Consider the following 57,671-nt stretch of genomic DNA (forward strand, 5'->3'; position numbering starts at 1 on the left):
CACCCACAACGGAACGCTACCCCACGCCCCGTTACAATCAGCAACAACACCAACACAGCCAGAGCCAGCGGCCAGCTAAGTAAGTGGCATTGCCCTTGGGAAGGGCGGGGGGTGGGGTCAGGTCCGTTCCGCGTGTTTCACCAGGCGAGTCGCCAGGATCGAGATCACCGTGCGCAGCGCCGCGCGGACGGCGGCGCCGGTGCCGGGCAGCGGTTCGGTGAACCGGCCGGTCCAGCGTAGATCCGTGCCGCCGGAAGCGTTCGGCGTGAACGACACTTCGGCGCGATAGTCCTTGAGCGGCGCGAGACCCGCGAAGCCGTAGACGTGCTTCCGGTCCTGTTCGTACTCCAGTGTCTCTTCGTGGAGATACACCGGCCATAGCCCGACGGCCCGGACGGCGCCCACCTCACCCGCGTCCGGCTTCCGCGCCCAGCGCGAGTGGAACACCACCGGTTTCGCCCATTCCGACCACCGGGAACCGTCGGCCTCCAGCGCGAACAGGGAAGCGGGCGAGGCGCTGCTCGTCCGGTTGACCTCGAATGAGTACGTCTTGCCCATGCGGCGACGATAACCGCTCCGGCCGCCCTTGCCGAGGGTCGCGACCGAGGCGACGGGTGCCGTCGGGCGTGTCGCGAAAGCCACTTTCGCGACCTCTGATGTTCCGAAAGTGGCTTTCGGGACACGCCAGCCCCGGGGCAACCTCCACAGGGGAAGTGGCTTCCCCCGTTGACTCGCCCGCCGATAAGTCAAGATAGGGGCGTGAGCACGACGCGCCGCGAGATCGCCGCACCACATTGGCTGGTGCAGCTGCTTCGCAGCACACCGGTTCCCATTCCGTGGAACATGGTCGCCCGCGCCGTCCTCGCCCTCGCCGTACCGCTGGCCGTCGGCTACGCGCTCGGCGACATCGGTGTCGGCGCGCTCATCTCCACCGGCGCCCTGCCCACCGTCCTTTCCGAATCCGCCGGGCCGTACCGCTACCGCGCCCGGCGGCTCGGCGGCGCCACCGCGGCCGCCGGCCTCGGCTACTTCGCCGGGCTGATCACCGGCGGCATCCCGGCCGCGTCCATCCCGGTCGTCGTCGGCGTCGCGGCGGTGTCCGCGCTGATCAGCGCGGCCGGCAGCAACGCGTCGGTCGCCGGCCTCCAGATGTTCGTCTTCTGCGTCCTCGGCACCGGCCAGCACGTCACCGGCCTGCGCGTCGAAATCCTCCTCGGCTACTTCTGCGCCGGCGCCGCCTGGAGTCTGCTCGTCGCGCTCGCCACCTGGACCTTCCGCGCCACCAGCCCCGAACGCGGCGCCGTCGCACACGTCTACGTCGAACTCGCCGCGATGCTGTCCGCGACCGACGAAGCCACCTCCCGCGTCGCGCGCCACCAGCTCACGACCGCGATGAACACCGCGTACGACCGGCTGCTCACCGCGCGATCCTGGCTGTCGGGCCGAGACGCCACCTACCGCCAGCTGCTCAACCTGCTTTCGGCCAGCACCCCCGCCGTCGAGGCGTCGGTCGCGATGGTCAACGCCGGCCGCCACGCCCCGGACGACGTGATCGACCACTTCATCGCGACGTCGGCTGCCGTACTCGCGAATCAGGACCTGCCGAAGCCGCCCGAAGCGCCCGAAGACGCCGACCCGGTCCTCGCCGCGCTTTACGCCGGGCTCGCCCGGATAGGCAAGGGCGACGACCGAAAACGGCGCGAGGTCCAGCCGTGGCACAAACGCCTGCGCGGCTGGGCGGGGTCGCTCGTCTCCGGTCCGCTCACCTGGTTCGCCGCGCTCCGCCTCACCTTGTGCGTGGCGATCGCCGAAGTCGTCGCGCTGCTCGTCCCGTTCGAACGGTCCTACTGGATCACGCTCACCGTCGGCATCGTCCTCAAACCCGACTTCGGCTCGGTGTTCGGCCGCGCCGTGCTGCGCGGCATCGGCACGGTGATCGGGGTGGGCATCGGCGCGGCCGTACTCGCCGCGGGCGGCGAAGGCTGGCTGCTGGTCCTCCTGATCGCCGTGTTCGCGGGCGGCGTCGCGGTCGGCAAGGTACGCAACTACGGCATCCTCAGCGCCTTCGTGACCCCGCTGATCATCCTGCAGATGGACCTCGCCAGCACCGGAAGCTGGGACGTCGTGCTCGCGCGACTCGTCGACACCGTCCTCGGCTGCGCGATCGTCCTGCTCTTCGGCTACCTGCTCTGGCCGGGCAGCCGGCGGCCGCAGATCGGCGGACGGCTCGCCGACAGCCTCGACAGCCTGGTGAAGTACGTCGACAAGGGGCTCGTGCTGGCGCCGTCGGGCGAAGCACGATTGGAACGCTCCCGCGCTCGTCGCCGCGCCTACCGCGCACTGGCCGACCTCCGGACCGCGTTCCAGCAGGTCGTCGTCGAACCCTCCGCCGCCGGACGGCAGGCCGTCGCCTGGTGGCCGGTGATCGCCGGGCTCGAACGCGTCGCCGACGCCGTCACCGAGGTCGGCGTCACCCTCGGCCGCGGTGCCCCCGCCCCGGCCGACGCCGACATCGCCCTCCTGACGGCCGCCCTCACCGAACTCGCGGCCGCCGTCCGCGAAGAACGGGAACCGGCGGAGATGCCGATGCCCGACAACGAGCAGCTGTCCGGCGTCGTCGACCAGATCGGCGCCGCCTTCGACGCGGTGCGCGGCCCCGACCTCGTCGAACGCGCGCCGCTGCGGCTGGTCCGGCGGTTCCTGCCCTACCACCGCCGCGCCTGAGTCCTCCTCCCACCCGGACGGGGGATGGTGAGTATCGTCTCGAACTAATGTTCGAGTTTTCACGCATAATCGACGCATGCTCGACACTGGTGACACGCTGCCGCCGGGGCCGCGTCACCTGCACATGGTGCGGCCCAACCAGCCCGTTTGGGTCGATCTCAAGCTGGTGTACCCCGTCGGCGCGGTGAAGACCCGCCTGCCCGACGGCCTGGACCTGACCGGCACCGTCCCCGGGCTGCTGGGGATGTGGCGGGCGACGACGACGGGACACTGGGTTGGCTGGGTCACCTTCCAGCTCGGTCCGGTCGGCCGGGGCGGCACGACGCATTCGCAGTGGGTGCTGGCCGAGGCGCTGCGGCCGCGGGAGGAGCGGAACACGTGGTCGGGAAGCTTCCCCTCCGAGCGGAGACGATGATCGTCCCGCCTCATGGACGCTGTTGACCGCACGCCAAATCACGCCCACCATGGGGTCGTGTCCGTCACTTGGGAGTCCGCGCCGCACCGCTCGCTGGGTGAAGGCGTCGCCGCATTGCTCCTGCGCCGTGGACGTTTGGGTTCTCCGCCCGCGTAACCGTGTTTCCCGCGAAGGCCATCTGTGAAAGGTGGCCGGTTTCGTCCTTCCCGGAACTCGGAAACCCCTGGAGACCAGCATGTCCGTAGAGCTGCCCGACCGTGTCCGCCTCCGCCCCGCGACCGTCCCCGACGGCGGGATCCTCGAAGGGCCGCGGCTGCTGCGGCGCCTGCCGGAGGGTGCCGAAGAACGTCCGTACGAGCTTTTCGCGCTGCGCCCGCTGGGACGGCTGATCGGTGCCGAGATCGGCGGCGTCGACCTCGCCCGGCCACTGACGCCCGCTCTCCACGCCGAGTTGAATCGCGCGCTGCTGGAGTGGAAGGTGCTGTTCTTCCGCGACCAGGACATCACTTCGGCGCACCAGCGCGCGTTCGCCGCCAACTGGGGCGACCTGGAGACGAACCCGTTCATCCCGAAGGGCGAGACCGAGGACACCACCCGGTTCACCCGCTCGGCGAGCATGCCCGCGTTCGAGAACATCTGGCACGTGGACGTCACGTTCCGGCCCGAGCCCGCGCTCGGTTCGGTGCTTCGGCTGATCGAGGTCCCACCGGTCGGCGGCGACACGATGTGGGCCGACATGGCCGCCGCCTACGACAACCTGCCGGACGACATCCGCGAGCGGATCGACGGGGCGACCGCGGTGCACGACTTCATCCCCGGCTTCGACCGCTTCTCCGACCCGGAACCGCTGCTGCGTCACCAGGACGCGTTCCCGCCGGTCGAGCATCCGGTCGTCCGCACGCATCCCGAGACCGGGCGCCGCACCCTCTTCGTGAACCAGGCGTTCACGACGCATATCGTCGGCATGGACCGCGACGACAGCGACCGGCTCCTGCGGTACCTGTTCAGCCGCGCGCACATCCCGGAGTTCCAGGTGCGCTTCAGCTGGCGGCCGGGTTCGGTGGCGTTCTGGGACAACCGCGCCACCCAGCACTACGCCGTCAACGACTACCACCCGTACGCGCGCGTGGCCGAACGCGTCGCCATCGTGGGCGACCGGCCGTTCTGAGCGTCCCCACGACGGGTGATCGACGGGGCGTGCCCGCCGGTTCCTGTGTGACGATGTGGCCATGGGCATCAACTTCGACGAATTGAAGAACAAGGCCACCGACGCTCTCCGCGAGCACAACGACAAGATCGAGGGCGGCCTGGACAAGGCGGCGGACTTCGCGAAGTCGAAGTTCTCCGGTCACGACTCGCAGATCGATTCCGGGGTCGAGAAGGCGAAGGGCTTCATCAACAAGTTCGACGACACCCCCGACACCCCGCCCCAAAACCAGCAGCCGCCGAACCCCCAGAACCCGCCGCCGGCCCAGTAATCGCCCGCATTTCGTCCTCTGGATGCGGTACTTGCGTGTGCAAGGACCGCATTCAGAGGACGAAACGCGTCAGGAGACCTCGCCGATCGCGGTGTCGCCGTCGATCGCCGTGATCCGGCCGCCCCGCTCGCCGAGCGCGATCAGGCCGTCGCGCGCGTCCGGCGCGCTCAGACCGACCCGGACCCCCGCGCGTTCCGCGTCCTTGGCGGCCGCGAACGCTTGCGCCCCTTCGTGACCCGCGTTGACCGTCACCGCGAGGCCGCCCGTCGACGCCAGCGAGCCCCGCGCGGCGCCCAGCCGCCCGAGCGCTTCGTCGACGATCGGCAGCAGCGCGTCCCGGTTGCCCTCGGTCATCGCCCGCACCAGCGCCGGGCTCGACCCGGCCACCCGCGTGCCGTCCGTGTAGGACCCGGCGGCCAGCGACATCGCCAGCGGCCCGCCCTGCGCGCCGATCGTGGCCAGGATGGCCGCGAAGATATGCGGCAGATGCGAGATCCGCGCGACCGTCTCGTCGTGCGAGTCCGCCGGCAGCGGCACGACATGCGCGCCCACGTCCAGCACCAGCTGGGCGACCTCCGCCCAAGCGGTCAGGTCGGTGTCGTGCTCGACGCCCAGCACCCACGCCGCGCCGCCGAACAGCGCGGGGTTGCTCGCCTTCCAGCCGGAGTTCGCGGTCCCGGCCATCGGGTGCCCGCCGACGAACTTCGCGTACGGCACCCGACGGCGGACCGAGTCGAGCACCGGGCCCTTCACGCTGGTCACGTCGGTGAGCACGCAGTGCCCGGCGACCCGTGAAACGGTCCGGAGCACCTCCTCGACCGCGGGCAGCGGCACCGCGAGCACGATCATCGCGTCCCGCTCCGCCGCCTTGCCCAGCGCGGCTTCGACCTGCGTCGTCACGTCGAAACCCGCTCTGCTGGCGGCGTCCGCGTCAGCTTCGGAGGTCGTCGCCCCGAACGTGGTGCGGCCGATCGAGTGCGCTGCACGCAACAGCGAACCACCGATCAACCCGAGCCCGATCACGCATACGTCCCGCACAAGGGTCATCCTGCCATCTGTGAGCCCCCACGTCAGAGAACGGCGGCCAGGCGGGTTCCCTGATCGATGGCCCGTTTGGCGTCCAGTTCCGCCGCGACGTCGGCGCCGCCGATCAGGTGCACCGGCAGGCCTGCTGCATGCAACGCCTCGGCGAGGTCGCGCACCGGCTCCTGCCCCGCGCAGACGACGACGTTGTCCACGTCGAGCACACGCGGCTTGTCACCGACGGTGATGTGCAGGCCGTCGTCGTCGATCCGGTCGTAGGTGACCCCGGTGAGCTGCTCGACGCGCTTGGCCTTCAGCGCGGCCCGGTGCACCCAGCCGCTGGTCTTGCCCAGCCCCGCGCCGATACCGGACTTCTTGCGCTGCAGCAGGAACACCTGCCGCGGTGACGGCTCGACCTTCCGCTCGGTCAGCCCGCCCGCGGCCCGCTCGGGATCGGTGACGCCCCATTCGGCCATCCACGCGTCCCGATCGAGCGCGGGGGAGGTGGTGTGCGTCAGGAACTCGCTCACGTCCACGCCGATCCCACCCGCGCCGATCACGGCGACCTTGCCGCCCACCGGTTTCCCGTGCCGGACGACGTCCACATAGGACAGAACCTTGGGGTGGTCGATCCCGGGGAGCGACGGCACCCGCGGGGTCACGCCGGTGGCCAGCACGACCTCGTCGAACCCGGCGTCGATCAGGTCGGCGGCGGCCACGCGCGTGCCGAGGCGCACCTTGACGCCGGTGACCTCCAGCCGTCGCGTGTAGTAGCGGATGGTCTCCGCGAACTCCTCCTTGCCCGGGATCTTCCGCGCGATCCCGAACTGGCCGCCGATCTCGTCGTCGGCTTCGAACAGTTCGACCGCGTGCCCGCGTTCGGCCAGACCGGTCGCGGCCGCCAGCCCGGCGGGACCCGCGCCGACGACGGCGACGCGTTTGGTCTTGCGCGTGGGCGAAAGCGTCAGCGTGGTCTCGTGGCCCGCGCGCGGATTCACCATGCAGGACACCAGTTTCCGCTTGAACGCGTGGTCGAGACAGGCCTGGTTGCAGGCGATGCAGGTGTTGATCTCGTCCTCGCGCCCGCCCTCGGCCTTGCGGATCCATTCCGGATCGGCGAGGAACGGCCGCGCCATCGACACCAGGTCCGCGTCCCCGCTCGCCAGCGCCTCCTCGGCGACCTCGGGCATGTTGATCCGGTTCGACGTGACCACCGGGATCCCGACATGCGGTTTGAGCTTGCCGGTCACCCAGGTGAACGCCGCGCGCGGTACGGACGTCACGATCGTGGGCACCCTCGCCTCGTGCCAGCCGATGCCGGTGTTGATGATCGTCGCGCCCGCCTCTTCGACGTCCTTCGCCAGCGCGACGACGTCCTCCCAGCGCTGCCCGCCTTCGACGAGGTCCAACATGGACAGTCGATAGACGATGATGAAGTCCTCACCGACCGCTTCGCGTGTGCGGCGCACGATCTCGACGGCGATCCGGCGCCGGTTCTCCGCGCTGCCACCCCATTTGTCGGTGCGCTTGTTGGTGCGCTCGGCGAGGAACTGGTTGATGAAGTAGCCCTCGGAGCCCATGATCTCGACGCCGTCGTAGCCCGCTTCCTTGGCCAGGAAGGCACAATCGGCGAACGCGCGGATCTGGCGCAGCACGCCGTACCCGGAAAGGGCCCGCGGTTTGAAGGGGTTGATCGGCGCCTTGATCCCCGACGCGGAAACGCTCAGCGGATGGTAGGAATACCGGCCCGCGTGCAGGATCTGCAGCGCGATCTTGCCGCCCGCCTCGTGCACCGGGTCGGTGAGTTGCTTGTGCGCCTTAGCTTCCGCGCGCGTCGAGAGTTTCGACGCCAGCGGCAGGAGCCAGCCGGTCCGGTTCGGGGCGAAGCCGCCGGTGACGATCAGCCCGACGCCACCGCGGGCGCGTTCGGCGTAGTACTCGGCCAGTTGGGGGAAATGCGCTTCCTTGTCCTCGAGGCCGGTGTGCATCGAACCCATGATCACCCTGTTGCGCAGGGTGGTGAAGCCGAGATCGAGCGGGGACAACAGGTTCGGGTACGGGCTCATCGCTGGTCCTTACGCATCGTGGTGGAATGCCCGGAGGACTTCCTCGAGCCACTCGACGTGGCCCTGTTCGGTTCGGATTCCTCCGCGCAGCACGAGGAACTGATGCAACGACTGTCCACTGAGGACGCTTGGGTCGGGGAAGTCGTGCTTCTCGATCAGCAGGTACGCGTCGAGCCGTGCCGCGTGCGCGTCGCGATGCCGGGTGACCTCGGCGGCGACGGCGGCCGGATCGCCGAGAGTGGCGCCGCGGATCTTCACGGCGAGCTCCCTGGCGGTGGCCGAGGGGTCGGGTTCGGCGAGCCAGCGGGCGAGTTCGGCCCGCCCCGCGTCGCCGACGGTGTAGACCTTCTTGTCGGGTTTCCCGGACTGCGCGACCTGGTCGACGGCGACCCAGCCCGCGTCCTCCATCCGCTTGAGCACGCGGTAGATCTGCTGGTGGGTGGCGCTCCACCACAGCCCGATGGACTTCTCGAAACGACGCGTCAGCTCGTAGCCCGAGCCGGACCGCTCGGACAGCGAAACGAGGATCGCGTGCTCCAGTGCCATGCACCTAGTTTCATATGCACCTAGTTGCACTGCAAGGCGACGCACGTCACAGGTCCGTGAAGGCCTCCTTGAGGGACCCAGAGTCCCTCAAGGAGGCCTTCACGGACCTTGAAGAATTACGGCTTGCGGGCGATACCGCCGATGACGCGCGACTCCGACGGGTTCGCGGCGAAGACCGTCTTCTCGTCCGGGTGCCACGCCGGCGCGTAGACCAGGCCCGGCTCCAGCAGCGGCCAGCCGCCGAAGAACCGCCGGAACTCGTCCATGGTGCGCAGGAAACCGGGGTTCGTCGTGGTCTCGTAGTAGTCGAGGATGTCCAGAAGCGCCTGCTTCTCGTCCTCGTTGGCCGGGTTCTCGTTGGTCATCTGCGAAAGCACCAGCAGGGAACCCGGGGCGAGCCGGGCGCGGTAGAAGTCCAGCAGCCCGTCGGGGTCTTGCTCGTCCTTGATGAAATGCATGACCGCGTTGACCACCAGCGCGACCGGCTCCCGCACGTCGATGATGCCGGAGTCCATCACCCGGTCCCAGAGGTCTTGGGGGTCGAACAGATCCGCGGCGATCGCGTGGTGGCGATCGGGGTCCGCGGTGTCGGCGAGCAGCAGCGTCGAATGCGCGAGCGCGATCGGCTCGTTGTCGATGTAGAGGACGTGCGTGTCCTCCTGCGGCCGCGCCTCGTCGGCGACCTCGTGCACGTTGCCCGCCGTCGGCAGGCCGGAACCGATGTCGACGAACTGCTTGATGCCCTGCTCCGCGCAGTGCCGCACGGCCCGGCCGAGGAACTGCCTGCTGGTCTTGCAGTAGTCGCCCATGAGCGGCAGGCGCTCACGCACCTTCTCGGCGAATTCGCGGTCGATGGCGTAGTGGGTGTCGCCGCCGATGAAGTAGTCGTAGACGCGGGCCGCGGACGGCCGGTCCAAGCTGTTCTCGACGGCCTTGAGCGCCGCGTCGTGATCGATCATCGTCATCCCTTTGTCCGCGCCGGAAATCCCATGCTAACCGGCCGGGACGTAGGCCTCGCGGTAGGCGTTCACGGATTCGGTCAAGCGATCGAGCTCCGCGCGGGTGCGGGCGAGACCGGCCGCGTCGAGGCCCATCGCGTCGCCGATGATCTTCGGGATCCCGCTCGCGCGTTCCCGGAGCCGGGCGCCGTCCCCGGTCAGGCTGACGCGGACGGACCGTTCGTCGTCGGCTTGCCGGACGCGCTCGACCAGCCCGGATTTCTCCAGCCGCTTGAGCAGCGGCGACAGTGTGCCGGAGTCAAGGTTCAGCACGGTGCCGAGTTCCTTGACCAGCCGCTCGTCCTCCTCCCAGAGCGCGAGCATCACCAGGTACTGCGGATAGGTCAGGCCCAGATCGTCGAGCACCACGCGATAGAGCGCGGTCACGGCCCGCGATGCCGCGTAGAGCCCGAAGCACAGCTGATCGTCCAGGCACAGCGATCCGGTGTTGTCCGTCGGCATCGGTCCTCCTCGTCTCCCCATGGTGCGTCGATCATGCCGCAGATCGCCACTCGAGTGAGCCAAATCTCCTTGAGTACATTTTAGTTGTGCACAACTGAGTTGTGAGCTACCTTGGTCGCATCGACTTCGGAACCCAGGAGGCAGAAATGACCGCCAACCCGCACAACCTGGCCCTCGAACCGGCCGCGCAGGCCTTCGTCGAGGCCACCGCCACCCCGCCGTTCCTCTTCCAGCTGCCGCCGGAGGAAGGTCGCAAGGCCGTCGACGAGGTCCAGGGCGGCGACGTCGAACTGCCCGCCGCGGACGTCGAGACCACGCATGTCGACGGTGTCGAGGTCCGCATCGTCCGGCCCCATGGCGTGACCGGCCCGCTGCCCGTGATCGTCTACATCCATGGAGCCGGCTGGGTCTTCGGGAACTTCCACACCCATGAGCGCCTGGTCCGCGAGCTCGCGGTCGGCGCGGGCGCGGCCGTCGTCTTCCCCGAATACGACCGCTCGCCCGAGGCGCGCTACCCCGTCGCCATCGAGCAGAACTACGCCGTGGCGAAGTGGGTCGCCGAGCACGGCGCCGAAAACGGGCTCGACAGCACGAAGATCGCGATCGCCGGAGACTCCGTCGGCGGGAACATGACCGCAGCCCTCACTTTGCTCGCGAAGCAGCGCGGCGACGTCACCTTCCGTCAGCAGGTGCTCTTCTATCCGGTCACCGACGCGAACTTCGACACCGAGTCCTACCGGCGGTTCGCCGAGGGTTACTTCCTGGCCCTCGACGGCATGAAGTGGTTCTGGGACCAGTACACGACCGACGCGGCGCAGCGCGCGGAAATCACCGCGTCGCCGCTGCGCGCGAGCCTCGACGAGCTCGCGGGCCTGCCGCCCGCGCTGGTGATCACCGCCGAGGCCGACGTCCTGCGCGACGAAGGCGAGGCGTACGCCGCCAAGCTGCGTCAGGCCGGAGTCCCGGTGACCGCCGTGCGATACCAGGGCATCGTGCACGACTTCGTCATGCTGAACACGTTGCGCGGAACGCATGCCGCGGAAGCCGCGATTTCGCAGGCGATCGGGGTGCTGCGCACCGCACTCGAAGGCTGAGGGCCGGCCCGGGGTGACACGTGTCACCCCGGACAACACTTTCCGGTGGCCGCACGTCTCTTGATCCGGATGTGGGAAGCGCGGTGCGGGGGCGTGCCGCCGCCGGAAGGGACGATCGCCATGGGACTGGGCCTGAGCTCCATCCGGCTGGATTCGACCCTGAACCTCGTCATCGTCGTGGTGCTGACCCTGCTCGCGATCATCGCCGTGCCGTTCTTCTGGGAACGCTGGCGCCGCAAGCTTTTCGGCCGCAGCGGCACCATCCTCGTCGCGGTGGTGCTGATCGTGGTCAGCACCGGGATGGGCGGGAACATGATCGGCGGGTTCTTCCCGACGGTCGGTGCCCTGTTCGGCACCGGGGTGTACTCGGGGCAGGGAGTCGACGCCGTCGGCGGGCAGAACGGCGCGGACCTGGACAAACTGGGCGCCGGCGGGGCGATGCGCGCCAAGGAGGGCAAGGGTTCCGTCGTCTACATGACGGTGACCGGCAAGCGCACCGGCCTGACGCGTGACGTCTCGGTGTATTTCCCGCCCCAGTACTACGGCTCCGCGTACCAGGGCCACAAGTTCCCTGTCATCGAATGGATTCCGAACTATCCGTCCGGGCCGGAAGTGGTCACCGGCCCGTACGGCCTGCCCGCCCAGCTCGACGCGGCCATCGCGAAGAACGTGCTCCCGCCGTCACTGGTGATCATCCCGGATCCGACCGGGAAACCGAAGATCGGCCACGACACCCAGTGTGTCGACGAGGTCGGCGGATCGGCCAACGACACTTACCTGACCGCCGACATCCGCGACTGGGCGATCGAGAAACTCGGCGCCAATCCCCAGCGGAAGGCGTGGACGATGGCGGGCTGGTCCTCGGGCGGGTACTGCGCGATGAACCTCGTGACCCGGCACCCGCAGTGGTACGGCCAGGCGGCGAGTGTCAGCGGCTACGCGGAAGCTTCGGTCGACGCGGAGACGGAGAACCTCTTCAAGGGCAGGCAGGACATCATCGATGCGAACAAGGTCACGCTGAACCTGCAGAAGCATCCATCACCGGTGGACATCCTCGCGATCGCGGGGGACAAGGAAGGCTTCGAGAGCTCCTCGCTCGATCAGATCCAGGCGGCCGTCCGCGCGCCGGCGACGCTCTCGTCGTGGCGGATCCCGGACGCCGGCCACAACATGAACACCTTCAAGACGCAGATCCCCGACGTACTGGCGTGGATCGGCGCGCGGACCTTGCCGCCGTCCCCGCCGCAGGACAAGAAGATCGTCACCAACGGCGGGGTCAAGCCGTGGCCGCTGCCGAACACCGGCGCCAAGGGTGCGCTGGTCGACGTCGTCGAGTAGCTAACCGCGCTTGGCTCGATAAGCCTTGGGGTACAACCGAAGCCGGTCGGGAACACGGTTCCCGGCCGCCCTCGTGGCCGCGCCGAGGCGCCGGAGGCGGCGCTCGTCCTTGTCTGTCCATTTGAGACTCAAGCGGTCGCGAAGCACCGTGGGCAGCAAGCCGATCGCGCACAGGGTCAGCACGTTCCCGCCCGCCGGCCGGACGGGACGCCACAAGGCCTCCGGCAGGAACCACCACGGCGGCGGTGGCGTGTCCCGCATGGTGATCGAGCGGAGCAGTTCCCGGACCGTGTGGTTGTCCTCGAGCCGGTTCGCGACGACGTCGTCGAAGTAGGCCTCGAATCCTTCAAGGTCCTCGGGCATGTGGTGCTCGCGAAGGCCGAGTAGCAGGCCGAGGCGTCGCCATTCCGCGTAGAAGCGGCGCTTTTCGGCCTGGGACATGGGGTGTATGAACACTTCCTGCAAGCGGACGGTCGTCCAGAACGTCGAGCCGTGCACCCACCAGTAGGCCTCGGGGTTCAGCGCGTGATAGCGCTCGCCGTGGTGGTCGACGCCCTTGATCGCCTTGTGCATCTCGCGGAGCCGCTCGGCCTCGGCAATCGCTTCCCGGCCGCCGAAAACCTGGCACAGCAAGGAATCGATGGTCCGGTCGAGACGGCCCCACGGGTCTTCGGTGTAGTTCGAATGGTCGTGGACGCCGGCGCCGACCACCGGATGCGCCACCTGCAGCAGCAACGCCGTTCCCGCGCCGAGCAGCAGTCTCCGGTCGCCGACCACTCGCCAGGCGACGGAATCCGGGCCGAGCGGGGTCGCGGCGGGCAGGTGGGCTTCGGTGCTCATGACGACCTCCCGGGAGAGCGGCGTACGGCCACTGTCTCACCGTGTTTACAGGTCGTCAATAGCGGGGAGCAGCGCCCTGACCACCTCGGTGACCCGGCTGCCCGCGATCGGGTAGGTGGTCGACGTCGGCTGGGAGGTGAGGACGACGACGATGTGGCGATCGTCTTCGCCGACGGTGCCGGAGCTGTGCAGGATCCGAGAGCCGCGGCAGCACGCCCAGCCCTGCTTGATCGACCAGCGAAGGGAACCGACGGCGTCCGGGATGCCGAAGTACTGCCGGACACCGTCGGATCCGCTCTCCGTCGCGCCGCTCAACGCCCGCATGATCGTCGTCCCCGCACCCGCCTTGTCCAGCAGGTAGCGGTAGATCTTCGCGACGTCCGCGGCGGTGATCCGGGTGTCGCCCCAGCGGCCGGGGTCCTCGGGCGGACGCGTGCCGCCGAGGCCGATCCTGCCCGCCCATCGGGTGACGATGGCCGGTCCGCCGAAGGCCGTCCACAGCCTGCTGGCGATGTCGTCGTCGCTGGCCGAGAGCATCCGCTGCACGGTGCTCGCCGGTGTACCCGCTTGAAGCGCTTCCAAGGCGATGAGGAGTTTCACCAGCGAAGCCGAGGTGTAAGCACGCTCCGACTTGAGGGAAACCGTGGTCTTCTTGGCGGTGCGGTCGTAGACGACCACGCTCACCTGCCCGCCGGGGACGAGGTCCGCGAGCGCATCGGTGTCCACGGACTTCGGTGGTGGTCCCGGTACCGCGGAGGAGGACGGAGGCGAGGGTTCGACCGGTTCCGGTTCGGTTTCGAGGGTGATCACCGTGTCGGTCGAGGCCGCGACCGCGACCGCCGCCGGGCCGGGTCGCGGCCGCGGGATCAGCACCATCGCGAGGATGGCTCCCAGACACAACCCCACCAGGAGAAAGACACCGCTCACCTTGCCCACACGACCTGTTGACCGGATCACCCGATCGTGTTCACGGCTAGGCCGTTCAGCCGCCTCGGTTTGCCCGGGAGGGCCCCGGGGTATCCGGCCGCCAAGCCTGAAATCAGGTCGCCAACTCTGGGAGGCGGAGCAATGGCACGTACGCAACGGGCTCGTATCCGGACCGCGGGTCTCCAACCCGCCCAGGTACTCGCCGGGCTGTCGAGCCTGGCCTTCCTGGTGTTCGGGATAGTGGGCTTCACCAGGACCGGATTCGCCGATTTCGCCGGTCGCAGCGATGCGACGGTGCTCGGATTCTCGGTGAATCCCCTCTACAACCTCGGTTTCGTCCTGCTGGGCGCGATCGGTCTGCTGCTGACCTTCGGCTCGGGCCGGTCCAGGGTCTTCGGTTTCCTGACGTTCGTCGCCTTCGGGGTGCTGTTCGTCTGGGGTCTGATGATCGCCGGCACCGTTTCGACGAATCCGGTGTCAGAGGCGGGGAACCCGTTCAACCTCAACTCGACCGACAACTGGCTGCACCTCGGCCTCGCCGCCCTCGGGCTGCTGATCGCGTTCCTGCCCGCGCGGCACAAGGTGCTGCTGCCGGAGGACGAAGACGAGCACGTGGTGACGGACCGGGCCGACAGCGCCACGGTCGTCGAGCCCCGTCCGGACGGCCCGCGCCGGGCGAAGCATGAGAAAGGCCCGACCGTCGCTCGTGACGAGCGACCGCCGGGCCTGGCCCACTAGGTCTCAGTAGCCGTAGTCCTGGGCGGGAGCGTCGTCCTTCTTCTTCGGGTCGGCGTTTCCGCTCTGGGCGGCCTTGTTCTTCACCGGCGCGGTGCTCTTGCAGCCCGCGGGCTCGATGACGAACCAGGTTCCGCCGACGCCGTGCCCGTTCGCCTCACCGGCGTTCGCGTCCTTGGCGTAGCGGTAGACGGCCCATCCGCCGACGGTGACCTGCGTGGTGCCGTCCGCGCGCTTCACCTTGCCGAGCAGCTTCGGGTCGATGCCTTCGAGCTGGACGTCGCCATCGGCGAGCACCGGCGGCCAGGTCTTCGCGCAGTCACCGTTGCAGGTCGGCTGCTTGTTCTTCTTGTCCTTGGTGAACATGTAGAGGGTGAAGCCCTCCTGGTCCACAATGGCCGGTCCGATGCCGTCGACGTCGGTCGCGACCAGCTTCGTGGCACCGTCCTTCTGTTCGGCCGGAGCCTCCTGCTTCGCGGCTTGGCCCGCCTTACCGCCCTTGGCGTTCGCGGCGTACCAAGTGCTGCCGACGCCCTGTCCCTTGGTCTCGCCCGCCTTGGCGTCCTTGGCGTAGCGGTAAAGCGCCCAGCCGCCGACGGTGACCTGCTTGCGACCGTCGGCGCGGGTCACTTCGCCGACCAGCGCCTGATCCACGCCCTCGAGCTGAACGTCGCCCTCGGCCAGCATCGGCGGCCAGGTCTTCGCGCAGTCACCGTCGCAATTGGACTTCGGCGGCTTCGCGCTGTCCTTGTCGAAGCGGTACAACGTGAACCCGTCCTTGTCGACGAGCACCTGGCCGAGATCGCCGGCGTCGGCCACGGCCACCTTGGTCTCGCCCTTGGCCGCGGGGGCGTTCCCTCCCGCCCCGGCCACCGCGGCGGCGGGAGCGACGGCGGGCGCCGCCGTCTCGGTACCGCCGGAGCAGGCCGACAACGCCACCAGGCCCACGGCCGCGGACGCCGCTGCGACGACGAAACGCTTGCGAAGCATGGGATTTCTCCTTGTTCGTAGGGGTTCCGCGGCTTGGCGCGGTGAGCTCGTACCCCCTACACGGAGCCGGTGCGGGACCGGTTCAAGGAGTTTTCGGATTTTCTTCGCGCACCTCCAGCGCGGCGTCGGTGAGCACTCCGGCCGATCCGGTGTAGTTCGCCGGATCCAGCAGCTCGGCGAGGGAATCCGCAGGAAGGACTCCGGTTATCTCCGGCAGGCCGGAAAGAACCTCGCCGAGCGCCTTGCCCTGCTCCAGCGCGAGCTTGGACGCGCGTCCCAGTGCCTCCTTGGCCCGCGCCTTGCCGAGCAGCGGGGCGAGCACGGTCGACAGGCGCTCGGAGACGATCTGGCCGTGCGTGAGGCCGAGGTTCTCGCGCATGCGCCCGTCGTCGACCACCAGGCCGCGGGCGAGTTCGGCGGCCGTGTGCGCGGCGCCGCCGGTCAGACGCAGGCACTCGCGCAGTAGCTGCCACTCGGCGTGCCACGCGCCCGCGGACCGTTCGTCCTCGGAGAGCATGGCCTGGGTGACGCCCGTGGCCAGCACCGGGACCTGGAGCGCGGCCGACCGGATCAGCGTCGCGAGCACCGGATTGCGCTTGTGCGGCATCGCCGAGGAACCGCCGCGGCCCTCACCCGCCGGCTCGGAGACCTCCCCGACCTCGGTGCGCGTCAGGAACTGGACGTCGACCGCGATCTTCCCTAGCGCGGCGGCCGTGAACGCCAGGGCGGCCGCGAGGTCGGCCGTCGGGGTGCGGAGGCTGTGCCAGGGGAGCGTGGTCTCGGCGAGACCGGTCTCCTCGGCGAAGGCCGTCTGGAGTCGCTGCGGATAGCCGTCGGGCAGATCGGCGAGGCGCGCGTACTCGGCGTACGCGGCCCTCGTACCCGCCGCGCCACCGAGCGAGACCGGCAGGACGACCCGGTTCAGCCTGTCGAGCGCGTCAAGCGTCAACTGACGCCAGCCCACCGCCTTGAGCCCGAACGTGGTCGGGACCGCGTGGGCGGTGAGGGTGCGCCCGGCCATGATCGTGTCGCGATGCGCGCGGGCGAGGTCCGCCAGCGCGTCCGCCGTCGCCTCGAGGTCGGCGACGAGGAGCGCCCGGGTCCGCGCGGCGACCAGCATCATCGCGGTGTCGAAGATGTCCTGGCTGGTGGAGCCGCGATGGACGTACTCCGTGCCGGCGGCCTCGGTCAGCTCCTTGATCAACCCCACGACCGGGTTCGCCGTCTCGCGAGCCGCCCTCGCCAACGCGACCACGTCGATCTCGACCGACGTGGCGGCTTCGGTGATCGCCTCCGCGGCGGCCTGCGGGATCAGCCCGGTGGCGGCCTGGGCCCTGGCGAGCGCCGCCTCCGTGTCCAAGAGGGCCCGCACCCAGGCGAGATCACCCGTCGCCGCCTCGGCGGGCGTGCCGGCGCGGACCGGGGACAGGAGGCCGGAATCGGGATCGGCGTTCATCGGCCCAGCATCGCACTTCAAGGTTTCAGTGGCCTGTCCTCCCATCGATGCGCTCGCGCAGCAGGTCGGCGTGGCCGGCGTGGCGCGCGTACTCGGCGATGTGATGCGTCAGCAGCCACCGCAGCGAGAACGGCTCACCGTCACGGCGGCTCTTGCCCGTGTCGTCGAGCGACGCGGCCGCCACGATCTCGCGCGACCGCGCGCACTCCTCGCGCCACGCCGCCCACGCGGCCTCGACGTCACCGCCGATGTCCTCGAAGTCCTGCTCGGGCCACTCGTCGGAGTAGTAGAGCAGCGGCACGTCCTCACCCGCGAACTGCAGGCGGAACCACCAGCGCTCGACGCCCGTGAGGTGCCTGAGCAGCCCGTGCAGCGACATGCTCGACGGCTCCACCGACCGCAGGGCCATCTGCTCCGGCGCCAGCCCCTGGCACTTGAGCTCGAAGGTCCGGCGATGCCAGTCGAGGGTGGACGTCAGGATCTCGCGCTCGCTCGCCACGCGCGGAGGCTCCGGACGGTCGCCCTCCCAGTTCGCCGCATAGTTCTCGTCGGGGATCGTGTCCATGCCCCCGACCTTGGCAGAGACCCCCGACAATTCGGTCGCGCTCCGGCGGCCGCCCCGCCATCCTGGTGGTCGACGGCGGTCTACTAGACTCGGCCGCACGGGCCGTTAGCTCAATTGGTAGAGCTGCGGACTTTTAATCACAGGGTTTCTTCTGTAGCTGTGCGAGCGACCCGCTGTAAGCAGGCGTTCTACCTGCTGTTTTACTGTTGTGACCGGGTGGATCGATCGCAACAGGGCTCGCGGGGTGCTCCGTCGGCGCTCCTGTGTCGACAGGGTGCTGGGCAATGCCTTATACCTATGCGATGCCGCGCACGTCGTTGATTGTTCTCCGCGAGGATCAACACGAGTCAGGTCTGTCCACTCGTCTGGTTGGCAGGCAGTTATAGCTGTGCGCGAGCAGCTTCGGCGAAGGCCTCGCGCCGCTCACGTAGCACTTCTCCCGCTTCAGATAGCACCGCAGGGAGGGCCCGCGCTTCGGCGCCCTCGTCGGCAGGCGCATCGATGTGCACCATGTAGTCCCGAACGGCCGCCATGACCTCCCGAGCGCTGGCAACGAGCTCGTCCGGTCCGTAGAGGTTGAACATCTCGGTCGCATCGCGCATCTCGGCGCGTGCCTCGTTAATCCGCTTGCTTTGCCGGGCCCGGTCTTCTTTAGCGTTGTCCTCGCCCCGTGCGAACCGTCCAGCCGCGCGGTTGTACTCCGCGATGGCGTCGCTCAACGCGGCCCCCTTGGTCACGAAGCGCTCGATGCGCTCGCGCCGCGCCTGTTTCTTGCTCTGGGAGTTGGTGACACGGTTCTTGATCGGTTCCAGGGCGATGCCGAGCACCGTGCCGCCGAGCGCGAAGACGCCCGTGATCCATTCCGCTCCCATGAGCAGGCAGTCGCCGATGACGGCCGGGCCGTTACAGAGTGGCGCGCCGGGGGTGCGCGCGCCGCCCTCACTTCGAAACCCGTTGGCCTTGACAAAGGGTGACCGTCGGCACTCTGCGGACCCTAAGCCGCTGGCCCGTAGGGCCTATCTTCACGAACGGAGTCGCTTCGCGGAAGCGAGGAGCGCCATAGGACGAGCACGATGCTGGCGCTCAACACCCCGCAGCCAGGTCTCCATCACGAGATCCGCCCTGATTGCCAGTGTGCTCGTATACAGCGCTACATTGCCGACTCCCCGACAACAAGCATCTCACCCCGGCAGATTTCGATCCCGTTGGTTGTCGACGTAGGGTTGCGGTGAGCCCTGGTGCCGTCGGCTCACCGCGCAGAAACTCTTGCGCTGAAAGGTAGTTCCGCCCCTATGACACTCGCTCTGCCCCCAACTGGCGCTTTGCATTTCGTGCACATCGTCGACCACGAAGAGGGGGCCGATCTCGCTCGCGCGTTGTCGTTGATCGCGCGGCTGGAACGACACGAACGATCATCACCAGAGCTGGTCATACGTTCGGCAGGGACGAGCAAAGAGCCTAGCCTGGGAGCTCACCGAACCCGCGAGCGCGATCTTGTTCACCGGACACGGCTCGACGGACGGTAGTTGGATCGGTGCACAAGGGATAGAGCTGGAGGTCAGCCATATCGAGTCGCTGGCTGGCCGTCCACTCAACACGCACGGTCTAATCATGGATGCGTGCGATGGCTGGAGCTTCCGCGACACCATCGCGGCTCAGTCTTGCCGCAACTTCGCCTACTTAGCGCCCGACAGTAAGGCGCCGTATTCGCACACATGGCTGATCAGCGCGGTGGTGGCCGTCTTGCTCGCCCCGGAGCCGACACTGTTGGGATCGGACGGAGATGTGAGCGTGGCCATCGCTCGAGGTATTAGAGCTGCCGGTGTTGGGTGGCCTCGTGGTCAACTCGGTCGCTGGCTGCACACCACAATGCGAGCCGGCCGACCACGAGCCTGATCATGAGACGCCAGCTATGTGGCCTGCGGCATCCGTGCAGAGATGGTCGCTTCGTAGCTGTTCTTGCCGGAGGCTGCCGGGGTCCCGGATGGGGAAGAACTCTCGCATCACGTCACATCTGCGCTCGTTTTGCCTGGTCGGGTGCTAGGTGACGGTGTGAGCTCGGGATCTTGGCTTGTCGGGCTCAGTGTGATGCGGACCTGCTACTTGCTCTAGCGGGAGTGCCTGGCCGCCCCGGATGGCGGGTACTCGATCGCCATGCCGACGTAAGCAGATAGCCGGTACCCTCGACCGGCTGATCTACCCTGGCGGTAGCGTCATCTCGTCGTCAGTGTCGTTGGGAGTCATCAGTGTGGTTGGGAGTCGTTAGGTGTCGTTGACGCTGTCGGAACTGGAGTCTCGGCTGTGGGCCGCAGCCAACAGCCTGCGAGGCCCGGTAGAGCATGCAGACTTCAAGGCATATGTCTTTCCGGTGCTGTTCTTCAAGCGTATCTCCGACACCTGGGACTTTGAGCACGCCCGCGCCCTCCGTGACTTTGGCAGCGACGAGAAGCTGGTCTCCCTTCCAGAGAACTATCGTTTTGAGATACCGACGGGTTGCCATTGGCGAGATGTGCGAAGGGCAGACGCAAACCTAGGGGTAGCCCTGCAAACTGCTCTCGACCGCATCCAAGAGGCGAACCCTACGACGCTAGCGGGCATCTTTGGAGATGTCACCTGGGGGAACAAGGAACGTCTACCCGAACACGCCCTGCGCAACCTGCTGAATTCCTTTCAGGAAATCAATCTGGATCCTGAAGCTGTTCCAGGTGACATGCTCGGAGCAGCTTACGAATACCTGTTGCGCGAGTTCGCTGAAGCCTCTGGAAAGAAGGCTGGCGAATTCTTCACGCCTCCGGCAGTTGTTAGGCTCTTGACTCGGGTATTGGAGCCGAAACCTGGGGAGAGGATCTACGACCCGGCCTGCGGGTCTGCTGGCATGCTCGTCGAGGCAGTTAACGAAGTTCGGGCTGTCGGCGGTGATTCGCGTACCATGCGGCTCTACGGCCAGGAAGTAAACCTGACCACAGCGGCTATTGCTCGAATGAACCTCTATATGCACGACATTGAAGACTTTCAAATCAAGCGCGGAGATACGCTCCGAGAGCCAAAATTCCTGAACAAAAAAGGGCAGCTTGAGCAGTTTGATGTCGTGATCGCGAACCCGCCTTTCTCGCTCAAGAACTGGGGGGCCGAAACCTGGGTCAACGACCCGTGGTTGCGACCGGTTTTTGGTGCCCCGCCGAAGGCGAATGGTGACTACGCATTCATACAGCACATGATCGCCTCAATGGCCCCTCGGACTGGTCGTGTTGGTGTTGTCATGCCGCATGGGGCACTGTTTCGTGACGCAGAGGTTGGCATTCGCTGCAGTATTCTCAGTGATGACCTCCTGGAGGCTGTAATCGGTCTCCCGCAGAACCTTTTCTATTCCACCACCATCCCTGCCTGTCTGCTCGTGTTTCGAGAAAGGAAGTCCGCCAAGCGGCGGCAGCAGGTGCTCTTTGTCGATGGTGCGCAGCGGTTCGCCAAGAGCCGAGCTCGTAATACTATGACCGAAGATGACCTTGATGCTGTTGCGCAGAGCTATCGCAGTGGCGCTGACGCACCTGACGGGCTGGTTAAAACCCGCTGGGTTCCTCTCGCTGAGATCAAGGAAAATGGATGGAATCTCAGTCTTGGACGGTACCTTTCCTCGGCTGCGAAAGAGTCCGGAAGCGTCGACGAGGCGCTCGCGGAGCTGCGTAGGACGCAAGCCTTGCTTCGAGATGCCGAGTTTCGGCTCGAGAAGCGCTTGAAGGCGGCCGGATATGCGTGATGACTGGAAGCCTGTGTTGCTAGCTGACGTCGCCAAACTGGATGTCGAAACAGTGACTGTTTCCGAGGGGGAAGTGTATAGGTTTGCGGGCGTTTACAACGCTGGCAAAGGTCTATTTGATCGCGGAAACATGAAGGCGTCCGAAACCGCGTACCCTCGACTGCACGTGCTGCGATCCGACAGATTAGTCATGAGGAAGCTGACAGCTTCTGAAGGTCCAATCGCTGTGGTGCCAAGAAGTTTTGATGGATTCGTTGTGTCTCCTGAGTTTCCGACATTCAGGATCAATAGCGATCTTCTGTTGCCTGCCTATATGACGCTCATTTGCCAGCGATCGAGCTTCTGGAACGAGTTGGAGAAGCGAGCTACTGGCTCGGTTCAGCGACGTAAGCGTGTTTCACCCGGGCAGCTCTTGTCGGTCCCGATTCTCTTGCCGGAGCGGCGTGATCAGGCCCGAATCGTTGATCTGATCAGTGGGCTCGATGACTACCTCAGCCGATGCTTGCACCATGCGGAAGCTGCGGCTGAGGCCCTCCAGCAGGTGCGGACTTCGTGTTTCCGCTTGACCGAGCGTCCGATGAGTCGACTAGACGCGGTCGCCCATGTGCGGATCGGTCGCCAGCGTGCGCCGAAGCATGCGAGCGGCGAGAACATGACGTCGTACCTGCGGTCTGCCAATGTAAAGGACGGGCGACTGGATCTGTCCGATGTGATGACGATGAACTACTCACCTGCAGAACAATCTATTTTCGAACTCCGGGATGGCGACGTACTGGTGAGCGAAGGCTCTGCGTCCGAGCGACAGGTGGGAGCCTCGGCGGTCTGGCACGACGAACTGCCTGGACCAGTATGTTTTCAGAACACCTTGATCCGCCTCCGTGGAACCTCCCGCGGTTACAGCCCCGCGTTTCTTTATCACTGGGCACGGTGGGCCTATCAATCTGGCTTACTCGCATCAGTCGCCTCTGGGACCAACATTAAGCACATTGGCTCACAGCGAATGGCAGCAATGCCGGTACCGGAGTTCGACGCGGAGACACAGCTCCAATGGTGCGAAATTCTCGACGATCTTCAGTGTGCCGAACAAGCTTCCCGCGCCGCACTCGGCGCCGCATCAGAGGCTCGCACCGCCCTCCTAGATGATTTGATCGAGGGTCGGCACAGCATTCCCGAATCGTATGAAGCGCTGCTGAACTGAGGGGAACCGCATGGGGCAGATGTCAGAGGCGACAACGGTGCAGGCAGCCCTGCTCGATCGGTTGTCGGCCGGAGACCTTGGTTGGCGCCATATTCGTGGGCGTGATCTTCAGCGGCTCCCCACCTCCCCGATGATCGAGGAGGACGTTCGCGAGGCTCTGATACGCCTCAACCCTGCTATCGCACGTGACCCTCGTCGAGTTGACGAGGTGATGCCCAAGCTGCGTGCTGTGTTTCTGTCGGTCGCTGATGACGGCCTGTTCGTGACGAATAGCCACGTGCTGGAGTGGCTGCGAGGACACGTGACACACCGATTCGTTGGTACGCGCCGAGCAGTCCCCATTCATCTGGTTGACTTCAACGAACCTCGGACAAACTCGTTGGTGGCGTCCGATGAGGTGGTTTTCGTCGGCGCCGACACCCGCCGGTACGACCTCGTCCTTTGGATTAACGGTTTTCCCCTGGTGGTTGGCGAGACAAAGACGCCCTTCGAGGAGTCAGCTTCATGGTTGAGCGCCGCACTGGACATCCATCGCTTGTACGAAAATCGAACGCCAGGGTTCTTCGTGGCGAACGTCCTGTCCTTCGCCTGCGACGGTAAGGAGCTGCGGTACGGCGCGATCGGACAGCCCCCAGAGCATTGGCTTCCATGGTCGACCACCGCCGATCCGATTTTGGCGCCTTCGTTGGCTTCCGTGCTGCGCTCGGCGGAGCTGTTGCTGCGTCCTGAGCTACTCCTCGACATCGTCCGGACATATACGTTCTTCGTACGCAAGGCCACTGCGGACGGCACCGCGACAGTGAAGATGATCCCCCGCTATCCGCAGGTCGAGACTGTCGATGCGATTGTGGACCGCGCTCGCGATCCGCAACGGAACCAAGGGCTGGTATGGCATCACCAAGGGTCGGGCAAGACGTTGCTGATGGCGTTCGCCGCTGCCAAGCTGCGTCTGCAAGCGAGCAACCTCGACGCCCCGACGATCCTGGTAGTGCTTGACCGCATTGATCTGCTCGACCAGCTTACGCAGGAGTTCCAGGCCGTCGGGATCGCGGACCTGACGGTGGCTAACTCGTCGAAGCAGCTTCGGCGCATGCTCACCGAGGGGCGGCGAGGCGTGATTGTGACGACCGTGTTCCGGTTCGCCAACGCTGGCTTGTTGTCCGACCGCGACAACATCGTCGTGTTCGTCGACGAGGCGCACCGCACGCAGGAAGGAAGGCTCGGCGAGGATTTGAAGACCGCGTTGCCCAACGCCACGCGCATCGGCCTGACCGGCACGCCGATCAATGACCGCGACCGTGACACCTGGAATAACTTCGGTCACGCCGATGACCCTGGCAACGTGCTCAACCACTACTCCGTGGAGCGCTCTATCGCAGACGGAGCCACCCTCCCAGTTCACGTCGAGACCCGCCTTGTCGATTACCACATCGCTTCGGCTGACTTGGATCGCGCCTACGCAGAACTCGCCGCCGAGGAAGGTCTCACGGACGAGGAGCAGTCCGTTCTGACTCGTCGGGCCGGTACTGTCGCCTCCCTGTGGGCGTCACCCAAACGCATCAAGGCCGTCGCTGCCGACATTGTCGAGCACTACCGCACCAAGATCGCTCCTGTTGGGTTGAAGGCTCAAGTCGTCGCCTACGACCGTGCGATGTGCGTGGCGTACTACGAAGCTATCAACGACCTGCTGCGCGACGGTGAAGAGTGCACCGTGGTTATGAGCTGCAAGAAGGGCAAAGACGACCCAGACCCGGAAGAATGGCGGGTCTTCGATCGGGACCGTGAAGGCGAGGCCGAAGTCCGCAGGCGGTTCTGCGATGTGAATGACCCACTGAAAATTTTGATCGTCACGGCTAAATTGCTCACAGGCTTTGATGCTCCGGTCGAAGGTGTTATCTATCTCGACAAACCGCTGAGGGCACACACTCTGTTCCAAGCAATTACGCGCCCGAATCGACGGTGGACCAACCCCTACACCGCCCACGAGAAGCTTCACGGGCTTGTGGTGGACTACGTCGGACTCGGCAAACAAATCGCCAACGCGCTCACCGTAGGGTACAGTGGGAGAAAGAAGCCTCCTGTCGACGTAGAAGCCCTTTATCAAGAGCTTGCTACCATAATCGCGTCTATACTGTCACGATTTGATGGAATCGATCGCGAGGAGCGCGGTTTTGCAACGCTTCAGCAGGCCCAGGAACGATTGGCTGCCACTCGGGACCGTGAGGCCTTCGCCCGAGAGTTCATCACCGCCCAAGCGCTGTTCGAGTTTCTATGGCCAGATACGGCCCTTCGTCCTTATGAGCCAGACTATCGATGGCTAGCTAAGATCTACGCCTCCATCCAACCTTCAAAGGTTTCTGACAAACTGCTGTGGCTGCGCTTAGGCGCAAAGACTCAGGAGTTGATCTCAAACCACATCGATGACGTCCACATCGATACAACTGGCCTCGAAGAAGTCGTACTCGACGTTGGAACCGTCCATGCAATCCAGCAGCTTGGATTCAACTTCGGTGACGACGCGGAGATTCATGCGGTGACCGCGGCGGAGGTGCTCGACACTATCGCTCAACGCCTGGCCCGCAAGCTGGCGAATAACTCACATCCGCTGTACGTAAGCCTTTCTGAGCGTCTCGATCAGCTACGTCGAACGCAGATTGCCGACGCCAACCAGAGCGTCGAGTACCTTAAACGCATACTGTGGCTTGCTCGGGACGTCGCAACAGCTGATCGCGCCGAACAAGCCGGTTTGCTTGATGACGTAAGTATCCTGCCGAATGGGCGTCTCGGCGCCCTTACGCAGATATTCCTCGAGTACAAGCCTGATTTTGCCCCCCAGATCCTGGAAAGCATTATCGAGAAGATCGACTCTTTGGTCCTCCAGACCCGCTACACCGGCTGGCAAGCCAGTCAGCCCGGCGACAAGGAGGTTCGTCGTCATTTGCGACTTATCCTGAAGGAGTACGGATTGCCCCCGACTGGTGAGCTTTTCGACCGTGCGTACGCGTACATTGCGGCGAACTACTGACCTCAAGTCCTCGATCTGCGCTGGCCTCTCGACGGTTGGAAGACCGCAGCAACCACTTCCTTGGCGTTCTTAGCTCTATCGGCCAAGGACGACTTCGGTCGAACTCAAGTCAGGCGTGCTCACGCTCGAACTGTTATCAGCCGAACGATCTGAGCGATAGGCTTCCGTATGAGTGCGCGTTCCACGCTGGGCCAATTGAGTGATCAGTATTGTTGCGGCGCACGAGTGGCGATCGCGTCGATATGATACGGTGTCGTGTGGATTTTCGATCACGACCGTTCTCCTCGTGTGCCGCGCCGGGATCGTGAGTGAGTGCCGAGGGAGCCCCACAGCAGAACGATGTGCTGCCGGTGCTCGATCTTGTTCGCGTAGGGGCCGGCGCGGGTCGTTCGGATGAGTGGACGTGCCCGTCGTCGTTGGGTTGGAAGTCCCGACCGAGGTCACGTGCGGTAAGTCGCTTCCCCTACGAGCACTTGGACGATTTCGTTCTTCGCCCGGTGATGGCCGCCTTGGACAAGGTCGAGTTTGACGAGTCGACGGCGGACGAGGCCGTCGCAGAGGTCCAGCGCGTGGGCAACCCGACGCATCCTGGGGTTGCCCGGTTTGCCGACCATGCGACACGTATGTATCTCGCGTCGCACCAGCGAGAAGCCGTCGAACTGAGGCCGGTGCGCGAGTTGTGGGTGGCTCAGCGGATCACCAAGTCGGTGGTGTGGGAGCTGTACGCGTGGGGACGCCGGTATGAGTCGGTGGACGGCCGGTTGCGGGAGTTCCGTTTCCTGCGGCTGGGTGATGTGGGTTCTCGTGAGCGGGATCCGACCGAGATCGCGCTCGCGGCCTATGTCGCTGCCTTCGGAGCATCGGCGGCCTGGCCGGACCCGTGGTCACAACCTTTTCGCCCGAGCGGCCGAGCAGGCGCGGAGCGCGTGCGGGTGGTGGACGTCGGGTTGGTCGACGGCTCGATGAAGCCGTACTTCGACGGCACGCCGGAGGAGGCCGAGGAGTACTTCGCCGAGCACGGTCGGGACCAGGTCGGCACGATCGTGGCGGGCGGTAACGCGGTTCCGGGCTCGGGGTGCGCGAGCTGCAAGCGAGTCACAGTGTGCGACGGGCCGATCCGGACCCCTGGACTGCTGGGACTTGACTCGTCACAGGGACCATTACGGACGGTCTCGGTCAGCGGTCTTCGGTATCACCGCCAGTGTCCGGCGCAGGCGTACCTGCGCTCGGTTCACCTGCCACGCACGTACGAGTACAGCCCCGAGGCGGAACTGGGGCAGGCGGTGCATGCATGGCTGGAGGCAGCGCACGAGGCTGAGCCGACCGCCTGCGGTCCCGAGGCTCTGCCGGAGCTTGGCTCGAGTTGGTCAGCCGGGAAATGGCAGGTCGCTGGCGACCTGGCGGACGCCGGCACGCGCATGTTGGCCCACCACGTCGAGGTGTGCCCTTTTCGCGAGGCGCCGGAGATCGATGCCGTCCGGGTTGAGCCGCAGTTGACCTTCGCTGATACGACGGCGCGCGCGATTGTGCTGGCGAAACCTGATTTGGTGTACCGGGAAGCCGGGCAGTGGGTATGGCGCGAACTCAAGACAACCCAGAAGGCGACGCGGTCCTTCGTTGATCCGTTGCGGGAATTCCCGCAGCTCGCTCTCGGCGTGGCGGTGCTGGCCGCCGGCGCGCTCGGTCCCGGCGGCGCGGGTCGCGTCGAACTGGAGATCTTGCGCCCGACCGGCGCGGAGATCGTGCTGATCGACCCCACCGACGATGAGCGGGTCGAGACGGCCCGCGCGGTGCTGCGCGAGTGGGCCGCCCCGTGGCGGGCGGATCGCTTGTTCGAGGCGCGACCGGGCCGAAACTGTCGGGGGTGTCCGGTATCACTGTGGTGTCCGAGCTACCCCGGCCCGGACGGGAACGGGAAGGATCACCCCACCGGTGCCGCGTCAGCAACAGCAGTCGAGAGCTGAATCCGTTTTCGAGGGCGAGACTCTCCTGAGGATGGTGGCCAGCGCCATCGTGCGGCTCTCGCAACAACAGGGTCCGCAGGAGCCCGTCTACGACGCCACGGTGCAGAACACCTACAACCAGCTCGTGTTGCTGTGCCTGCGGAAGGGACACGCACCGCCGGCGAGCGTGCCGGAGATGGTCCGGTGGGCGGCTGAGTACCCGATCGGTGAGGACCCGTGGCCGTGGACGCTGCCCGACGACTTTGATGGCGGTGCGGCCATCCTGGTCGACAGCCAGACGCATACCCCGACCCAGCAGTGCTGGGAGTGGCGGGTCGCGGCGCGCGACGTCGCCGCGGAACAGGTCGAGAACCAGCTGATGCTGACGGCTATTGCCGAATGCCGGGCCGCGAACGCCCCCGAGTCCTACACCGCCTTCCGCCGGCTGCTGATCCGCCAGCCGGTGCTGACCGATGCCGAACGCGCGGCGCTCGCCGACGACCTGGACCTGGAGTTGCTGCACGATGTGATCAAGCGCTGCTACGAGCCCGCGCCCGCGTCATACCTGTGCGATGGCGCGTACGCGGTGTGCGCGCGGTGCGGGTGTCTGCTGGCGCCGATCGGCCGGGACCGCTACGTCTGCGAACTGGACCGATGCCGACGCGACCAGCATCCCCGGATCGGCAAGAGGGTCGAGGCGCGCCGGGGCGGTGGCGTCTACCAGCTCAACCGGCCGATGCGGATGTTCATCACCGGCCCCGGGCTGGCGGAAACCGATCTCGAGGCCGCCCTCGTTGAGCGCGGACTCCGCCCTGAGATGTGGCCCAACTTCGACGCCTACGACCTGCGCATCACACTGCCGCGCGGACGGGTGTGGGCGATCGATGTGAAAGACCGCGCCAATCCCGCGCTGCTCGGCCGGGCCGCTGCGCCATTGCGGCACGACCCGCCATACGACGAGGGTTTTCTGGTCGCGCCGCAGTACCGATTCGACGAGCGCGAGGACTACGGCCGGGTATTCGCCCACCACCGTCCCGACGAGCTGACCGGCAAGGTCGACCTGATCTCCGACCGCGAACTCCTGGCTCGCGTGGATCGAGAACTCCGGCGTACCCGCCGCGACGAGATCGTCGCCAACGCGAAGGGGGCAGCCAATGCGTGAGCGCAGTGGATGGCACGCCCGGTTGCTGGGCCAACTCACCCCGGTCTGGCCGGATACGCTCGCGGATTTCCGGCCAGGGCAGATGCTCGACGTGGAGCTTGGGCTCTACCTGCTTTGCTCGACGACACCAGGACACACCGCGCAGGATGCCTGGACGCTGTTCGGCGGGTACCCCTACAGCGAGGTGTTCGCGGCTCAGACGGCCGACACGACCCTGCGGGTGATGCGCGGCCGGCACTACCTGTGGGACATGCGCCGCCGCCGGGAATGGATCCGCGCGATCGAGGCATACCTGCGCGTTCCCGAGGAGCTACGCGGCTACCGCCTAACCGGCATCGACAGTGAGCCGGAGCAACGTGAGCCCAGCCGCGCGGCGGACCGGTTCGACGTGTACAAAACGCTGCTGACCACACCGCCGGCCTTCGCGCGCCAGCCGCTACCGCTTGCGGGGCCGGGTGAGCACGAATTCTATGTGCGCGACCGGCGCTACTCGGTCACCTTCCCGCCGGAGCTGCTCGCCGACATCCCGGCACCGGTCGGGCACAACCTCGACGGGCCGCCTCCCCGCGGCGGAGCGCCGGTAGAGGTGACGTGGGCGGAGCTGGAAGACGCTGCGGCCAAGATGGACGCGATCGAGCAGAACCTGCCCGGCAAACCCAACCACTGGGCGCACCGCCTGGGACGCGTGCAGTTGCTGATCCGCGACGACGCCCGCGGCGAATTCGCCGCACCAGAGGATGAGCGCCTACGGGTCGACCGGATGATGAACCTGGTCGGCATGGTGGGCGCCGGGAAATCGACGCTGCGCGACATCCTCGCCTTCTGGGCCGCCACCGGAACCGGACGGCGCATCACGATCGTCGTCGGCGACGTCGCCGAAACCCTCGCGATCGTCAACCAGTTCACCCGCCTCGGGGTCGATGCCGCCCCGGTCCTGGGCCACTCGACGCGCGAGCGCAACCTCGAGCGGCTGCACCGCCGAATGGCCTCAGCCGGAGCCGAAACCATGCTCGGCCACGACCACCCCAGCTTCGACTATCTCAGCAGCGCCTGCCCGCTGGACGCGCTACGCGGCCTGGAAGCACGCCAGCCTCTGCGGATCGCCGAGGCACCCTGCAACGCGCTCTACCCCGTCCAGCACCCCGATCGCGACGCTGACGACCTCCTCACCGCCAGCAGCAATGACACCGCCCGTTCGTCCCGAACCGGGCGCCGGAAAAGGCACGGCTGTCCCCTGTGGACCGTATGTCCCCGACACCACGGCGCGCGCAGCCTGGTCGATGCCCAGATCTGGGTCGCCACCCCGGCGAGCCTTGTCCACAGCGGCGTCCCGCCGACGCAGCAAACCGAACGCCTTCGCCAGCTCGAGGCGGCCTGCCGCTTGAGCGACCTCGTCATCGTGGACGAGGCTGACCGCGTCCAGATGCAGCTCGATCGCGCCTTCGCTCCTGCCACCACACTGGCGGGACGGTCGCCGAACTCCTGGCTGGACGAGGTCGCCGGCCACAAGGTGGCGGAGCTGGCTCGCCGAGGACGGCTGCAGCTGTCGGCCCAGGATGTGGATGACTGGACAGGCGCCGTCGATACCGTGTCGGCAGCCACCGACCGTCTTTACGCGCTGCTCATCGGCACCCCACCGCTGCGCAGCTGGATCACCGCGGACTACTTCAGTGCGATGACCCTGCACCAGTGGCTGATCCGGTCCTGGTTTCCCGACCTCACCGGGCACGACGACGAGGCAGCCACGGTAGGTGCCTCGGCGCCGGACCGCGCACAGCGGCAGGCTCGTATGGACCATGTCGAGGCCGTCCTTGACCAGTTCCGCGACGACCCACTGGAGGAACGGGCTCCGCGGGACCCAGCCGATCGAGTCACCCCTGTTGCGAACACACTGGTGCACCTGACTTTGCAGCTGTTGCACGCTCACCGCGACTCCTTGATCCGTCAGCGGCTGCGGGACGTGCTGCTCGATCTCGTCGATCACGACCCGGTTATCGCCGATGATCTGGAAACCCACGCCAAACGCTTCGAACTCACCCTCATCCTGGCGGCCTTGCACCATCGGCTGGACCGGATGACCATCCTGTGGGGCAGGGTGGAGGCCGCGCTCAACCTGGAAGCGACGTCCAACGTGCTCTCGCGCCGTCCGCCCAAGGACTACGAGCCGGTCATCCCGGAATCTCCCATGGGCAACGTCCTCGGCTTCCAGTTCCAACTCGGCGAACGAACGGCCGACGGCGACCAGAGTGGCGAGCTACGGTTCTTCCGCTGCAGCGGCGTCGGACGCGAGCTGCTGCTCGGCTTGCCCGACCTGCCCCTCGTGGACGATCGGCCCGGCCCGAACGTCCTGCTCATGTCGGCTACCAGCTGGGCTGGCACCTCCACCCGCTACCACGTCCACGCGCCGGTCGACGCCGTCCTGCGACCGCACGACGACGAGGTCGCCGCGATCCTGGACACCACGATGCGGACCCAGTTCCTGTACTGGCCCGGCACCTCGCCGCCGATGCCGCTGAGGCTGTCCGGAAGCGGTCCAGACGATCGCGAGAAGGTCTTGGAGCAGATGCTCAACCAGCTCGCGGTCCCGGACCGCAGCCTCGGTGACGCCCCGAGCATGCTCGACGCGGAACTGGCCGACATCGACGACCCGCAGCGGCGACGGATCTTGCTGCTCGTCGGCAGCTACGCCGAGGCGAAACACGCCGCGCGCCATCTCGACAGCATCCCGGAATGGAGCGGCCGGGTCACCCAGCTCGTCTCCGATGACGCCGATCTCGACAACAGCTGGATGGTGCTGCGCCGCGGCGAGCTGACCAAGTTTCCCGACATCGGCAGCGACATCCTCGTGGCTCCTCTGCTGGCGGTCGAACGTGGCCACAACATCGTCCTGCCCGGAGGCAAGGCGGCCATCGGCAGCGTCTACTTCCTCGCCCGGCCACACCCTCGACCGGACGACATCGCGCTGGCCATCCACGCGATCAATGACTGGGCCGTACGGCAAATCCGTAACCCAGCCCGGACGTTCCACACCGACGCCCTCGCCGCTGGCACACCCGACCTGGCCGCACTGGCATTCCGCAGGCGGGCACGCCAGGAGTGGAACCGGTTCCTGACCCGGCAGGTGGCGTGGAGCAGCCTGACTCCGACCGAAAAGATCAGCTTCACCTGGGACCAGCTGGTCGTCATGTGGCAGGTGATCGGCCGTTTGGTCCGCGGCGGTGTCCCCGCGAGGGTGGTCTGCGTCGACGCGGCCTTCGCGCCCCGCCAGGCCGGCTTCCACGCCGTCGACACCCCCGACACCAGCCTGCTGGCGAGCATGCGCGCCGTTCTCGACCCGTACTTCACCGCCGCCCCAGGTACCACGCCGCTCGACCGGTCGCTCGTGCAAGCCCTGTACGAGCCGCTGTATCGGGCACTCGGCGACCTCGACTGAACCCCGCGACCACGACAGGGAACCCCATGGTCTTCAACGAAATTCAACCCGCCGCGCTTATCCCTGATCCCGACAGCGGGCCGTTCCACGCCAACCTGTACACCCTCGCCTTCCCCGCAGCATGGCGCGAACCCGTCCTCGACCTGTACAAGTCCAGCAAGTCCGAAGCAGCACAGGCCAAGATCAAAGAAGTGCCGATCAAGTCGCTGAACTCGTTGATCCGCACCGTCGCACCAGACCTGGTCACCGTCGACGCCAACGCCTCATTCGACGCCACCCAGCCCTGGCTCTACAGCCGGACCGACTACCCGCCGCACATCCTCTCCCGGCTGGTACACGCCTGGCTGCGCAGCCTGCAACCCACCGCCGAAGGCTTCCAACGGTTCCGGAAGACCGCGCGCGTGCTCGACGTGGACTCGTTGCGCTGGCAATCCGACACGGTGGACCTCCTCGAGCACGATCTCTCTCCAGGCGGAACCTGCATGCCGGCCGCACGGCTCTACCGGGTCCTCCCGGAGATCCTGGCCGACCGCATCGCGGCCCAGGCGCCCTACGAATTCGGTGGCGAACGTGTGCGGTTCCACCGGGTCGCCGTCGACGCCCGCGCGAACGGCGCCGAACTGATGTCCTGGCCGCCGTTGAAACACACCACCAAGGTCAACGACAAGGACGCCCGCAACCGCTACGGCAGCCATCGAGACTGGCGTTACTCCGCGGTGATCAGCGTGTCGCTGCGCACCGTGCCGTTCTCGCCGATCCCGCGGATCTACCTGAGCACCCGAATCCGCCGGTGGGTCTCGGGCCAGGTATCGATGTCTGGGACGCAAAGGGTTTCCGCCTATTTGCTCACGAAGGAACCATTCATCAACGAGGGCCAGCAGCCTGGCCGGTTCGCCGTCGCCCAGTTCGCCTGGAACCCCCGCACCCGTCAGATCGAATGGGCCCAAGGAGGGCCGGAGGGCATGCTCGCCCGCGTCGGCGCAGTCGACAACCTCCCCGCCGCCGACGTCTTCGCCAAGGAAGCCGACAGCTGGATCGACGAACGAGACGGAATCAAGGGTGCCGCCAACCACCACACGATGATGGGCTGGCATGGTGTCGGCGCCGGGCTCATGCCCGCCGAACGACGCCGCCTCACCGAATGGGCCGCCGCCGCACTCAAGCCCGAATTCATCCCGGCACCGGTGCTGACCCGCAGCACCATCAAACAGAACCCGACGAAGCTCCTCACACCGAAAGTTCCTGTTCCCAAGAAGGATGCGACGCAAGAACAGATCGACGAGGCGGTCACCAAGAATCGACTCATTGACCTCGACAATTCCGTCCGCCGTCGCGAGTACACGTCCCTCGCACTCAACGGCCGGGATCTCACCGCCGTCCTGCTGTACCAGTCCAGCCACATGCGGCAACAGCTCATCCACGCCGCAGAAGCCAGCCTCGGGCTCGCCGACTACCGAGAAGAGGCAGGGCCGGACGCGTGGAGCTGGAACACACCCGACCTTCGAGTGCGCATACACGCCCGCGAACTCGGCGCCCTGGGAGCACCACTGGGCACAAGCGAACAAGCACCACGAAAAGGTCAAGAACACATCGACGCGATCGGCGACCGCCGCTCCGCCGTCGCCTCCCACCTGCGCGACCTCGCCTCCGAACTCGGCGAGGCAACCGTCATCACCTTCGTTGAGCTCGACGGGCGCGACAAGTTCAAGCCACGAACGACCGACCCGAAATTCGCCATCCGGCTTGGCTGCGCCGACGCCAGCATGGTCAGCCAATTCTTCATCCCCGGAAACCCGACCGATCCCGACGATGATGCGGAGTTCCGTGTCGCTGCGGCATGGGCAGACGGACTGCGCCAACTCGGCATGCGCCTCGTGCCCGAACACACAATAGGCGACAAGATCCCCGATGGCCTCAACCAGCTCGCCTTCTGGATCGTCAAACGCCAAGCCACCGGCGAGACAAGTCGGCCACAATTCACCCCGGTCGCGGTCCTCATCCGCCCTGGGCAGAAGTGCATCCTCGGCCGGACCCCTGAGATGACCGAGTGGGTGCCCTATCCGCAGCTACTCGTCGCACTCACCGGCCAGGTGCGCCCCCAAGACCTCTCCACCGCTGACCAGCAGACCAAGGCCGTCGCGGCCTTCGTCCAGAACACCCTCTACGCCATGCGAGGCACCCCCACGCTCGTCGTCACCCACGCCCAGAACACCCGCTACCGATGGCCCTGGCTGACAAACAGCGGCCTCATTGCCGATCGCGTCAAGCTCGGTAACGGCCCAGCCCAACGCATCCGACTCTTCGGCCAGAACCTTCGCATCGCACGTATCGCAACCAACGACCGCGACGAAACCCCGCAATGGTGGGCGCCAAAGAAAGACGAATCAGGCGGCATCAGCAAAGGGCTGTGGAGCCTGGCAAACATCGACGAGAATAGTCGTGTCTTCTACAGTACAAGCGACAAGACCGGAACACACACGCTCTCCGTGGAATCAACTAAACTTACTCATCGAATCAACGCGAAAGGGAAGGAAGAAATTCGTCCGGATAAGAACGCCTGGAATCCGGAACTCCTGGAAATCACTATGATTGGGTTCTCGGATGCTGTCGAAGCCGAACATTGGGCCATGTTCCTTCACCAACAGCGGTTCGCTGAAGACTACCGTGACGCGCTCGCCCTCCCGCTCATCCAGCACGTCGCCGAACTCACCTCCCAGTACGGACTGCCGCACGACGACGAACCCGACGACTCACCCAACGCCCAACTCGATCAAGCCGAGTCAACCGCCGAGGGCACATAGCGCTGGACCGGCCGGGGATGCGCGGCACTGTGAGAACGCTGGCCGAAGTCCAATATCTGGCCTACTTGCCCACATGCGCCACCTCGAATGCAGCAAAGTCGTACCTGACGTCCAGGGAGTGTGCTCATCGTGAGTGAGAACGCCGCGAAGTTGGCAGTGCTCATCGACGCGGACAATGCCCAGCCATCGATCGTCGACGGGCTTCTGGCCGAGGTCGCCAAGTACGGCACGGCCTACGTCAAACGCGCCTACGGCGACTGGACCGGCACCAGCCTGCGCGGGTGGAAAGACCAGCTCCTCGCGCAGTCAATCCAACCTATCCAGCAATTCGCCTACACCAGCGGGAAAAATGCCACCGACGCGGCGATGGTCATCGACGCTATGGACTTGCTCTACTCGGGGCGCTTCGACGGGTTCTGCATCGTCTCTAGCGACAGCGACTTCACCCGGCTGGCCGCTCGCTTGCGCGAGTCCGGCGTCACCGTGTACGGGTTCGGCGAGCGCAAGACACCGAAGCCGTTCGTCGTGGCCTGCGACAAGTTCATCTATACCGAGAACCTCACCTACAGCGCGAGCCCGACGGCGTCGCCTGATCTTGCGCTCAAGCCGCCGCGTGCATCGGCTGCACAGCTTAAGCAGGACACCGCGTTGGTCAGGCAGTTGCGCAACGCGGTCGAAGCGGCTTCCGACGATGACGGCTGGGCCGCGCTCGCCACGGTCGGTCACATCATTACCAAGCAGCGACCGGACTTCGACGCCCGCAACTACGGCTACGCCAAACTCAGCGACTTGATCGCCGCGACGACCCTGTTCGAGCTGGACCGCCGCAGCCCGGGTGACGGGAAACCCGCTGTCATCTACGCACTCGACAAACGACACCGCCCGGACAAGAAACCGAAAACCACGCCGGCAGAGTTGGCAACCTCAACCGACTCGACTGACGGCGCTCCCGGGTGACCATGGGGACCGCGCCGATCAGCGTCGGGTCCATACAGGAGTTCTACTGGACCCGGGGCATCGGGTGAGGGCGGCGGTGTCGGTTAGTAGGGCTGTGTTGTCGAGCGCTCGACCCAACGCGGGCCCTGGGTTTAAGCGGTCCCGGCGACTTTGGGGCCCCGTAGTTGAGTGGCTCGGCAAGTCCAGCGTGGCGGGCAAGCGTCGACTAGGCAGGTGCAAGTCGGTGACGGCTGCCTCAAACGGTCCTCGTTTCACGTGGATGAGCTCACCGCTCGGTCCGATGAAGTCTGCGATCTCATGGGGCGAGGTCTGGCGAGCCAACGTCGAGGCGGTTTCCAACACCACCGCGGCAGGCGCTGACTCGAGTACCGCGGCCGCGAGCAGAAGACTCCTCTCCGACTGCTTTGCCCGGGGAGCAGCTGGTCGCGCCCAGGACGTGAGAGCCTCCTTGACGTGCAGATCAAGATTGCTGGCCGCCGGCCACAGCGCTTCGATAGCCGACCACAGCCACACTTCCATGTTTCCTGCGGTGTTGTTGCGGCTCGTTGTCCCAGTTTCCGCATGATCCAGCCGCCGTAGCACCTCTTCGACGATGGAGTAGGAGCTCGCGACAGCCAAAACACGTTCACCTCGGGCGATCGACCTGCTCACTATGTCGGCCAGGGTGTGTGTCTTCCCAGAGCCGGGTGGGGCGTGCACGACGACGGGTAGCGCAGCGTCGGTGAATCGCAGCGGGGCGAGCAGGTCTGTGACGTGGTGCAGAGGGTCGCGCGTGTGTTCTCGGGATGCGCGGGCGTCGGTGACGATGTGCTCGGCGTGAGCGTGGGCGTCGTCGATAATGTGGGCGGCCGTGGCCTTAGCCGAGCGGATGTCAGCGGCCTCCGATTCTGATCCCTTCAGCGAGCCCGCCTGCTCGTCCTCGGCGCCTCCGTCGTGAGTAGAAGCAATGCTGATGGCAGCTTGTCCTCGGTGGCGAACGTGGACGGCGTCGGTTGGGCCGCCGTGTCGGCGTGTGGCTTCGTCCAGTTGTCCCTGTGCACCAGGAATGTCGCGGTCGGCGGCGGCGCGCAGCCACCGGATCGCACGCTGGACATGACCGACGGCCAGGAGGTCCTGAGCGAGTTCGAGTGCGGCGTACCCGAACTCGATGTCCTCGCCTTCCCGGATGATCTCGTCGGTCTCGGCCGAGGTCAGCATGCCGACCGCGTCCTGCAACTGGGCGAGGGTCGGCGCGGGCATTGCGTCGGCCGTCTCCTTCATGCGCCGCACGAACACGGACCCTTGCTCGGGCATTGCCACAACCCTGGTTTCGTCGTGGTCGTCCGGCCTGAGGTCGGTCATGCGCTCGCCTCCTTCTGCGTGCCGTACTCGGTGAGTTCGGGGCACTTCCGCGCGGCCTTCTTCGCCGCGCGCAGCACGTTGTTCAGACCGTCGCGGCTGACGCGGAGCAAGGCCGCCGCGTCGTCGTAGGACAGCTGGTCGACGTAGACATACATCAGCGCTTGTCGTTGCAGCTCATCGAGCTGAGCGAGTGCACGGACGAGGTCGACGCGCGTGTCGATCAGCCCGCAGGTGTCCGTGGCGTGAGCATCCAGCCATCGGTGAAGCACCTCGTCGTCGGTGGCCACCGGGGCGTTGGTCTGCTCGCGACGCCAGTTGCCGATCTTGCGCCTGGCGAACCCGTACAGGAGGCGGACCGCGTCCTCGTCTGGCACTCCATGGCGGCGGCGCCAGTAGACCAGGAGCTCTCCGAGGACTACCTGACGGATGACCTGGGCGGCGTGCGTATCGCCAACCCGCGTCAGGATGTAACGCAACAACTGGGGTCCCTGCGCGTGCAGGAGGTCGACAAATCGGGATTCGTCCACCTCCTGCACGCGAGTGGGCTCGCCGTTCACCAGGGCATGACCCGAACATCGGGTTGCCCGCCCACGCCACCGGAGAACGGGACGATTTCCATCGACCATTCCGCACCATCAGGGTCTTTGCTGGTCACACGCGCCGCAGACCCTGCGGTGGTGATGGTCGCTGCCACGTCCGTCATTGTGGCCGCGCGGTGCTGCGCCATTTCGACCCGGTGACGACCCAGGATCGCCGCCTTGGCCAGCCCGGTCAGCCCGCGCTGGATCACCACCACCTGCTCGGCTGGCTCCGGAGTGCCGTCTGTGGACATCGCGTCCCTCCATCGTCGTCAACAAGTTGGCACCCTCTATATGGGGCACCGACGCCGGATCGGGTAACCCCAGGCGAAAATTGGCCTCCGAGCTGGCCGCCCTCCCGTCCCCGCGCCGGGTACCCGGCCGCCCGCTGCGCGCCGTGATGCCCGACCAGGAACTAGGCCCGGCCCCTGCTGGACGGGGACCGGGCCTGTGTCATGGCGTGGTGGACGCTGCGTTAGGCGGCGGGCGGTTGCTGGCGGGTTTTGCGGGGGACGAGTGCGGCGGAGGCTTCGGCAGTTCCGCGGGCAAGTTCGGGCAGGATGTGAGCGTAGGTGTCGGCGGTGATGGTGATGCTGGAGTGCCCGAGCAGTGCCTGCACTTCCTTGAGGCTGGCTCCGGCGGCGAGCGCGATGGTGGCCGCGGCGTGGCGAAGGTCGTGCAGCCGGATCGGAGGGAGCCCGGCGGCGTCAGCGAGTTCTTGAAAGACGTCGGTGACCTTGGCCGGGTGCACAGGGGTGCCGTCGGGGTTGGTGACCACCAGCCCCGATTCCTGCCAGTCGTCTCCTGCCGCGAGCCGTTGCTGATCCTGGTGCTCCTTGTGCTCGGTCAGCGTCTCAGTGGTGGCGTTGTCTAGTGCCACGATCCGGCCGGAGGCTTCGGATTTAGGTTCACCGAACTCGACGTTCCAGCCGAGCTGGACCAGCGCGGAGGAGATGGTGATGTCCTGGGTGTCCAGGTTGGTTTCTGACCAGGGCAGGCCGCAGGCTTCACCGCGGCGCAGGCCCCGGTAGGCGACGAGGTGGTACAGCGGGTAGTAGGGGTGGCCGTAGGCGTGGTCGAGGAATTCGCCGACCTGCTCGGGCAGCCACACCATCACCCGGGACGGCTTCTTCCCTGTCTCCTTCCAGCGGCGGACCCGCTGGGGCGTCCACAGCAGCGCCTTGGGGCGTTTGCCGGAGGGCAGCTCGACATAGGAGGCGGGGTTGAAGGTGATCAGCGGGACCGCTTTCCGGCCGCGTTTGAGGCGGATGGCGGCGTTGAGCGCGGCGCGCAGGGTGGCGCGGTAGCGCTGCATGGTGGCCGCGCCCATGGTGCGCAGGCCGTAGACGGTGGCGCGGATGTCCGGGTCGTCGCTGGCGCGGGCTTCTTCGATGCGGTCGTTGCGTTCGGCCATCGCGTCGAACATGCGGGAGATGTGGTCGATGGTGAGTTCGTCGAGCCGGTAGTGCCCGAGGTGCGGGGTTAGCCAGAGCCGGATGTGGCTGCCGTAGGAGAGTTTGGTGCCGCCCCGGAGTTTCTTCCTCCCTGCAAGCCAGGTCTCCAGCCATTGTCCGACGGTGGGGATGGCGTCGGGGTCGGTGCCCATGTCGAGGCGCTTGGTGATCTGCTCCGGTGTGGGGAGGGGTTCTTTGGCGCGCAGCGCGTCTTCGATGAGGTCGCCGACGAGGGTCAACTCGGCGGGGCCGTGGTGTTCTGCGAGTTCGACCAGGTCGGCGACCTGGTCCAGTTCGGACTGTGCCTCGGTCTGCCCGGCGAACCCGCCGCGCCGCAGCGGGCGGCGTTTCCCGTCGGCGCGGCGCGGGAGTTCGGCTTGGTAGCACCAGCTTCCGTGGTCCGAACTCCACGCGCCGCTGCGGCGTTTGAGTTTCGGGCAGGTGTTGCCGAGCCGTTTATCGGTGACGGGGTCGGTACAGGCGCAGCGCTTGTAGGTGCGACCTTTGATTCGTGTGGAGGCGTGTGGGGGCATTGCGGATATTCCTTTCACCCAATCCGTTGGTGGTGGCAGCGGATATGGACGCTTGCGTGCACCCGGAGGGCAAGCCGTTAGGACGAGTGTTTTTCGTCCAGCCCCAGGAGCTCGGCGATGTGCGCGACGGCGATGACGTAACGGCGGCCGATGCGGGTAACCGGGACCGGGAAGCCGCCGGACTTCGCGAGTTGATAGGCCTTGGTCCGGCCGATTCGGAGAATGCGCGCGGCGGTCAGCAAGTCGGTCGTGACGCCCAGCGCGTGCGACCACGGCGGCGGTGAACGGTCCGCGTGTGCCTGGGCGGTGAGCTGATCGAGGTCGGTGATCGCGGGCTGCGCCTGCCCGAAGCTGACGGTACTGGCGGTGCGGTGTTTGGCGGGGTCTCGTCGTCGTCCGCCGCGCCCCGTCGGGCCGGTGGCCGGTGTGCTGGGGGCAGGACGGTCCCGGCGGGGCGTCCGCGGTCCGGTTGTGGGCTTGACGGGGTGGCTGGCGCGACCTGGACGGGCGGGACTGCGCGGCACTGAGCTCGTGGTGGTGTCCATCGGAGGTGCCCCTGGGGTCAGCTGGCGAGGTGGCGCGGTTGGGCGAGCAGGCGGTGTCGTAGCGCGCGCCGGGTGTCGGTGGTGGGGTTCTGCGCGGCCCAGAACAGGGCGGTGGTGATCAGGGCGCGGTGGGCGATCTGCTCGGAGAGCACCCACTCGTCGGCGGGCCGGAAGCGGCCGTTCTCGTCGCGGGTGTTGAGGGTTTGGTACCCGGTGTATTTGAGATTCGTGAGGATCCCGGCGACGGTGGCGGGTTGCCAGCTGCTGCCGGGTGGTGGGTAGCGGTCGGGGTTGTTGTTCAACCGCACGGTGATCTGGTCGACGTCGAGTCCGGTGACGGCGTGCCAGTAGAAGATGTCCTGCACGACGCGGGCGCGGCGTGGGTCCGGGGTCAGGCGGGTGCGAGGCCGGCCGCTGGCCGAGCGGGTGTCGGACACCGTCATGGTGAGGTAGCCGTACGGAGGCCGGTGCAGGTTCCAGCCCTGGCGGATGAGAGCGGCGGTGGCTTCGTGCGCGCGCCGTGTGACGGGATGCTCGCCACCCTCGACGGCACGCGCGTGGTGCGGAGCCGGAGCCGGCGCGGAGTCGGTGCCGCCGCAGCGGGCGGCCAGCCAGTCGCGAACGCGGCGCCGCCAAAACCGAAGTGCCGGGCGGAAGGTTCGCGTGGTGCGTGTGACGGGCATGGTTGTGCCTTCTCTCCAACAGTCCTTCGAGACGGATGGCAGCTGCTCGGGCCTCGTGGAGCGCCGCCGAGGGGTGGGCGGGTTCCCCCACCGGGAAGACGTGGCCTGGGACGGCGAGCCGGTGCCGGAGCTGGGTTCGACTACCAGGAATGGTGATCTATGCGGGCTCGCCGGACGGAGCGGTCGGCCGGGGGCGGGCAGCGGTGCCGGGCGGCTGCCCGGTGGGCGGCGGCCGGTCGGCGGTAGTGGCGGTCCCAGCCGCAGTCGCGGCAGTGCACGCGGGCGCTCACGCCGCCCACCGGCCTGGTCCGATCGCCCGGTACTCATCCCGTACCTGGGCGCCTGTGCCGGGGCGCGGTTGCCGGGGCTTGTCGGCCAGTGGCTTGGCCAGGAGGATGACGTCCTCGTGCGAAATCAGGTGCAGCGGCAGCCCGGCTTCGCGTTGTTTGCGGATGAAGTCTCGCTGGAAGAAGCTGCCGCGTGCGACAAGGTCCTTCTCGGCGACGCGGGCAAGCAACGCGACACATCGTTCGACGGGAACGAGGCCGGCGTGGACGCCGCAGGCGAGGATTTGGGAGGGCAGGTCGATCAGTTCGGAGTGTTCCCGCCAGGGCCGCACGGTGATCGCCACATGCCCGCCGGGCCGCAGGACTTGGGCGCAGGCGGCGAGGATTCGGGTGAACCCGGACAGCAGCCGGTGGTGGCCGATGTTGGCGAGGTTGCCGCGGTCGAGGGTGTTGCCGTAGCGGTGGTGGTACTTGTGCACCTTGCCGTCTCCGGACGGGTCGCCGGCGGTGCTGACCTGGCCGTGCAAGGACGGCCCGTAGGGCGGGGAGGTGACCACCAACGCCACCTGGCCCCGGTACTGCGGCGGGAGCAGCGTCTCCAACTGGCGCGCGTCGCCGGCGAGCACCTCACCGTCGTGGTCGTGTCCGCGGTCGCGGGCGAGGTCGAGGTTCGCGCGAGCCACCGTCACCCAGTGCGGTTCGTACTCGATGCCGACCGCGCGGCGCCCGTTGTCGATCGCCTCGACGAGGGTGGTGCCGATCCCGCACATCGGGTCGAGCACGAGGTCGCCGGGCCGGGTGTAGTGCCGGATGGCGTGCGCGGCGATTGCGGGCAGCATCTTGGCCGGGTGTGCCGTCGACTCGGGCACGAACCTGCCCTTGCGCTGCGCCGCCGGAGAGGTTTGCGCGGTCGCCCACACCGAGAGCGGCACCTCGTCGGCCAAGCTGGTTCGCACAGTCGATGGGGCGGTGGGATCGGCCGGTCCGGCGGCTGCCAGGCGGGCAGAGACGGCGGTGTCGAGGGCGGTGATGACCGCGCGCGGGATGCGCACGGTCGGCTCGTCGGCACCGCCAGGGGACGCCGAAGAGCCGGTGGCGGGAACGGCGGTGGGGCGGGAATCGGCCGGGGTAAGCGGCATGGTGCACCTATCTTTCGGGAGGGTCAGCGCGGTGGACGGGGTGGGCGCCGCAGCGGGCGCTAGGCGGCGATTCATCGGATCTCCGTTCGGCCGACAGGTCCGCCTTCGCCAGGCCGATCGGGCGGTGCGGACGGCAAGTCGTGGTGGTCGTGTGGCTGTGCGAAGACCAGCACGTCGCCGTGCGCGTGTGCGTGCGGAGCGGGCAGATCGCGGACCTCGGCCAGGTGCCGTGCGCGGGCGTAGTCCTCAGCCGCGGCGGGTGTGTTGGCAGGGTTGAGGTGGCCGTCGCGGATGGGGGAGTGCAGGGTGACGATGTGCTGGAGGTAGAGCAGGTCGGCGTTCTGCCCGGCGGCGACCATCGGCCCGGTCGGGTCGACCAACGTGCCCTGGTACCAGTCACTGTGCGTGTACACGGCGAGGATGCCGCCGACGGCCAGTAGACGGGCCGCGACGAGCGCGACCCGGTCGAGCGAGCCGTCGCGAGCCTGGTGCGCGGGCAGGGCAGTGATGATCAGATCGGCGGTTCCCGCCGCGTCGCTGACAGCGGCGTCGGCAGCCTCGGCTGGGTGTGCCGGAGCGATCCCGGGTCGCGGCGAGGTACCGGGCGCGGAGTGCGGCCGGTTGGTGACGAGGTCGGCCCAGAACGGCCGCGACGACGCCGTCGACGCGGCACCGTCGGCAGCGGCGAGGTGGACGACCTCGCAGCTGCGCCCGAGTGCCCGGACAGCCTCGCGCGCCGTCGCGAGTTCGCTGCCGGCTAGTGCCTGCGCCGGCCCGCCCGAGTCTGCCGGGGCCGCGAACTTCTCTGCCGAGGCAGGCCAAGGGAGCAGGAGCACCCGGGCCGCGGTGTGTGCGAAGCCTGCCACGATCGTTTCGACGATCGGCACCGGCCACTCGGCGCGGGCGTCGATCGGGTCGGGGCCGCACGACCAGACCGTGGCCGGAGTCGGCGCGGTCGCGGCTTTCGCCCGGGTCCGGGTGGTGGTCGCGGTGCGCCGCGTGCGGGTTGGCGAACCGGTGCTCCACGGGGGTGTGGCAGCGCCGGGGTAGGGCGCCCGGTCCGCGCCGTGGCGGGCGCGCGAGGGCTGGGTGGAGTCGCGTCGGGCCTTCGGGCGGTCGGCCGGGGGCTGCGAACGCTGGGTCATGAGAAGCCTCCTGGGCAAGGGCGGCCAGCGCGGTGCCTGCCGGAGTTCGTGCTGTCACTGACTAACTCCGGAAAAACGACCTCCGGGGGACGCTGGGCCGCCGAAAATCTCATAAAAGTCATCACGGGCCCTGTTCGCCGGAATCAGAATTCGAAGGTTTCGAGAAGAAAGGCGCGAGAGCGGTTCACACATTCGAAGTCGTGCCTCCAGGAAGCCACGCGACCACTCCGGAGTCCAGGACAAAATTCTTCGCAACCGCTGGCTTGCGAGGGCGCCTCAAGTCCTCCGCGACACGGCACGATTGAAACGCCTAGCTCCGAACAGGTTCCGAGCTAGGCGTTTCAATGCACTTCAGGGGGCGTTTCAAAGATCAACTAGCGGGCGACTCGACTTCACCGGTCACCTCACGCCCCGGTCATTGAATTTTCACATACGGAGGGTTTGAGGCGCTCGCGAAACGCTTTTGGCACTCCTGTGACACGGTTTTGGAGCGCTTTTGAGGCGCCTTGGATGGCTTTCTTGTGGTGTTGCGATTCCCGCACCCGTCAGGAGAACCGACCATGGATTTGTCCTTGCCGGAAAACGACCCCGAAACCGGTGTTTTCTCCACTCGACGAAGCCCCGCGTATCGCGGGGCCCCGGGAGTGTTCGACGCCGCGCGCACCACGTTCGACTGGCTGGTGACCGGGCCGCACCCGGTCACACTCGACGGCCGCGACATCCCCGGGTTGCCACCCCGCCTGGTGCCGCTGGACGAACTCGGGCGGCTCATGCTCGCCAAGGACTGCGGCCAGGGCACCCGCGACACCGCCTGGACGCTGCTGATCACCCGCTCCCGTCGTGACGGTGGTACCTGGACGGTGGCTTGTGTCGGGCTCGCGCTACCGGTGCTGCTGCCGGTCGCTGCCGGCCTGACCCGCCGCTTCCGCGGTGAGGTCCACGACATCCACGCCGCTGTCCTCGACGGCTTCCTCAGCGAACTCTGCGAAGTCGACCTGGAGCGGCCCGCGATTCTGGTGCGGCTGCGCTGGGCCGCCTACCGCGCCGGCTACACCGCCCTGCGGGAGGCACTCGACAGCCCGTCCCCGAGCAGCAAGATCGGATACTGGTCGGCCGAGCCGCACCGCCCCAGCGGGCACCCCGACTTCGTCCTCGTCGCCGCCGTCAACGACGCGGCCATCACCGCCGACGAGGCCGCGCTGATCGGCTCCACCCGCTTCGGCGAACTCTCGCTGACCGAAGCCGCCCAGGCGCGCGGCCAGACCTACGAGGCGACCAAGAAGGCCCGCCAGCGCGCCGAGCAACGACTGGTCACGTATCTGGCCGACCAAGCCCGCGCCGCCGATCCGCCCCCGCCGAACCGCGACACCGATACACCGCACGCGAGCGCGGCAGCGCGTAGCCGGGTGCCCGCGCACCCCGCCGTGCACCAGAGCCCGACTCACCGGGTTCGACTACGCAGCGTTACACGCATGGCGCCGGTTCTCGCGGACAAACTTCGCCGCCCGGTGTCCCCGGACGCCACGAAATCCGGAGTTAGCGGACGCGGGCCCCGACTGCCCGCACGCACCCGCCAGCACCGCACTTCCCGGCCCGCCTCGCGGCCGGACTCCGCTCGGGAGGCCCGCTCATGCGACTGACCCACCACCGCCCCCGCTCCCTTCCCCGACTGGGCGCGCACCCCGGCACGTGCTCCCGGCGGCATCCCGTCGCCCCGTCCGTTGCGAGCCGGAGCAACACCCAGCGCCGGACACGCCTGCTGCTGGCGCTGTGGCTGGTGGTCGCAGGGCTGCTACTGACCGGATCGGCAGCGTCAGCGGAGACGGTGCACATCGTCGCCTTGGCCCCCACCCTCGACACAGTCTTGGACAACATCCGTACGTGGATCATGGGAATCCTCGGCGGGGTCGCGGTCGTCTTCCTGACCATCGGCGGGCTGCGCTACCTCATGGCATCCGGGGACCCCGGCGAGATCGAAAAGGCGAAAGGCGCGTTCAAGGCCGCCGGGATCGGCTTCGGTCTCGCCGCGCTCGCGCCGGTCGTGGTCGAGATCCTCAAAGGCATCGTGGGCGGGGTGTGACCGATGCACAGGCCCACTCCGCATACCGCCCGTTCCCGCCCCGCGGATCGCAGCCGCACCGCCCGGTCCGCACGCGTCATGGTCGGCCCGTCGACTACCGCTTTGCCGCAGGGCTGTGCCCGTCGCACGCCGTCCCGTCGGGTATCGATAGGACGGCGCTCCCGCTGGCTGGCCGCACTGGTCGTGTTGCTGGTGACTGTGCTCGGCGTGATGGTCTCGGCCTTCGCCACTCCCGGTCCGGGCCCGGCAGCCGTCGCGCAACCCGCACCAGTCCAGCTGCCGATCCCGCCGAATCCCAGTTGCCCGCCGGAGAGTGCCGAGCCGGTCTGCCGGCTACCCGCCACCGGCCCCACACGGTCGATCCCGGCGACCCCTTTGCCGCCGATCACAACCCTGCCCGGTGGCCCGGCTCCGTCGTGTTTCCCCGGCTCGATCCTGCCCGGCTGCAGCCCGATCGACGGCACCCCGCCCTCACCCACGGCTCCGTCGTGCGAGGGCCCGAACTGCATTCCCCAGCCCACCTCCCTCACCCCGGGAACACAGCCGCTCGCGCCGATTCCGGGTGCGGGCGCCGGGGAGGCCGAGTGTGGGTTCGGCAGCCTGACCGGCTGCATGGTCAACGCGGCGACCGCGCTGTTCGCCACCGTGGTCGCCATCGGGCTGAACCCGCTGCTCGATCTGCTCGGCAAGACGTTGCTGACCACACCGGAACCGAGTGCCGTGCCCAATTTGGGGGCGGTGTGGACCGAGTCCTGGCACATTCTGCTCGCCGCCTACGTGGTCTTGGTGTTGCTGGCCGGGATGATCCTGATGGCGTATCAGACGCTGCAGGCGCGCTACACCGTCAAGGAACTCGCGCCGCGTCTGGTCGTCGGATTCCTGGCCGGCACGCTGTCGCTGTTCCTGGCGACCAAGGGCATCGAGATCGCCAACGCCCTCTCCCGCGCCGTGCTGGGCGAGCAGGTCGACCCGGCCACGATGACCCGCGGCCTCGTCACGATGGTGCAGGGCTCCCTGCAGGGCGGAGGGCTGTTCCTCGCGCTGCTCGGCGTCGCGCTGGTGGTGATGCTGCTCGTCCTGTTGATCACGTTCATCGTGCGGGTGATCGTGACGATCCTGCTGATCGCCGCCGCCCCGATCGCGCTGATGTTCCACGCCCTCCCACACACCGAGGGCATCGCCACCACGTGGTGGAAGGCCTACGGCGGAGTGCTGGGCATCCAGGTCGCCCAGTCACTGACGCTGGTCGCCGGGTTGAAGATCTTCTTCGCGCCCGGCGGGTTTACGATCTTCGGCCCGACGCCGTCGGCGCTGACGAACCTGCTGCTGTGCATCGCGTTGATGTTCGTGCTGATCAAGATCCCGTTCTGGTTCCTGTCCCCGCTCCGTTCCAGCGGGCGGCGGTCGTTGATCGGCTCCCTGATCCGGGGCGTCATCGCCTACAAGACGATGGGACTGCTCGGTGGCGTCGTAGGCGGCGGCAAACGCGGCGGCGGGCGGCATCCTCGCGGTACGGGCCGAGGTCCCGCGGAGCAGACGGATCCGCCGGTGACGCGCTCGGGCCAGTACCTGCTGCCGTTGCGGGTGCGGCGGGTGTCGAAGCCGTTCCGCACACCGCGCCGGGGCTTCGACGAGATCCCCCGGCCGGGCCTGCCCGCCGACCGCACCCCGGGCCCCGGCCAGACATCGCTGTTCACCGTGCGCCGCACCGGCGACGCCGTGACCGCCAGCCCGAACCCGCGAGCGATGCCGCCCAAGGATCTGCCCAACGTGCTCCCCACCGACCAGCTCGGGTTGCCGATCACCGTGCGCCACAACCCCTCCCGGGAGCCGCGTCGCACACTGGCCGACGACCTCGCCGCCGGGCACCCCGCACCACCACCGGTATCGCAGCCCGGGCTTCTGCTCCCGGACGGGCAGGTCAACCGCCGGGCTCGGCCACCGGTGACACTGCGCGGCGCGCTGATCGCCCCGAGCATCGGGATGCTGCCGATCCATCTGCCACCGCAAACCCCGCGCCGCGCCCGACGCGCACTCGCCGACGACCTGGCCGATCCCGCCCGCACGACGCGGGCACCGCAGACCGGGCCAGCGCTGATCTCCAAATCCGGGGAGATCACCAAAGCCGCCCGCGCGCACCGCCGTCCGGTCCGCGATGCCTACACCGGCAACCGGCCACTCGCCTCGGGCCAGTACCCGCTCCCGCTCGGCGTCCACCGCCAGTCGACACCGGCCGAGATGCCGACGCCAAGTGCCCCGGCGCGGCCGAAGCGGACGGGCACGCAGCTGCGGTTGCCGCTGGATCTGCCCGCTCGCCCACGTCGCCCGAAAAAGAAGTGAGGAGCCCCGCTCATGTCCAGCCGCCTCGTTCGTATTCCCGCCGATGTCGACCGCCCGGACCGTGTGCTCGGCCCGCTGACCGCGCGGCAGGTCGCGATCCTCGGCGTCACCGGGCTCCTGCTCTATGCCCTCTATGGCGCCACCCGCGGTGTTGTCCCGGTGCTGGTGTTCCTGTGCGCCGCGGTCCCGGTCGGGATCGCGGTGACGGTGATCGCGCTGGGCCATCGTGACGGGCTTCTCCTGGACCGGCTGCTACTGGCCGCGATCCGGCAACGCCTCGCCCCGCGCCACCGGGTCTCCGCCCCGGAAGGCGTCCGGCCCGCCCCCGCCTGGCTCGCCGCCGACGTAGGAAACGACGAGATCGCGCCGACACCGTTGGAGTTGCCCGCCCGCGGTGTCGCCGGGACCGGCCAGATGGGGGTGGTCGATCTCGGCCCGGACGGGCTGGCGGTCATCGCCGCCTGCTCCACGGTCAACTTCTCCCTGCGCACCCCCGCCGAGCAGGAGGCGCTGGCCGGGTCGTTCGCCCGCTACCTGCACTCCCTGACCGCGCCGGTGCAGTTCCTTGTCCGGGCCGAACGGCTCGACCTCGCGCCGCAGATCACCGAGCTGCGCCATCACGCCGGCGGGCTGCCGCATCCAGCCTTGGAGGCCGCCGCCCGGGACCACGCCGACTACCTCGACGACCTCTCGCGCCACGCCGACCTGCTGCGCCGCCAGGTGCTGCTGGTGTTACGGGAACCGATCCCTGCCCTCGGCACGGACGCTCGGCCCGGCTCCCGGTGGCGACCGGCCAGGCACCGGCGTGAGGTCGACCCCAGTGCCCGTCAGGCCGCCGAGCAGCGGCTGGTGCGGCGGATGGCCGAAGCCGCCGAGCTGCTGACCCCGGCCGGGGTTGTCGTCAGTCCGCTCGACGCCCCGGCCGCGACCGGGGTGCTGGCCGCGGCCTGTAACCCCGACACGTTCCTGCCGCCCTCGGCCGCGCTGGCCGGGGCCGAGGACATCGTCACCAGCACCACGACCTTCACCGACCTCTACGACACCGAGCCCAGCGCACCCCGCTCCACCGCTGCGCCGGAACGGCAGACATCGCGGTCTGGGGCTGCCGGGCCCTGGCTGGCCGACGACGAGGACTGGGACTACGACGACAGCCTCGCCGAGGCCGACGACAGCGAAGGCAGGTAACCCGACATGTCTCGAATCCATCGCACTCGCACCGGGCCGGCGTCGGCCGGGGCGTTCACTCCGGACGCACTGTCGGTCGGTGCCCGGCATCTCGAGGTCGGCGACGAGTGGGTCGCCTCGTTCGGGGTCACGGGCTACCCGCAGGAGGTCTATCCCGGCTGGCTCGCCCCGCTGCTGACCTACCCCGCCCGCCTCGACGTGTCCGTCCACGTCCAACCGGTCGACCCCGCCACCGCGGCCAAGCAGCTGAAGAACCAGCGCGGAAAGCTGGAATCCTCCCGCCGCGCACGCCAGAACACCCTCGACGACCCGGAGCTGGACGCCGCGGCCGAGGACGCTGCCGAACTGTCCCGCCAGATCGCCCGCGGCGAAGGCCGTCTCTTCAAGTTCGGGTTGTACCTGACCATTCACGCACCGGACGAGGACACTCTCGCCGAGGAGGTCTCGGCGTTGCGGTCGCTGTGCGCGTCGCTGCTGCTGGACGCGAAACCCGCCACCTACCGCGCGCTGCAGGGTTGGGTCACCACCCTGCCGCTCGGACTCGATTCACTGGGTCTGACACGGACCTTCGACACCGCCGCTGTGTCGGCCGCCTATCCGTTCACCTCACCGGATCTGCCCCTGACCGATCCGGTATCGGCCGCGCCGACCGGGGTGCTCTACGGCTACAACGTCGGCTCGGCAGGCTTGGTGCATTGGGACCGGTTCGCCTGCGACAACTACAACGCGATCGTTCTCGGGCGCTCTGGCGCGGGCAAGTCGTATCTGGTCAAGCTCGAAACCCTGCGCAACTTGTATCGGCGGATGCGGCCACCCGACAGCGACGTCGATGGCGGGTGGGGTGCGGACGGGGTGCAGGCGTTCGTGATCGACCCCGAGGACGAATACGCCCGCCTCGCCGCCCAGATAGGCGGCACCTACGTGCATTTGGGCGGCGGCGGTGTCCGGCTCAACCCGTTCGACTTGCCCATCCACACCAGCGCGAGCGGGCGACGCACCGCACCACACGACGCGCTGAACCGGCGCGCGCTGTTCCTGCATACCGTGCTGGCGGTGCTGTTCGGCAGCGAGATCACCGCCGCCGAGCGGACCGTGCTGGACACCGCGATCACCGGCACCTACGCCGCAGCGGGGATCAGCGCGGACCCGCGCAGCTGGACACGCCCGGCACCGCTGATGCGGGACCTGCGCGACACCCTCGCCCTCGCCGGCGACAGTGACCCGGTCGCGGCCGATCTCGCCGCCCGGCTGCACCCGTTCGTCGACGGCGCGTTCGCCGACCTGTTCACCGGGCCGACCACCACCCCGCCTGAAGGCCACCTGGTCGTGTTCTCCCTGCGTGACCTTCCCGAGGAACTCAAAGCGATCGGCACCCTGCTGACCCTCGACGCCGTCTGGCGCCAAGTGTCCAACCCCGCGCACCGCCGCCCCCGGCTGGTCGTGGTCGATGAGGCGTGGCTGCTCATGCAGCAACCCGAGGGAGCGAAGTTCCTGTTCCGGATGGCCAAAGCCGCCCGGAAACACTGGGCGGGGCTGACCGTCGCGACCCAGGACACCTCCGACGTCCTGGGTTCCGACCTCGGTCGCGCGGTCGTGGCGAACGCGGCGACCGTGGTGCTGCTGCGGCAGTCACCGCAGGCGATCGAGGACATCGCCGCGACGTTCAACCTCGGCGCCGGGCAACGGCAGTTCCTGCTCTCGGCCGAACGCGGCCAAGGACTACTCGGCTCCGGGACGGAATGGGTCGCGTTCCAGTCACTGGCCTCCCTTGCCGAGAATCTCGCCGTCACCACAGACCCAGCGGAGCTGGCGGCCGTCGCCGAGCACGATCCCGCACACACCGACTCCAGCCTCGCCGAGGCATACATCGATCTCGGCCCAGCGGATTCCGCCGAACTCGAGACGGCCTGACCACCCCAGCCACCCGCTTCTTCTTGCCTATCGGAAGGTGTATTTCGTCATGCCCACACACATGACCTCGACTGTGCGGCAGAGCTGGCTCGGGGATTACCTCCAAGACCCCGGCACTGTCCTCCACGAGTTACTCACCGCGCTGCACGAGCAGGCGCTCACGTGGGGCCCGATCGCCGCCCCGCTGTGCGCGCTGACGTTCGCGGGCTGGGTGGCCGGGCGGCGATGGTGGCGAGCCCGCTGCCAGACCCTGCTGCAGGAGAACGCGCGCTGCGTCACCGTGCTCGCCCCGCCGAGCGTTGACCCCGCAGGCGGGACCGCGCTCTGGTCCAACCTCGTCGGTCTGCTCCGCCCTGCGTGGAAACGGTTCCTCACCGGTCAACCGCACGTCGCCTTGGAGTACGTGTTCAGCGAGCACGGCGTCACCATCCAGCTGTGGGTCCCCGGAGTTATCCCGCCCCGGCTCGTGGAACGCGCGGTCGAAGCCGCATGGCCCGGCTCCCACACCCGCACCACCCCCGCCCGGCCACCGCTGCCCGAGCCCGCAACCGGGAGGCGGCGGATCACCGTGGGCGGGCAGTCACGGCTGCAGCGGCCCGAGGCGCTGCCGATCCGCACCGCCTTCGACGCCGACCCCATCCGCAGCCTGCTCGGCGCACCCGTGGGCCTTGGCCGGGACGAGCACGCCTGCGTGCAGGTACTGGCCCGCCCGGTCACCGGACGCCGGGTCGCCCAGGCCCGCCGCGCCGCCCGCCGCGTGCACACCGGGGCCTCGACACACCTGGCCGGACGGATCCTCGACCTGATCACCCCGGGTGGGAACGTCGGCCGCAGCGGGCGCACCACCGGCTCCGGCCACATCAGCCAGGACCCGCAGACTTCGCTGGAGTACTCCGCGCAGAACAAGGCCATCGTCGCCAAACAGCGCGGCCCGCAATACGAGACCGTCGTGCGCTACGCCGTAGCCGCGCAGCTGCCCGCCGACGCGGCCGACGGCGCGGTGCGCCAGGCGCGCGACGTCGCCCGCGGGCGGGCACATGCCCTCGCCTCGGCCTTCGCCCCGTTCGACGAGCACAACCGCTTCCACCGACGCCGCCTGCGCCAGCCCGCGCGCGAGCTGGCCACGCGGCGGCTCGGCCGGGGCGATCTGTTGTCGGTGCCCGAGCTCGCGGCGATCGCGCATCTCCCGCTCGACGCCGAGATTCCCGGCGTCGAGCGCGCCGGAGCCAAAGCAGTCGCCCCACCACCTGGGGTTCCCACCCCAGGACCGGACGTGAAGCCCCTCGGGGTGGCCGACACCGGCCACGCCCGCCCCATCGGCCTGCACGTGGCTGATGCCCGCCATCACCTGCACGTGCTCGGCGCCACTGGCTCCGGGAAATCCACCTTGCTGGGCAACATGATCCTCGACGACGCCGACCACGGCCGCGGAGTCGTGTTGATCGACCCGAAAGGCGATCTGGTCACCGACGTCCTCAACCGGCTGCCGAAAACAGCGGCGGATCGGGTGGTGCTGTTCGACGCCGACTCCCTCCACAAACCCCCGTGCCTGAATCCCTTGGAAGGTGGGGAAACCGACCGGGAGGTCGACAACCTCGTCTCCGTGTTCCGGCGCGTCTACTCCGCGTTCTGGGGACCGCGCACCGACGATCTCATGCGCGCCGCCTGCCTCACCCTGCGCGCCCAGGAAGGCGTCCCGACCCTGGCTGATCTGCCCAAGCTTCTCGCGAGCGAGGCGTTCCGCGCCCGCGTCACTGCCGGCCTGACCGATCCGGTCCTCACCGGGTTCTGGGAGTGGTACGACCAGCTCACCGACTCCACCCGCTCCCAGGTGATCTCGCCGCTGATGAACAAACTGCGGGCGTTCCTGTTGCGCCCCTTCGTCAAAGAAGCCATCGCGGGCGGCAAGTCCACAGTGGACATGTCACGGGTGCTCAACGAGGGTGGGATCTGCCTGGTGCGGATCCCGAAAGGCTCCCTCGGCGAGGAAACCACCCGCCTGGTCGGGTCCCTCGTCGTCGCTCGCACCTGGCAGGCCACCACCGCCCGCGCCCGCGTCCCGCAACGACTGCGCCCCGACGCCAGCCTTGTGGTCGACGAGTGCCACAACTTCCTGAACTTGCCGTATCCGCTGGAGGACATGCTGGCCGAGGCCCGCGGGTTCCGGGTCGCGATGACCCTGGCGCATCAACACCTTGGCCAGCTCCCGAGAGAGCTCAAGGAAGGCATCTCGACCAACGCGCGGTCGAAAGTGTTCTTCAATGCCTCCCCGGAAGACGCGCGGGAGCTGTCCCGGCACACCGCACCGCGGTTGTCCGACCACGACCTCGCCCACCTCGGCGTCTACCACGTCGCCGCGCGCCTGGTCGTCCATGGCGCGGAAACCGAGCCGTTCACGATGACGACCACACCCCTGCCCAGACCGGTACCTGGCCGGGCGCGGGAGATCCGGGCGGCGATCCGCCGCACACGACGGGCCCCTACGCCCGCGACATCCAGCACTGCCAGCGAATGCGTCGCTCCCACGTCAACCCGCGCCAGCACTCCCGCCGACGCTACGAAATCCGCCGCGCGGACACGACCTGCGTCCTCGACCGCACAGCGTCGACCCGAGCAGCGGCCCCGCAAGACCGACCCGCGCCGCACTCGCAGCTAACGAGTCCTGCCTGCTTTGTCCACAGCACTTGTCCACAGCCTGTGAAAGAGGTTTCGCGTTGATCATCACCACGACACAGCAGCACGCACTGCGCCAGCACCTGCCCGGCCGCACCACCGCGCGGGCGGCGAACTCGGTCGATCACCAAGCCGCCCTCGCCACCCGGCTCACCGCCCGCGACCGGTGGATCCTCGCCCTGCTCCATGAGCACCGGGTCCTCACCAGCCAGCAGTTGCAGGACGCCGCGTTCCCGTCGGGCCGCTCGGCCCGGCAACGGCTGCGTGATCTCTACCTGTGGCGGGCGGTGTCCCGTTTCCAGCCTTTCCAGCAAGTCGGGCGAGCCCCGATGCACTACATCCTCGGGCCCGCCGGCGCCGGGGTGCTCGCCGCCGAACACGGCCTCGAGGTCAAAGACCTCGGCTACCGCCACGACCGGGCCATGAGCATCGCACACAACCAGCGGCTGGCTCATACCGTCGGCATCGGCGACTTCTTCACCTCGCTGATCGCCCGCACCCGACACCGGCCAGCGGACTCCACCCACGGGCACTCCGAGGCCGTGACAACGTGGTGGTCGGAAACCCGCTGCGCTCGGCACTTCGGCGACCTGGTCATCCCCGACGCCTACGGCCGCTGGAACACGGCCAACACCGAGGTCGAATTCTTCCTCGAGTACGACACCGGCACCGAAAGCCTGACCAAACTCTCCCGCAAGCTGATCGCATACGAACGGCTCGCCGAGGCCACCGGCATCGCGACCCCGGTGCTGATCTGGCTGCCCACCACCCGCCGCGAGGCCGGCGCCCGCAGGGCGCTCGCCCAGATCCACGCCGGTCTCGACCACCCGGACACCGTCCCCGTCGCCACGGCAGCCGCGGACCTGCTCGACCCCCGCACTCCGCACCCGAGTCCCGGCGACGCAGTCTGGCTGCCCCTGACCAGCACCTCACGCCGCACAGCTTCCCGGATCGAACTCGCGAGTTTGCCTGGCGCCTGGCCGGGCCTCGCGCCGCCCACCGCGGGCACCCCCGACGAAGAGGAGAACACGTCCACCGCAGCCGAGGGCGCGACGGCCGTGCGTCGGCTCTCTCCACCCTCGCCGATCCCGCCGCCCGCCAGCCCCAACCGGATCCGCCGGACCGATCCCTGACCTCACTTGTGGAGGTGAGCACCCATGTCTGACTTCGCCAAGCTTGCAGCCGCGGCGGCGGCCGCGTTCCTCCTGCCCGTTGTCGTCATCATGCCCGCGGTCAGCGGAGTCGCCTCGGTGCTCTCCGGCTCCAGCCAGGGCACGTGCGCGCCAGTAGGGGCCTCGGCCGGGTACGGGCCCGAACAGATGGGCCACGCGGCCACCATCGTTGCGGTCGGCAAGCAGATGCAGGTGCCTGAGTACGGATGGGTGATCGCAATCGCCGCCGCGATGCAGGAATCCAAACTGCATAACCTCGCCTACGGCGACCGCGACAGCCTCGGTCTCTTCCAACAGCGACCCTCCCAGGGCTGGGGCACGCCGGAACAAATCCGGACTCCCACATACGCCGCTACCCAGTTCTATCAGCACCTGCTCACGGTGCCGAACTGGCAGCAGATGACCGTAGCTGAGGCCGCGCAAACCGTGCAGCGGTCCGGATTCCCCGACCGGTACGCCGATCACGAGCACGACGCGCGGCAGATCGTCGGCGCGCTGAGCGGCGTGTCCTGCGTCAACATCGCAGGTGCGGGGACCGGGGATTGCAACAATATCCAGGCACCCACACCTGCCGCGATGACCGCGATCAACTACGCGTGCGGACAACGCGGGCTGCCCTATGTCTGGGCTGGCAACGGAGTACAGGACGGCGGCTTCGACTGCTCCGGCCTCACCAAAGCCGCCTATGACGCAGCCGGAATCTCCCTACCTCGCACCGCGCAAACCCAGTACACCGCAGGTCCACGTGTCCCTGATGGACAGCCGCTGTTGCCAGGAGACCTCGTCTTCTACGGCTCCGCCGGCAAAATCCACCACGTCGGTCTATTCATCGGCAACGGGAAGATGGTCCATGCCCCGACCTGGGGGAAACCGGTGATGATCGCGCCCTATCGTAGCGAGAACGGCGACGACTACTTCGGTGCCAGCCGCCCATCCAATTGACCATTTGTAGGTTCTCAATGAATCTTGCGCTTTCTCACCGATCTTGCGCCGAGTCTGCGCCAGGTGCGCGACTCATGCACAAATCCACAGGTCAAGCCCAGGGGTGGCATGCGTGCAATGTCCGACAGCTGACGCAGCCCGAATCCAGTTGCCAGGCCGAGGAATCGAATCAGAATCAGGCCAAGATGATGGGCGGCAACCTGGCGCCCCGCCGCGATATGGGAGCATGGCCCATGCCTGCTCTTGAGCAACAGCGCCAACGACAGTATGCGATCCACACGGTTGCGCTCGGCGACGGCACGGTGCCTCACGCCGCTACCCTTTTCGACACGGCATTGACCAATGGATTGCTCGCCATAGTGGCTACGGACTGGCCAGGCGAGGACCAGTGGAAGAACGGAAAGACAAAGCCAGCCAGCGAGTTGATCAAACTCGTTGGTCAGAAGACGCTCGGCGGTCACTGGCTCATCACGGTCCTCGCCCCTCTCCCTTTCACTCCCAACGATTCGTCCATCACAGTGGAAGTCGATCTAAACGTCCTTCAACACGCACTCGATGTCACGCAGCCGATCCGCCATGGCCGCGGAGGAGGATCCGAGATCGTTCCAGCCGAGGCAGTCAAGGCGTTACAGGACCTCGATATGCATCCGGCACTCGGCGCCCTCTCCGACGCTCACATCAGCGAGTCTGAGATCGCTACCGCTACCGCAGCCGCTGCTGAGTACGAACGCGTCTCCGCCTACATCGATCTCGTCGGCGAAGACGAGATCACTCGCCGCGCAGCACGCGCCGAAGAAGCCCTTCCGGTCGACCCAAAGGAACGGTACGACAGCCCCGGCTTGGGCTGGTGCGACATGTGTGGACACGAGTCACTCGTGATCTCACAGGTGCTCGAATACGGCTCAGAGACGGGCACGTGCTTCGCCTGCTCTTACGTAGTCACAGAGGAAATGCTGTCCGACAGTGAGTTCTCAGCCATGTTGCGTTCACACGACCACGAGTAGCCCCCAGCGCCCGCTCGGCCACCATGCATGGTTCCGCCGAGCGGAGTTTGCCGGACAGTGTCTTTCGACATCGCGCGCTTCTACCTGGACCTGTGGCTGGCAGGCGCGACCGTCCACGACGACGCGTGGTTCAGGAACCTCTACCTCGGCGGTGAGGCCAGTTTTCGATTCCGGGCACGATCACGACGTCGGTCGTCGAACCATCGAGGAGACGCGGGAGCGGGCGCAGCTGAACGACTTGAGTGCGGAGGGCGCGGAGCGAGTCAGCGTGTCTCCCGTCGAGGAGGCCGCTTGTGCGGACGGCGTAGTTCGACGCCGAGGGCAGCGAGATCATGGGCGGCGTTGCGCAAGGCGCGGTGATCGGACGCGGTGCCGGGGAGGGTGTAGGTGCCCCCACCAGGCAAGTGGGCAAGCTCATGCTTGCCGCGGCGGGTCAGCTCGCACCCTGCGGCCTGCAGTCGGGATCGCAACTCGCGCCAGGTGGTCGGCCAGACGTTCCCGACCCCGCCTCGTCGTCGGCGTCGAACCGGTTTAGCGCGCACGGGTGCGGCGCGCGGGCTGGACGGACTGTCGATGTTGAATGAGACAAAGCACACCACCTCGTCGGTGATGCGTACGTGCAACTCGCAGTTGCGTCGGCGGTGGCGGAGCAGGCCGGGCGCGTCGCGTACCGGTGCAGTCCACTGCGGGCTGTGGAATGCAGCCATCACTGCCCGCCGCGCGTCCGGT

The 57,671-nt window shown here is 67.5% G+C and carries 44 protein-coding genes; 24 read left to right on the forward strand and 20 right to left on the reverse strand.

Annotation, left to right across the window (positions count from 1 at the left end; translation table 11 throughout):
• Positions 1–117 precede the first annotated feature (117 nt).
• Positions 118–558: an SRPBCC family protein gene (locus ACZ3HL_RS18060; protein WP_465532779.1), complete on the reverse strand. Its 441-nt coding sequence runs from the start codon at positions 556–558 to the stop codon at positions 118–120.
• A 201-nt stretch (positions 559–759) separates the two neighbouring features.
• Here ACZ3HL_RS18060 and ACZ3HL_RS18065 point away from each other — a divergent pair, with 201 nt between their 5' ends.
• From ACZ3HL_RS18065 to ACZ3HL_RS18080, 4 genes are all read left to right on the forward strand, one after another.
• Complete coding sequence (locus tag ACZ3HL_RS18065) at positions 760–2,724, forward strand: FUSC family protein (RefSeq protein WP_465532250.1); 1,965 nt, start codon at positions 760–762, stop codon at positions 2,722–2,724.
• 76 nt (positions 2,725–2,800) lie between these two features.
• Positions 2,801–3,139, forward strand: a complete 339-nt coding sequence (locus ACZ3HL_RS18070; protein WP_340686730.1) for a hypothetical protein — start codon at positions 2,801–2,803, stop codon at positions 3,137–3,139.
• Between the two features lie 235 nt (positions 3,140–3,374).
• Complete coding sequence (locus ACZ3HL_RS18075; protein WP_465532252.1) at positions 3,375–4,307, forward strand: TauD/TfdA dioxygenase family protein; 933 nt, start codon at positions 3,375–3,377, stop codon at positions 4,305–4,307.
• Between the two features lie 61 nt (positions 4,308–4,368).
• Positions 4,369–4,617 (forward strand): antitoxin, encoded by a 249-nt coding sequence (locus ACZ3HL_RS18080; protein WP_465532254.1) that lies wholly within the window; start codon positions 4,369–4,371, stop codon positions 4,615–4,617.
• Positions 4,618–4,686: 69 nt separating this feature from the next.
• On the opposite strand, the gene ACZ3HL_RS18085 is transcribed toward ACZ3HL_RS18080, so the two are convergent.
• The 5 genes from ACZ3HL_RS18085 to ACZ3HL_RS18105 form a co-directional block, all read right to left on the reverse strand.
• Positions 4,687–5,664, reverse strand: coding sequence for a prephenate dehydrogenase (locus tag ACZ3HL_RS18085; RefSeq protein WP_465414901.1), 978 nt, complete (start codon positions 5,662–5,664; stop codon positions 4,687–4,689).
• 23 nt (positions 5,665–5,687) lie between these two features.
• Positions 5,688–7,706, reverse strand: coding sequence for an oxidoreductase (locus tag ACZ3HL_RS18090; RefSeq protein WP_465532256.1), 2,019 nt, complete (start codon positions 7,704–7,706; stop codon positions 5,688–5,690).
• Between the two features lie 9 nt (positions 7,707–7,715).
• Positions 7,716–8,252, reverse strand: coding sequence for a PadR family transcriptional regulator (locus tag ACZ3HL_RS18095; protein ID WP_465414905.1), 537 nt, complete (start codon positions 8,250–8,252; stop codon positions 7,716–7,718).
• A 116-nt stretch (positions 8,253–8,368) separates the two neighbouring features.
• Positions 8,369–9,217: an SAM-dependent methyltransferase gene (locus tag ACZ3HL_RS18100; protein WP_465414907.1), complete on the reverse strand. Its 849-nt coding sequence runs from the start codon at positions 9,215–9,217 to the stop codon at positions 8,369–8,371.
• A 27-nt stretch (positions 9,218–9,244) separates the two neighbouring features.
• Positions 9,245–9,712 (reverse strand): MarR family winged helix-turn-helix transcriptional regulator, encoded by a 468-nt coding sequence (locus ACZ3HL_RS18105; protein WP_465414909.1) that lies wholly within the window; start codon positions 9,710–9,712, stop codon positions 9,245–9,247.
• Positions 9,713–9,858: 146 nt separating this feature from the next.
• On the opposite strand from ACZ3HL_RS18105, the gene ACZ3HL_RS18110 reads away from it, so the two are divergent.
• The gene (locus ACZ3HL_RS18110; protein ID WP_465532258.1) at positions 9,859–10,806 is read left to right on the forward strand and encodes an alpha/beta hydrolase; all 948 of its coding nucleotides are present in this window, start codon (positions 9,859–9,861) and stop codon (positions 10,804–10,806) included.
• A gap of 120 nt (positions 10,807–10,926) precedes the next feature.
• Entirely contained in the window at positions 10,927–12,144 is a 1,218-nt protein-coding gene (locus tag ACZ3HL_RS18115; protein WP_465414913.1) for an alpha/beta hydrolase, read from the forward strand.
• Here the strand turns inward: ACZ3HL_RS18115 and ACZ3HL_RS18120 are convergent, their stop codons facing one another.
• Together ACZ3HL_RS18120 and ACZ3HL_RS18125 are read right to left on the reverse strand one after the other, a co-directional pair.
• Positions 12,145–12,984: an oxygenase MpaB family protein gene (locus ACZ3HL_RS18120; protein WP_465532260.1), complete on the reverse strand. Its 840-nt coding sequence runs from the start codon at positions 12,982–12,984 to the stop codon at positions 12,145–12,147.
• Positions 12,985–13,029: 45 nt separating this feature from the next.
• Entirely contained in the window at positions 13,030–13,920 is an 891-nt protein-coding gene (locus ACZ3HL_RS18125; protein WP_465532261.1) for a serine hydrolase, read from the reverse strand.
• A gap of 132 nt (positions 13,921–14,052) precedes the next feature.
• On the opposite strand from ACZ3HL_RS18125, the gene ACZ3HL_RS18130 reads away from it, so the two are divergent.
• Positions 14,053–14,649 carry a DUF4383 domain-containing protein gene (locus tag ACZ3HL_RS18130; protein WP_465532263.1) on the forward strand — a complete coding sequence of 199 codons (597 nt, stop codon included), beginning with the start codon at positions 14,053–14,055 and terminating at the stop codon, positions 14,647–14,649.
• A 3-nt stretch (positions 14,650–14,652) separates the two neighbouring features.
• On the opposite strand, the gene ACZ3HL_RS18135 is transcribed toward ACZ3HL_RS18130, so the two are convergent.
• The 4 genes from ACZ3HL_RS18135 to ACZ3HL_RS18150 all read right to left on the reverse strand — a co-directional run bounded on the left by ACZ3HL_RS18135 (position 14,653) and on the right by ACZ3HL_RS18150 (position 18,529).
• On the reverse strand, positions 14,653–15,636 hold the full coding sequence (locus ACZ3HL_RS18135) for a hypothetical protein (RefSeq protein ID WP_465532265.1): 984 nt from the start codon (positions 15,634–15,636) through the stop codon (positions 14,653–14,655).
• Between the two features lie 82 nt (positions 15,637–15,718).
• Positions 15,719–17,092, reverse strand: a complete 1,374-nt coding sequence (locus ACZ3HL_RS18140; RefSeq protein WP_465532267.1) for a nitrosuccinate lyase — start codon at positions 17,090–17,092, stop codon at positions 15,719–15,721.
• 25 nt (positions 17,093–17,117) lie between these two features.
• Complete coding sequence (locus ACZ3HL_RS18145; protein WP_465532269.1) at positions 17,118–17,657, reverse strand: DinB family protein; 540 nt, start codon at positions 17,655–17,657, stop codon at positions 17,118–17,120.
• A gap of 380 nt (positions 17,658–18,037) precedes the next feature.
• Positions 18,038–18,529 (reverse strand): hypothetical protein, encoded by a 492-nt coding sequence (locus ACZ3HL_RS18150; protein ID WP_465532271.1) that lies wholly within the window; start codon positions 18,527–18,529, stop codon positions 18,038–18,040.
• Positions 18,530–19,923: 1,394 nt separating this feature from the next.
• Here ACZ3HL_RS18150 and ACZ3HL_RS18155 point away from each other — a divergent pair.
• From ACZ3HL_RS18155 to ACZ3HL_RS18190, 8 genes are all read left to right on the forward strand, one after another.
• Complete coding sequence (locus tag ACZ3HL_RS18155) at positions 19,924–21,411, forward strand: type I restriction-modification system subunit M (RefSeq protein WP_465532273.1); 1,488 nt, start codon at positions 19,924–19,926, stop codon at positions 21,409–21,411.
• Positions 21,404–22,609 carry a restriction endonuclease subunit S domain-containing protein gene (locus ACZ3HL_RS18160; RefSeq protein WP_465532275.1) on the forward strand — a complete coding sequence of 402 codons (1,206 nt, stop codon included), beginning with the start codon at positions 21,404–21,406 and terminating at the stop codon, positions 22,607–22,609. Before ACZ3HL_RS18155 ends, ACZ3HL_RS18160 begins: the two co-directional genes overlap by 8 nt.
• A 10-nt stretch (positions 22,610–22,619) precedes the next feature.
• The gene (locus ACZ3HL_RS18165; protein ID WP_465532277.1) at positions 22,620–25,634 is read left to right on the forward strand and encodes a type I restriction endonuclease subunit R; all 3,015 of its coding nucleotides are present in this window, start codon (positions 22,620–22,622) and stop codon (positions 25,632–25,634) included.
• A gap of 473 nt (positions 25,635–26,107) precedes the next feature.
• Positions 26,108–27,598 (forward strand): PD-(D/E)XK nuclease family protein, encoded by a 1,491-nt coding sequence (locus tag ACZ3HL_RS18170; RefSeq protein ID WP_465532279.1) that lies wholly within the window; start codon positions 26,108–26,110, stop codon positions 27,596–27,598.
• Positions 27,599–27,629: 31 nt separating this feature from the next.
• Positions 27,630–28,739 (forward strand): restriction endonuclease-related protein, encoded by a 1,110-nt coding sequence (locus ACZ3HL_RS18175; protein WP_465532281.1) that lies wholly within the window; start codon positions 27,630–27,632, stop codon positions 28,737–28,739.
• Positions 28,732–32,172 (forward strand): pPIWI_RE_Z domain-containing protein, encoded by a 3,441-nt coding sequence (locus ACZ3HL_RS18180; protein ID WP_465532283.1) that lies wholly within the window; start codon positions 28,732–28,734, stop codon positions 32,170–32,172. The genes ACZ3HL_RS18175 and ACZ3HL_RS18180 overlap by 8 nt, the downstream gene beginning before the upstream one ends.
• A gap of 26 nt (positions 32,173–32,198) precedes the next feature.
• A complete protein-coding gene (locus tag ACZ3HL_RS18185; protein ID WP_465532285.1) occupies positions 32,199–34,973 on the forward strand; it encodes a pPIWI_RE module domain-containing protein in 2,775 nt (924 codons plus the stop codon).
• A 129-nt stretch (positions 34,974–35,102) separates the two neighbouring features.
• A complete protein-coding gene (locus tag ACZ3HL_RS18190) occupies positions 35,103–35,930 on the forward strand; it encodes an NYN domain-containing protein (protein WP_465532287.1) in 828 nt (275 codons plus the stop codon).
• An 18-nt stretch (positions 35,931–35,948) separates the two neighbouring features.
• Here the strand turns inward: ACZ3HL_RS18190 and ACZ3HL_RS18195 are convergent, their stop codons facing one another.
• The 8 genes from ACZ3HL_RS18195 to ACZ3HL_RS18230 all read right to left on the reverse strand — a co-directional run bounded on the left by ACZ3HL_RS18195 (position 35,949) and on the right by ACZ3HL_RS18230 (position 43,635).
• Entirely contained in the window at positions 35,949–37,271 is a 1,323-nt protein-coding gene (locus tag ACZ3HL_RS18195) for a hypothetical protein (protein WP_465532289.1), read from the reverse strand.
• Positions 37,268–37,828 carry an RNA polymerase sigma factor gene (locus ACZ3HL_RS18200; RefSeq protein WP_465532291.1) on the reverse strand — a complete coding sequence of 187 codons (561 nt, stop codon included), beginning with the start codon at positions 37,826–37,828 and terminating at the stop codon, positions 37,268–37,270. The genes ACZ3HL_RS18195 and ACZ3HL_RS18200 overlap by 4 nt, the downstream gene beginning before the upstream one ends.
• Complete coding sequence (locus ACZ3HL_RS18205; protein ID WP_465532293.1) at positions 37,825–38,103, reverse strand: hypothetical protein; 279 nt, start codon at positions 38,101–38,103, stop codon at positions 37,825–37,827. The genes ACZ3HL_RS18200 and ACZ3HL_RS18205 overlap by 4 nt, the downstream gene beginning before the upstream one ends.
• Before the next feature lie 221 nt (positions 38,104–38,324).
• Positions 38,325–39,836 (reverse strand): tyrosine-type recombinase/integrase, encoded by a 1,512-nt coding sequence (locus ACZ3HL_RS18210; protein ID WP_465532295.1) that lies wholly within the window; start codon positions 39,834–39,836, stop codon positions 38,325–38,327.
• A gap of 77 nt (positions 39,837–39,913) precedes the next feature.
• A complete protein-coding gene (locus ACZ3HL_RS18215) occupies positions 39,914–40,381 on the reverse strand; it encodes a helix-turn-helix domain-containing protein (RefSeq protein ID WP_465532297.1) in 468 nt (155 codons plus the stop codon).
• Positions 40,382–40,398: 17 nt separating this feature from the next.
• Positions 40,399–41,064 (reverse strand): recombinase family protein, encoded by a 666-nt coding sequence (locus tag ACZ3HL_RS18220; RefSeq protein ID WP_465532299.1) that lies wholly within the window; start codon positions 41,062–41,064, stop codon positions 40,399–40,401.
• A gap of 286 nt (positions 41,065–41,350) precedes the next feature.
• Positions 41,351–42,490: a TRM11 family SAM-dependent methyltransferase gene (locus ACZ3HL_RS18225; RefSeq protein WP_465532301.1), complete on the reverse strand. Its 1,140-nt coding sequence runs from the start codon at positions 42,488–42,490 to the stop codon at positions 41,351–41,353.
• A 71-nt stretch (positions 42,491–42,561) separates the two neighbouring features.
• Entirely contained in the window at positions 42,562–43,635 is a 1,074-nt protein-coding gene (locus tag ACZ3HL_RS18230) for a hypothetical protein (protein ID WP_465532303.1), read from the reverse strand.
• 560 nt (positions 43,636–44,195) lie between these two features.
• Here ACZ3HL_RS18230 and ACZ3HL_RS18235 point away from each other — a divergent pair.
• From ACZ3HL_RS18235 to ACZ3HL_RS18275, 9 genes are all read left to right on the forward strand, one after another.
• Positions 44,196–45,275: a sigma-70 family RNA polymerase sigma factor gene (locus tag ACZ3HL_RS18235; protein ID WP_465532305.1), complete on the forward strand. Its 1,080-nt coding sequence runs from the start codon at positions 44,196–44,198 to the stop codon at positions 45,273–45,275.
• 116 nt (positions 45,276–45,391) lie between these two features.
• A complete protein-coding gene (locus ACZ3HL_RS18240) occupies positions 45,392–45,715 on the forward strand; it encodes a pilin (RefSeq protein WP_465532781.1) in 324 nt (107 codons plus the stop codon).
• A gap of 3 nt (positions 45,716–45,718) precedes the next feature.
• Entirely contained in the window at positions 45,719–48,055 is a 2,337-nt protein-coding gene (locus tag ACZ3HL_RS18245; RefSeq protein ID WP_465532307.1) for a hypothetical protein, read from the forward strand.
• 12 nt (positions 48,056–48,067) lie between these two features.
• Complete coding sequence (locus tag ACZ3HL_RS18250) at positions 48,068–49,240, forward strand: PrgI family protein (protein WP_465532309.1); 1,173 nt, start codon at positions 48,068–48,070, stop codon at positions 49,238–49,240.
• Between the two features lie 6 nt (positions 49,241–49,246).
• Positions 49,247–51,151: a VirB4 family type IV secretion system protein gene (locus tag ACZ3HL_RS18255; RefSeq protein ID WP_465532311.1), complete on the forward strand. Its 1,905-nt coding sequence runs from the start codon at positions 49,247–49,249 to the stop codon at positions 51,149–51,151.
• A gap of 49 nt (positions 51,152–51,200) precedes the next feature.
• Positions 51,201–53,807: a helicase HerA domain-containing protein gene (locus ACZ3HL_RS18260; protein WP_465532313.1), complete on the forward strand. Its 2,607-nt coding sequence runs from the start codon at positions 51,201–51,203 to the stop codon at positions 53,805–53,807.
• A 58-nt stretch (positions 53,808–53,865) separates the two neighbouring features.
• Positions 53,866–54,957 (forward strand): replication-relaxation family protein, encoded by a 1,092-nt coding sequence (locus ACZ3HL_RS18265; protein WP_465532315.1) that lies wholly within the window; start codon positions 53,866–53,868, stop codon positions 54,955–54,957.
• A gap of 24 nt (positions 54,958–54,981) precedes the next feature.
• On the forward strand, positions 54,982–55,938 hold the full coding sequence (locus ACZ3HL_RS18270) for a C40 family peptidase (protein ID WP_465532317.1): 957 nt from the start codon (positions 54,982–54,984) through the stop codon (positions 55,936–55,938).
• Positions 55,939–56,012: 74 nt separating this feature from the next.
• A complete protein-coding gene (locus ACZ3HL_RS18275) occupies positions 56,013–56,942 on the forward strand; it encodes a hypothetical protein (protein ID WP_465532319.1) in 930 nt (309 codons plus the stop codon).
• Positions 56,943–57,671: the final 729 nt, after the last annotated feature.

Source organism: Amycolatopsis sp. NPDC000009 (assembly GCF_055563465.1).

Bases quoted from the DNA above. Each gene is read 5' to 3' on its own strand.
- ACZ3HL_RS18085 (WP_465414901.1), bottom strand. From the start codon at position 5,664: ATGACCCTTGTGCGGGACGTATGCGTGATCGGGCTCGGGTTGATCGGT.
- ACZ3HL_RS18115 (WP_465414913.1), top strand. From the start codon at position 10,927: ATGGGACTGGGCCTGAGCTCCATCCGGCTGGATTCGACCCTGAACCTC.
- ACZ3HL_RS18165 (WP_465532277.1), top strand. From the start codon at position 22,620: ATGGGGCAGATGTCAGAGGCGACAACGGTGCAGGCAGCCCTGCTCGAT.
- ACZ3HL_RS18060 (WP_465532779.1), bottom strand. From the start codon at position 558: ATGGGCAAGACGTACTCATTCGAGGTCAACCGGACGAGCAGCGCCTCG.
- ACZ3HL_RS18270 (WP_465532317.1), top strand. From the start codon at position 54,982: ATGTCTGACTTCGCCAAGCTTGCAGCCGCGGCGGCGGCCGCGTTCCTC.
- ACZ3HL_RS18070 (WP_340686730.1), top strand. From the start codon at position 2,801: ATGCTCGACACTGGTGACACGCTGCCGCCGGGGCCGCGTCACCTGCAC.
- ACZ3HL_RS18180 (WP_465532283.1), top strand. From the start codon at position 28,732: ATGCGTGAGCGCAGTGGATGGCACGCCCGGTTGCTGGGCCAACTCACC.
- ACZ3HL_RS18220 (WP_465532299.1), bottom strand. From the start codon at position 41,064: ATGCCCGTCACACGCACCACGCGAACCTTCCGCCCGGCACTTCGGTTT.
- ACZ3HL_RS18210 (WP_465532295.1), bottom strand. From the start codon at position 39,836: ATGCCCCCACACGCCTCCACACGAATCAAAGGTCGCACCTACAAGCGC.
- ACZ3HL_RS18110 (WP_465532258.1), top strand. From the start codon at position 9,859: ATGACCGCCAACCCGCACAACCTGGCCCTCGAACCGGCCGCGCAGGCC.
- ACZ3HL_RS18215 (WP_465532297.1), bottom strand. From the start codon at position 40,381: ATGGACACCACCACGAGCTCAGTGCCGCGCAGTCCCGCCCGTCCAGGT.
- ACZ3HL_RS18150 (WP_465532271.1), bottom strand. From the start codon at position 18,529: ATGGGAGCGGAATGGATCACGGGCGTCTTCGCGCTCGGCGGCACGGTG.
- ACZ3HL_RS18175 (WP_465532281.1), top strand. From the start codon at position 27,630: ATGGTGGCCAGCGCCATCGTGCGGCTCTCGCAACAACAGGGTCCGCAG.
- ACZ3HL_RS18195 (WP_465532289.1), bottom strand. From the start codon at position 37,271: ATGACCGACCTCAGGCCGGACGACCACGACGAAACCAGGGTTGTGGCA.
- ACZ3HL_RS18100 (WP_465414907.1), bottom strand. From the start codon at position 9,217: ATGACGATGATCGATCACGACGCGGCGCTCAAGGCCGTCGAGAACAGC.
- ACZ3HL_RS18230 (WP_465532303.1), bottom strand. From the start codon at position 43,635: ATGACCCAGCGTTCGCAGCCCCCGGCCGACCGCCCGAAGGCCCGACGC.
- ACZ3HL_RS18090 (WP_465532256.1), bottom strand. From the start codon at position 7,706: ATGAGCCCGTACCCGAACCTGTTGTCCCCGCTCGATCTCGGCTTCACC.
- ACZ3HL_RS18075 (WP_465532252.1), top strand. From the start codon at position 3,375: ATGTCCGTAGAGCTGCCCGACCGTGTCCGCCTCCGCCCCGCGACCGTC.
- ACZ3HL_RS18250 (WP_465532309.1), top strand. From the start codon at position 48,068: ATGTCCAGCCGCCTCGTTCGTATTCCCGCCGATGTCGACCGCCCGGAC.
- ACZ3HL_RS18145 (WP_465532269.1), bottom strand. From the start codon at position 17,657: ATGGACACGATCCCCGACGAGAACTATGCGGCGAACTGGGAGGGCGAC.
- ACZ3HL_RS18130 (WP_465532263.1), top strand. From the start codon at position 14,053: ATGGCACGTACGCAACGGGCTCGTATCCGGACCGCGGGTCTCCAACCC.
- ACZ3HL_RS18105 (WP_465414909.1), bottom strand. From the start codon at position 9,712: ATGCCGACGGACAACACCGGATCGCTGTGCCTGGACGATCAGCTGTGC.
- ACZ3HL_RS18205 (WP_465532293.1), bottom strand. From the start codon at position 38,103: ATGTCCACAGACGGCACTCCGGAGCCAGCCGAGCAGGTGGTGGTGATC.
- ACZ3HL_RS18080 (WP_465532254.1), top strand. From the start codon at position 4,369: ATGGGCATCAACTTCGACGAATTGAAGAACAAGGCCACCGACGCTCTC.
- ACZ3HL_RS18120 (WP_465532260.1), bottom strand. From the start codon at position 12,984: ATGAGCACCGAAGCCCACCTGCCCGCCGCGACCCCGCTCGGCCCGGAT.
- ACZ3HL_RS18255 (WP_465532311.1), top strand. From the start codon at position 49,247: ATGTCTCGAATCCATCGCACTCGCACCGGGCCGGCGTCGGCCGGGGCG.
- ACZ3HL_RS18185 (WP_465532285.1), top strand. From the start codon at position 32,199: ATGGTCTTCAACGAAATTCAACCCGCCGCGCTTATCCCTGATCCCGAC.
- ACZ3HL_RS18160 (WP_465532275.1), top strand. From the start codon at position 21,404: ATGCGTGATGACTGGAAGCCTGTGTTGCTAGCTGACGTCGCCAAACTG.
- ACZ3HL_RS18245 (WP_465532307.1), top strand. From the start codon at position 45,719: ATGCACAGGCCCACTCCGCATACCGCCCGTTCCCGCCCCGCGGATCGC.
- ACZ3HL_RS18235 (WP_465532305.1), top strand. From the start codon at position 44,196: ATGGATTTGTCCTTGCCGGAAAACGACCCCGAAACCGGTGTTTTCTCC.
- ACZ3HL_RS18140 (WP_465532267.1), bottom strand. From the start codon at position 17,092: ATGAACGCCGATCCCGATTCCGGCCTCCTGTCCCCGGTCCGCGCCGGC.
- ACZ3HL_RS18260 (WP_465532313.1), top strand. From the start codon at position 51,201: ATGCCCACACACATGACCTCGACTGTGCGGCAGAGCTGGCTCGGGGAT.
- ACZ3HL_RS18275 (WP_465532319.1), top strand. From the start codon at position 56,013: ATGCACAAATCCACAGGTCAAGCCCAGGGGTGGCATGCGTGCAATGTC.
- ACZ3HL_RS18095 (WP_465414905.1), bottom strand. From the start codon at position 8,252: ATGGCACTGGAGCACGCGATCCTCGTTTCGCTGTCCGAGCGGTCCGGC.
- ACZ3HL_RS18225 (WP_465532301.1), bottom strand. From the start codon at position 42,490: ATGCCGCTTACCCCGGCCGATTCCCGCCCCACCGCCGTTCCCGCCACC.
- ACZ3HL_RS18135 (WP_465532265.1), bottom strand. From the start codon at position 15,636: ATGCTTCGCAAGCGTTTCGTCGTCGCAGCGGCGTCCGCGGCCGTGGGC.